This is a genomic window from Caldibacillus thermoamylovorans, from assembly GCF_000751775.1.
Lineage (GTDB): Bacteria > Bacillota > Bacilli > Bacillales > Caldibacillaceae > Caldifermentibacillus > Caldifermentibacillus hisashii.
The window spans coordinates 1-57,671 of record NZ_CCRF01000062.1 but is presented as its reverse complement, the minus strand read 5'-3'; the positions used below and the strand labels follow the sequence as shown (position 1 = coordinate 57,671).

At 39.6% G+C, this 57,671-nt stretch carries 56 protein-coding genes and 1 pseudogene (1 of these 57 running past the window's edge); 52 read left to right on the top strand and 5 right to left on the bottom strand.

Translation table 11 applies throughout. From position 1 onward, the window contains the following. The 19 genes from spoIIIAE to BT1A1_RS10535 all read left to right on the top strand — a co-directional run. Window positions 1-254, top strand: partial view of a stage III sporulation protein AE gene (spoIIIAE, locus tag BT1A1_RS10625; protein WP_034770935.1) — the end only. It extends 955 nt beyond the left edge of the window; only the last 254 of its 1,209 coding nucleotides appear in the window; its start codon lies beyond the left edge, outside the window; its stop codon occupies window positions 252-254. Window positions 255-266: 12 nt separating this feature from the next. Beyond that, window positions 267-902, top strand: a complete 636-nt coding sequence (gene spoIIIAF, locus BT1A1_RS10620; RefSeq protein WP_034770933.1) for a stage III sporulation protein AF — start codon at window positions 267-269, stop codon at window positions 900-902. Next, complete coding sequence (gene spoIIIAG, locus BT1A1_RS10615; RefSeq protein ID WP_034770931.1) at window positions 899-1,546, top strand: stage III sporulation protein AG; 648 nt, start codon at window positions 899-901, stop codon at window positions 1,544-1,546. The genes spoIIIAF and spoIIIAG overlap by 4 nt, the downstream gene beginning before the upstream one ends. Window positions 1,547-1,590: 44 nt before the next feature. After that, a complete protein-coding gene (locus BT1A1_RS10610; RefSeq protein WP_034770928.1) occupies window positions 1,591-2,157 on the top strand; it encodes a SpoIIIAH-like family protein in 567 nt (188 codons plus the stop codon). 203 nt (window positions 2,158-2,360) lie between these two features. Next, window positions 2,361-2,879, top strand: a complete 519-nt coding sequence (accB, locus tag BT1A1_RS10605) for an acetyl-CoA carboxylase biotin carboxyl carrier protein (protein ID WP_034770927.1) — start codon at window positions 2,361-2,363, stop codon at window positions 2,877-2,879. 12 nt (window positions 2,880-2,891) lie between these two features. Further along, window positions 2,892-4,250: an acetyl-CoA carboxylase biotin carboxylase subunit gene (gene accC, locus BT1A1_RS10600; RefSeq protein ID WP_034770926.1), complete on the top strand. Its 1,359-nt coding sequence runs from the start codon at window positions 2,892-2,894 to the stop codon at window positions 4,248-4,250. Window positions 4,251-4,264: 14 nt separating this feature from the next. Beyond that, on the top strand, window positions 4,265-4,666 hold the full coding sequence (locus tag BT1A1_RS10595; protein WP_034770924.1) for an Asp23/Gls24 family envelope stress response protein: 402 nt from the start codon (window positions 4,265-4,267) through the stop codon (window positions 4,664-4,666). Window positions 4,667-4,903: 237 nt separating this feature from the next. Then, window positions 4,904-5,296 (top strand): transcription antitermination factor NusB, encoded by a 393-nt coding sequence (gene nusB, locus BT1A1_RS10590; RefSeq protein WP_034770923.1) that lies wholly within the window; start codon window positions 4,904-4,906, stop codon window positions 5,294-5,296. 23 nt (window positions 5,297-5,319) lie between these two features. Continuing rightward, window positions 5,320-6,174, top strand: coding sequence for a bifunctional methylenetetrahydrofolate dehydrogenase/methenyltetrahydrofolate cyclohydrolase FolD (gene folD, locus BT1A1_RS10585; RefSeq protein ID WP_034770921.1), 855 nt, complete (start codon window positions 5,320-5,322; stop codon window positions 6,172-6,174). 118 nt (window positions 6,175-6,292) lie between these two features. Continuing rightward, the gene (xseA, locus tag BT1A1_RS10580; RefSeq protein ID WP_034770920.1) at window positions 6,293-7,642 is read left to right on the top strand and encodes an exodeoxyribonuclease VII large subunit; all 1,350 of its coding nucleotides are present in this window, start codon (window positions 6,293-6,295) and stop codon (window positions 7,640-7,642) included. After that, entirely contained in the window at window positions 7,639-7,890 is a 252-nt protein-coding gene (gene xseB, locus BT1A1_RS10575; RefSeq protein ID WP_034770917.1) for an exodeoxyribonuclease VII small subunit, read from the top strand. The genes xseA and xseB overlap by 4 nt, the downstream gene beginning before the upstream one ends. Before the next feature lie 23 nt (window positions 7,891-7,913). Beyond that, a complete protein-coding gene (locus BT1A1_RS10570) occupies window positions 7,914-8,774 on the top strand; it encodes a polyprenyl synthetase family protein (RefSeq protein WP_043988530.1) in 861 nt (286 codons plus the stop codon). A 115-nt stretch (window positions 8,775-8,889) separates the two neighbouring features. Further along, on the top strand, window positions 8,890-10,818 hold the full coding sequence (gene dxs / locus BT1A1_RS10565; protein WP_043988526.1) for a 1-deoxy-D-xylulose-5-phosphate synthase: 1,929 nt from the start codon (window positions 8,890-8,892) through the stop codon (window positions 10,816-10,818). Continuing rightward, entirely contained in the window at window positions 10,775-11,623 is an 849-nt protein-coding gene (locus BT1A1_RS10560; RefSeq protein WP_034770914.1) for a TlyA family RNA methyltransferase, read from the top strand. Before dxs ends, BT1A1_RS10560 begins: the two co-directional genes overlap by 44 nt. A gap of 300 nt (window positions 11,624-11,923) precedes the next feature. Beyond that, on the top strand, window positions 11,924-12,376 hold the full coding sequence (gene ahrC / locus BT1A1_RS10555) for a transcriptional regulator AhrC/ArgR (RefSeq protein WP_034770912.1): 453 nt from the start codon (window positions 11,924-11,926) through the stop codon (window positions 12,374-12,376). A gap of 53 nt (window positions 12,377-12,429) precedes the next feature. Continuing rightward, complete coding sequence (recN, locus tag BT1A1_RS10550) at window positions 12,430-14,121, top strand: DNA repair protein RecN (protein WP_034770910.1); 1,692 nt, start codon at window positions 12,430-12,432, stop codon at window positions 14,119-14,121. Between the two features lie 159 nt (window positions 14,122-14,280). After that, window positions 14,281-15,558 carry a SpoIVB peptidase gene (gene spoIVB, locus BT1A1_RS10545; protein WP_034770958.1) on the top strand — a complete coding sequence of 426 codons (1,278 nt, stop codon included), beginning with the start codon at window positions 14,281-14,283 and terminating at the stop codon, window positions 15,556-15,558. A gap of 229 nt (window positions 15,559-15,787) precedes the next feature. Further along, complete coding sequence (gene spo0A / locus BT1A1_RS10540; protein ID WP_034770908.1) at window positions 15,788-16,579, top strand: sporulation transcription factor Spo0A; 792 nt, start codon at window positions 15,788-15,790, stop codon at window positions 16,577-16,579. Window positions 16,580-16,656: 77 nt separating this feature from the next. Beyond that, window positions 16,657-17,379 (top strand): glycerophosphodiester phosphodiesterase, encoded by a 723-nt coding sequence (locus BT1A1_RS10535; RefSeq protein WP_034770905.1) that lies wholly within the window; start codon window positions 16,657-16,659, stop codon window positions 17,377-17,379. A gap of 22 nt (window positions 17,380-17,401) precedes the next feature. On the opposite strand, the gene BT1A1_RS10530 is transcribed toward BT1A1_RS10535, so the two are convergent. Further along, the gene (locus BT1A1_RS10530; RefSeq protein ID WP_034770904.1) at window positions 17,402-17,641 is read right to left on the bottom strand and encodes a DUF2627 domain-containing protein; all 240 of its coding nucleotides are present in this window, start codon (window positions 17,639-17,641) and stop codon (window positions 17,402-17,404) included. Window positions 17,642-17,985: 344 nt separating this feature from the next. Here BT1A1_RS10530 and BT1A1_RS10525 point away from each other — a divergent pair, with 344 nt between their 5' ends. The 11 genes from BT1A1_RS10525 to BT1A1_RS10475 all read left to right on the top strand — a co-directional run bounded on the left by BT1A1_RS10525 (window position 17,986) and on the right by BT1A1_RS10475 (window position 32,577). Next, complete coding sequence (locus tag BT1A1_RS10525; RefSeq protein ID WP_041903580.1) at window positions 17,986-19,671, top strand: sigma-54 interaction domain-containing protein; 1,686 nt, start codon at window positions 17,986-17,988, stop codon at window positions 19,669-19,671. A 262-nt stretch (window positions 19,672-19,933) separates the two neighbouring features. Continuing rightward, window positions 19,934-21,034, top strand: a complete 1,101-nt coding sequence (locus tag BT1A1_RS10520; protein WP_034770900.1) for a Glu/Leu/Phe/Val family dehydrogenase — start codon at window positions 19,934-19,936, stop codon at window positions 21,032-21,034. A gap of 73 nt (window positions 21,035-21,107) precedes the next feature. Next, window positions 21,108-22,526, top strand: a complete 1,419-nt coding sequence (gene lpdA / locus BT1A1_RS10515; protein ID WP_034770899.1) for a dihydrolipoyl dehydrogenase — start codon at window positions 21,108-21,110, stop codon at window positions 22,524-22,526. 90 nt (window positions 22,527-22,616) lie between these two features. Further along, a complete protein-coding gene (locus BT1A1_RS10510) occupies window positions 22,617-23,609 on the top strand; it encodes a thiamine pyrophosphate-dependent dehydrogenase E1 component subunit alpha (protein WP_034770897.1) in 993 nt (330 codons plus the stop codon). Between the two features lie 11 nt (window positions 23,610-23,620). After that, window positions 23,621-24,604 (top strand): alpha-ketoacid dehydrogenase subunit beta, encoded by a 984-nt coding sequence (locus BT1A1_RS10505; RefSeq protein ID WP_034770896.1) that lies wholly within the window; start codon window positions 23,621-23,623, stop codon window positions 24,602-24,604. A 20-nt stretch (window positions 24,605-24,624) separates the two neighbouring features. Next, the gene (locus BT1A1_RS10500) at window positions 24,625-25,878 is read left to right on the top strand and encodes a dihydrolipoamide acetyltransferase family protein (protein WP_034770893.1); all 1,254 of its coding nucleotides are present in this window, start codon (window positions 24,625-24,627) and stop codon (window positions 25,876-25,878) included. Between the two features lie 279 nt (window positions 25,879-26,157). After that, window positions 26,158-28,095, top strand: a complete 1,938-nt coding sequence (locus BT1A1_RS10495; protein WP_034770892.1) for a methylmalonyl-CoA mutase family protein — start codon at window positions 26,158-26,160, stop codon at window positions 28,093-28,095. 29 nt (window positions 28,096-28,124) lie between these two features. Then, complete coding sequence (gene scpA, locus BT1A1_RS10490; RefSeq protein WP_051989101.1) at window positions 28,125-30,248, top strand: methylmalonyl-CoA mutase; 2,124 nt, start codon at window positions 28,125-28,127, stop codon at window positions 30,246-30,248. Continuing rightward, on the top strand, window positions 30,248-31,270 hold the full coding sequence (meaB, locus tag BT1A1_RS10485; RefSeq protein WP_051989099.1) for a methylmalonyl Co-A mutase-associated GTPase MeaB: 1,023 nt from the start codon (window positions 30,248-30,250) through the stop codon (window positions 31,268-31,270). Before scpA ends, meaB begins: the two co-directional genes overlap by 1 nt. 19 nt (window positions 31,271-31,289) lie before the next feature. Beyond that, window positions 31,290-31,727, top strand: a complete 438-nt coding sequence (locus BT1A1_RS10480) for a BrxA/BrxB family bacilliredoxin (protein WP_034770950.1) — start codon at window positions 31,290-31,292, stop codon at window positions 31,725-31,727. Between the two features lie 337 nt (window positions 31,728-32,064). After that, entirely contained in the window at window positions 32,065-32,577 is a 513-nt protein-coding gene (locus tag BT1A1_RS10475) for a L,D-transpeptidase (RefSeq protein ID WP_034770889.1), read from the top strand. Window positions 32,578-32,618: 41 nt separating this feature from the next. Here the strand turns inward: BT1A1_RS10475 and prli42 are convergent, their stop codons facing one another. Next, window positions 32,619-32,714, bottom strand: a complete 96-nt coding sequence (gene prli42, locus BT1A1_RS18675) for a stressosome-associated protein Prli42 (protein ID WP_152032400.1) — start codon at window positions 32,712-32,714, stop codon at window positions 32,619-32,621. Window positions 32,715-32,935: 221 nt separating this feature from the next. Between prli42 and mce the strand changes: the two genes are divergently transcribed. The 6 genes from mce (at window position 32,936) to gndA (ending at window position 39,764) form a co-directional block, all read left to right on the top strand. Continuing rightward, complete coding sequence (mce, locus tag BT1A1_RS10470; RefSeq protein WP_034770886.1) at window positions 32,936-33,343, top strand: methylmalonyl-CoA epimerase; 408 nt, start codon at window positions 32,936-32,938, stop codon at window positions 33,341-33,343. A 42-nt stretch (window positions 33,344-33,385) separates the two neighbouring features. Continuing rightward, window positions 33,386-34,939, top strand: a complete 1,554-nt coding sequence (locus tag BT1A1_RS10465) for an acyl-CoA carboxylase subunit beta (protein ID WP_034770885.1) — start codon at window positions 33,386-33,388, stop codon at window positions 34,937-34,939. Window positions 34,940-35,268: 329 nt separating this feature from the next. After that, window positions 35,269-36,393, top strand: coding sequence for a M20/M25/M40 family metallo-hydrolase (locus tag BT1A1_RS10460; RefSeq protein ID WP_034770883.1), 1,125 nt, complete (start codon window positions 35,269-35,271; stop codon window positions 36,391-36,393). A gap of 45 nt (window positions 36,394-36,438) precedes the next feature. Beyond that, the gene (locus BT1A1_RS10455; RefSeq protein WP_231553329.1) at window positions 36,439-36,918 is read left to right on the top strand and encodes a chemotaxis protein CheW; all 480 of its coding nucleotides are present in this window, start codon (window positions 36,439-36,441) and stop codon (window positions 36,916-36,918) included. A gap of 169 nt (window positions 36,919-37,087) precedes the next feature. Continuing rightward, on the top strand, window positions 37,088-38,335 hold the full coding sequence (locus BT1A1_RS10450; RefSeq protein ID WP_034770948.1) for a DNA polymerase IV: 1,248 nt from the start codon (window positions 37,088-37,090) through the stop codon (window positions 38,333-38,335). Between the two features lie 22 nt (window positions 38,336-38,357). Further along, window positions 38,358-39,764: an NADP-dependent phosphogluconate dehydrogenase gene (gndA, locus tag BT1A1_RS10445; RefSeq protein ID WP_034770879.1), complete on the top strand. Its 1,407-nt coding sequence runs from the start codon at window positions 38,358-38,360 to the stop codon at window positions 39,762-39,764. Window positions 39,765-40,184: 420 nt separating this feature from the next. Here gndA and zwf read toward each other — a convergent pair whose 3' ends face one another. After that, complete coding sequence (gene zwf / locus BT1A1_RS10440) at window positions 40,185-41,666, bottom strand: glucose-6-phosphate dehydrogenase (protein ID WP_034770877.1); 1,482 nt, start codon at window positions 41,664-41,666, stop codon at window positions 40,185-40,187. A gap of 316 nt (window positions 41,667-41,982) precedes the next feature. On the opposite strand from zwf, the gene rnz reads away from it, so the two are divergent. Both rnz and BT1A1_RS10430 read left to right on the top strand, forming a co-directional pair. Further along, a complete protein-coding gene (gene rnz / locus BT1A1_RS10435; RefSeq protein WP_034770875.1) occupies window positions 41,983-42,900 on the top strand; it encodes a ribonuclease Z in 918 nt (305 codons plus the stop codon). A gap of 62 nt (window positions 42,901-42,962) precedes the next feature. After that, on the top strand, window positions 42,963-43,754 hold the full coding sequence (locus BT1A1_RS10430) for an SDR family NAD(P)-dependent oxidoreductase (RefSeq protein WP_034770874.1): 792 nt from the start codon (window positions 42,963-42,965) through the stop codon (window positions 43,752-43,754). Between the two features lie 60 nt (window positions 43,755-43,814). Here the strand turns inward: BT1A1_RS10430 and BT1A1_RS10425 are convergent, their stop codons facing one another. After that, window positions 43,815-44,600: a histidinol-phosphatase HisJ family protein gene (locus BT1A1_RS10425; protein ID WP_034770872.1), complete on the bottom strand. Its 786-nt coding sequence runs from the start codon at window positions 44,598-44,600 to the stop codon at window positions 43,815-43,817. A 131-nt stretch (window positions 44,601-44,731) separates the two neighbouring features. On the opposite strand from BT1A1_RS10425, the gene hisZ reads away from it, so the two are divergent. The 10 genes and pseudogenes from hisZ to BT1A1_RS17940 all read left to right on the top strand — a co-directional run. After that, window positions 44,732-45,754, top strand: a complete 1,023-nt coding sequence (gene hisZ / locus BT1A1_RS10420) for an ATP phosphoribosyltransferase regulatory subunit (RefSeq protein ID WP_051989098.1) — start codon at window positions 44,732-44,734, stop codon at window positions 45,752-45,754. After that, the gene (gene hisG / locus BT1A1_RS10415; RefSeq protein ID WP_034770869.1) at window positions 45,742-46,386 is read left to right on the top strand and encodes an ATP phosphoribosyltransferase; all 645 of its coding nucleotides are present in this window, start codon (window positions 45,742-45,744) and stop codon (window positions 46,384-46,386) included. Before hisZ ends, hisG begins: the two co-directional genes overlap by 13 nt. After that, a complete protein-coding gene (gene hisD / locus BT1A1_RS10410; RefSeq protein ID WP_396234645.1) occupies window positions 46,386-47,666 on the top strand; it encodes a histidinol dehydrogenase in 1,281 nt (426 codons plus the stop codon). Before hisG ends, hisD begins: the two co-directional genes overlap by 1 nt. A gap of 12 nt (window positions 47,667-47,678) precedes the next feature. After that, window positions 47,679-48,263, top strand: a complete 585-nt coding sequence (gene hisB, locus BT1A1_RS10405) for an imidazoleglycerol-phosphate dehydratase HisB (protein ID WP_034770865.1) — start codon at window positions 47,679-47,681, stop codon at window positions 48,261-48,263. 190 nt (window positions 48,264-48,453) lie between these two features. Further along, on the top strand, window positions 48,454-49,059 hold the full coding sequence (gene hisH / locus BT1A1_RS10400; protein WP_034770945.1) for an imidazole glycerol phosphate synthase subunit HisH: 606 nt from the start codon (window positions 48,454-48,456) through the stop codon (window positions 49,057-49,059). After that, entirely contained in the window at window positions 49,056-49,772 is a 717-nt protein-coding gene (gene hisA, locus BT1A1_RS10395; protein WP_034770862.1) for a 1-(5-phosphoribosyl)-5-[(5-phosphoribosylamino)methylideneamino]imidazole-4-carboxamide isomerase, read from the top strand. Before hisH ends, hisA begins: the two co-directional genes overlap by 4 nt. Then, on the top strand, window positions 49,766-50,527 hold the full coding sequence (gene hisF / locus BT1A1_RS10390) for an imidazole glycerol phosphate synthase subunit HisF (RefSeq protein WP_034770859.1): 762 nt from the start codon (window positions 49,766-49,768) through the stop codon (window positions 50,525-50,527). Before hisA ends, hisF begins: the two co-directional genes overlap by 7 nt. A 1-nt stretch (window position 50,528) precedes the next feature. Then, a complete protein-coding gene (gene hisIE / locus BT1A1_RS10385; RefSeq protein WP_034770858.1) occupies window positions 50,529-51,194 on the top strand; it encodes a bifunctional phosphoribosyl-AMP cyclohydrolase/phosphoribosyl-ATP diphosphatase HisIE in 666 nt (221 codons plus the stop codon). A 17-nt stretch (window positions 51,195-51,211) separates the two neighbouring features. Next, window positions 51,212-52,273, top strand: a complete 1,062-nt coding sequence (gene hisC / locus BT1A1_RS10380) for a histidinol-phosphate transaminase (RefSeq protein WP_034770856.1) — start codon at window positions 51,212-51,214, stop codon at window positions 52,271-52,273. A 130-nt stretch (window positions 52,274-52,403) separates the two neighbouring features. Beyond that, window positions 52,404-52,574, top strand: a pseudogene (locus BT1A1_RS17940) (phenolic acid decarboxylase); the annotation flags it as partial. 83 nt (window positions 52,575-52,657) lie between these two features. On the opposite strand, the gene BT1A1_RS10375 reads toward BT1A1_RS17940, so the two are convergent. After that, complete coding sequence (locus BT1A1_RS10375) at window positions 52,658-53,299, bottom strand: NAD(P)-dependent oxidoreductase (RefSeq protein ID WP_034770853.1); 642 nt, start codon at window positions 53,297-53,299, stop codon at window positions 52,658-52,660. 145 nt (window positions 53,300-53,444) lie between these two features. On the opposite strand from BT1A1_RS10375, the gene BT1A1_RS10370 reads away from it, so the two are divergent. The 4 genes from BT1A1_RS10370 to BT1A1_RS10355 all read left to right on the top strand — a co-directional run bounded on the left by BT1A1_RS10370 (window position 53,445) and on the right by BT1A1_RS10355 (window position 57,307). Next, the gene (locus tag BT1A1_RS10370; protein ID WP_034770851.1) at window positions 53,445-53,882 is read left to right on the top strand and encodes an Rrf2 family transcriptional regulator; all 438 of its coding nucleotides are present in this window, start codon (window positions 53,445-53,447) and stop codon (window positions 53,880-53,882) included. Window positions 53,883-54,238: 356 nt separating this feature from the next. Then, window positions 54,239-55,213: a tRNA dihydrouridine synthase gene (locus tag BT1A1_RS10365; RefSeq protein WP_034770848.1), complete on the top strand. Its 975-nt coding sequence runs from the start codon at window positions 54,239-54,241 to the stop codon at window positions 55,211-55,213. 394 nt (window positions 55,214-55,607) lie between these two features. Beyond that, the gene (locus tag BT1A1_RS10360) at window positions 55,608-56,867 is read left to right on the top strand and encodes a Y-family DNA polymerase (protein WP_034770845.1); all 1,260 of its coding nucleotides are present in this window, start codon (window positions 55,608-55,610) and stop codon (window positions 56,865-56,867) included. Between the two features lie 20 nt (window positions 56,868-56,887). Beyond that, the gene (locus BT1A1_RS10355; RefSeq protein ID WP_330939315.1) at window positions 56,888-57,307 is read left to right on the top strand and encodes a YolD-like family protein; all 420 of its coding nucleotides are present in this window, start codon (window positions 56,888-56,890) and stop codon (window positions 57,305-57,307) included. Window positions 57,308-57,671: the final 364 nt, after the last annotated feature.

The window sequence follows — 57,671 nt, the reverse complement described above, 5'->3', positions numbered from 1 at the left end:
GACTTGCCGGTGTTGGCATTTTACTATTACTTACCTTGTTCCCTGCAGTCAAAATTTTGATCATCGCATTTGTCTATAAATTTTCTGCGGCACTTTTACAGCCGCTTGGTGGTGGTCCGATTATTACTTGTTTAGATATCATTTCAAAAAGTGTTATTTATTTATTTGCCGCCCTGGCCATTGTTTCAATCATGTTCTTTTTAAGTTTAACCGTTATCGTTGTTGCCGGAAATATTACAATGATGGTTCGATAGGCTGGTGGAAGTATGGAATTTTTAACAAGTTGGATTACAAATATTATTTTATTTATTTTACTTGCCGTCATTGTTGAATTGTTATTGCCGCAAACCGGGTTGCAAAAATATGTAAAAATGGTACTCGGATTACTATTAATCATTATTTTTCTGACACCTGTATTTAAACTGTTTTCAGTAGATATCGACAATCTGTTAAACAGAGCAACCGGAAAACTGGGCGAGGAAAAAATATCACTGGAAAATTCAATAGAAAAACAGAAAATAGAAATACAAAAAGATCAACATGCATATATTTTAGAACAAACGGCTGTCCAATTGGAAGAAATGACGGAAAAGGAGTTGATGAAACAATTTGATTATCAATTTGCTCATATTCAGTTAAACGTATCAGACACAATCGGATTAACAAATTCAATAGAGGACATCCTTGACAACATTGAAAGTATACATGTGACATTAATAGACAAACAAGAAGCCGATCAAACGGTGATGAATGTAGAGGAAGTAAATGTGCAATTAGGTGAACAAAAAAGTGATTTTCATGAGGCGGATATGAATTCGATTGCCAGTTTTCTTGCAAAAAAATGGGGGGTAGATCGCGACATTGTTCAAATTACGATTGAAAGGGGGAATGTGGGAAGATGAGTAATGACAAAGGCCCCTTTTCCATACTAAAAAAATTGTTTCAAAAAAACGATGACACACAAAAATTTGATAAAAAACATTATATCATCATAGTTTTCGTTATCGGGATAGCGATTATGTTATTTAGCAATTTTTTCTCATCGCAGAGAAACGAGTCCTCAAACCCAGTACCCGTGACATCGGATTCAAAGGAAGCAGAAAACGCTGAAGTATTTGGAAATAGTGGCAAAAACCAGCCCTCCACAATGAAGGACTATGAGGAATATTATGAAAATCAATTAAAAGAGGCAATCGAATCAATTGTTGGAGTTGATGACGTTTCCATTGTTGTTAACGTGGATTCAACAGAAAAAGTAGTTTATGAGAAAAATATGATCAATAAAAAGCAAATAACGAGTGAAACTGATTCGAATGGAGGGAAAAGGGAAGTAGAAGATAATTCTGCAGAAGAACAAATTGTCATTGTTCGGGAAGGTGATAAGGAAGTCCCGCTTATTTCTGAAACGAAAAAGCCGGATATTCGAGGGGTCCTTATCGTAGCAAAAGGCGCTGAAAATGTTCAAGTTAAAAAATCAATCATTGAAGCGGTTATGAGAACATTAGATGTCCCAAGTCATCGTGTCTCTGTTCTGTCTAAGAAATGAAAAAAACCATGAAAAAATCAATCTACCAATGAGGAGGAGAAGAAATGATGTTGAAAAAGCAAACCGTTTGGTTATTAACGATGTTAAGTTTGGTTGTTGTGTTATCCGTTTATTATATAACAGCGGAACCAACTAATAATAATAATCTTGCCAATGTTGATGTTAGCAAGGAAGAAAAAGCAGATAGTAAAAAAGTGACTGAAAAAGAAAAGAGTAGTGACACAAAAAATACCACGATTACGGATGCAAAAAATGAAGTGTTTGAAGAAATTCGCTTGCAAATGCAAGATGAGCGGAGCAAAAAATTAGAACAATTGGAGGAAGTGGCCGGCTCTACTGATCTTTCAGCAGAGGAAAGAAGTGAAGCAAAAGATGAAATGAATCGCCTTCAAAAAATTGCCGAAAAAGAGGCGTTTATCGAAAACTTAATTATTCAAACATTAGGTTATGAAGATGCACTTGTTCAAGCAGATGAATCTGAAGTGCTAGTTACTGTCAAAGGGGAAGAGCCTTCAAAAGCAAAAGCGAATGAGATTATTAAAATTGTAAAAAAGGAAATGGGTAATTCATCTGTTACGGTTGCATTCCAGAGTGAAAATGAAACGAAATAAAAAAACAGCATGGTGCTTGTCGAATAAGCGAACAAATCAAAAGGATTATTTTTTAATAAAGTGTTCCAACATCCGGAACACTTTTCTCTTTTTAAAAAGTAATTTTCATACCTGAATGATGATTTGCTTGTCAATCCCAATGTACTACAGTAAAATTTTAATGTATACTATTAGTAGCTAGTCATAATTTAAGGGGTGTAGACATGTTAAAAGTTCAAGAAATTCGTGAATTGATCAGGCTTGTTGATCAATCAAATATTGATGAATTTAAATATGAATATGATGGATTAAAATTAGTAATGAAAAAAAACCAACCTGTTCAAGTTAAAACGGTTGAACCTATTAAAGTTGAACCTGTAAACACTTTCATTGATCAACCGACCAATCAACCGCAAGCCGCTCAACCGGTACAAGAAGTGGTGGAATCGGCAAAAGCGAATCCGGCAGCCCAATTGGAAAAAACAAATGCACCTGAAGAAAACCTTCATAAAATTACATCTCCGATGGTAGGGACCTTTTATGCGTCACCATCTCCGGATGCAGAACCATATGTGAAAGTCGGTTCGAAAGTAAAAAGTGATTCGGTTGTATGCATTGTCGAAGCCATGAAATTATTTAATGAAATTGAGGCAGATGTAGATGGGGAAATTGTCGAAATCCTTGTCAAAAATGGTCAACTAGTCGAATTTGGCCAACCTCTGTTTTTAGTTAAGGTAGATTAAGAGGTGGTTAACGTGTTAAAAAAAATTTTAATTGCCAATCGGGGGGAAATCGCTGTCCGCATTATTCGAGCCTGCAGGGAACTTGATATTCGGACAGTAGCCGTCTACTCTCAAGCTGATCAAGAAGCTCTTCATGTACAAATGGCAGATGAAGCTTATTGTATTGGTCCAAATCCATCCAAAGACAGTTACTTAAATATGGCGAACATCATAAGTGTTGCTAAATTAACGGGATGTGAAGCAATCCATCCGGGTTATGGATTTTTGGCTGAAAATGAGAACTTTGCTAATTTAGTTAAAGAATGCGGACTTGTTTTCATTGGTCCAAGCGGTGATGCAATTGCCAAGATGGGGACAAAAGATGTTGCCCGGGAAACGATGAGAAAGGCCGGCGTACCAATTGTTCCCGGATCCAATGGAATTGTTGAAGATATGGACGACGCACTGAAACTGGCATCCGAAATTGGTTATCCTGTCATAATCAAAGCTACAGCCGGCGGTGGTGGTAAAGGAATCCGGGTTGCCATGAATGAAGAGGAATTAGTTAAAGGCATCAATATCACAAGACAAGAGGCACTAACAGCATTCGGGAATCCCGGCGTTTATTTGGAAAAATATATTCAAGATTTTCGCCATGTTGAAATTCAAGTTTTAGCAGATAATTACGGAAATGTGATTCACTTAGGGGAACGGGATTGCTCTGTACAAAGAAGATTGCAAAAATTGATCGAAGAAGCACCATCTCCGGCATTAACCCCGGAAATTCGGAATAAAATGGGAGAAGCGGCAGTTAAAGCAGCAAAAGCAGTTGATTATACAGGTGCAGGTACGGTAGAATTTATATATGATTACCGGGAGAAAAAATTCTACTTTATGGAGATGAATACCCGGATTCAAGTTGAACATCCTGTTACAGAGTTGATTACCGGTGTCGATTTAATAAAAGGACAAATTTTTGTTGCCAGTGGAAAAGAACTCACATTGAAACAAGAAGACGTCACCTTTAATGGATGGGCAATCGAGTGCAGAATTAATGCAGAAAATCCCGAGAAAAATTTCATGCCGTCTCCGGGAAAGATTAACATGTATCTTGCCCCGGGTGGTCCCGGTGTTCGGGTTGACTCGGCCGCATATCCCGGATACGCCATTCCGCCTTACTATGATTCAATGATCGCTAAACTGATTGTCCATGCGCCTACAAGGGAAGAAGCGATTAAGAAAATGGAACGGGCGTTGGGTGAATTTGTTATCGAGGGAATTTATTCGACAATTCCATTCCATTTAAAGGTGCTCGAACATCAAGCGTTTAAATCAGGGGATTTCAATACAAAATTCCTTGAAATGTATGACGTAATGAAAAATAATGCCTAAGGTGGTGTAAGCTGATGCCCGAAAATAATGCATTGGAAATGAATCTGGATGGTTTAGGAAAAATTGAAATTGCACCTGAAGTGATTGAAGTGATCGCCGGAATTGCCGCATCGGAAATTGATGGGGTGGCGACGATGCGCGGTAACTTTGCCGCAGGTGTTGTTGAACGATTAGGGAAGAAAAACCATGGAAAAGGGATTCGTGTTGATTTGTCTGACAATCAAATTAAAATTGATGTGTATTGTATTCTGAACTTCGGTGTTTCCATTCCGAAAGTAGCACAAAGTATTCAAGAAAATATTCGACAAGCTTTGTACAATATGACCGGGTTGGAAACAGATGAAGTAAATATCCATATTGTAAACGTCAATTTTGAAACGCAAAAAGAAGAACAACAAAATCCGGTCGTTGAATAATACAAAAAGCAGGAACTTATGTTCCTGCTTTTTGTATGCTAAAGTCACTTTAACTCCCGAAGTTCCAATTTTCTCTTCTACAGAATAAAACCTCCTCTCCTATTTTGCAAAATTCCTCTGTGAACTCTTTCCTTTTTTCAATCATTTATGCTATGATTTTGAGTAGTTTCATTCGTATAACGTGAGAAATGTATGGTTCAAAATCAAAACTTATGTTTGAAAAGGAGTACTTTATAAATGAATAGGAGAACATCAAGAGAAAAAGCGTTACAAGCAGTTTTTCAAGTGGATGTCGGGAAATCCGATCCGGAAAATGCGTATCGCCATGTTCTCGGAAAAGATAGTGATGATGTGTTTTTAAAAAAATTGTTTTTCGGTACGGTGGAACATTTGCATGAGTTAGATCAAATCATTACCGACCATTTAGAAAATTGGTCACTTGACCGTTTGGCGAATATCGACAGAAATTTATTACGGATTGCTGTTTATGAGATGAAATATATGGAAGATGTTCCATATACCGTATCAATTAATGAAGCCGTTGAAATTGCGAAAAGATTTGGTGATGAAAAATCGAGTCGCTTTATTAACGGAGTTTTAGCAAAGGTCATGGAAACATTGGGAAAATAATCAATTTTTTGGAGGGGGAAATTATGGCTGGTCAAATCATTGACGGGAAAGCAATTGCCGGTAAAAAGAGAGAAGAATTGAAACAGGCGGTCGAGGAACTAAAAGCAAAAGGGATTACACCCGGTTTAGCTGTTATTTTGGTTGGAGACGATCCGGCCAGTCAAACCTATGTCAGAAACAAACAAAGAGCATGTAAAGAAGTTGGCATTTATTCTCTATTACTTAAATATGAAGAGAATATTACTGAAGAATTTTTGCTGGCCAGGATCAAGGAACTGAATGAAAATAAGGAGATTCACGGAATTTTAGTTCAATTGCCTTTACCGAATCAAATAAATCCAAAGGTGGTTATTGAAGCAATTCATCCGGATAAAGATGTCGATGGCTTTCATCCGCTTAATGTCGGTAAACTGTTAACCGGCGAAGATACTTTTGTTCCATGTACGCCACTTGGAATCATTGAAATGTTGAAGGAAATACATATAGATTTGACAGGAAAGCATGCTGTCGTTATCGGAAGAAGTAATATTGTCGGGAAACCGATGGGACAATTATTGCTGGGGGAAAATGCAACAGTTACCTATTGCCATTCCAAAACAGTTGACCTACCTTCAATTACAAGACAAGCTGACGTATTAGTAAGTGCGATTGGACAAGCGAACCGCATTACTGCAGATTATGTAAAAGAAGGTGCCGTCGTTATTGATGTTGGTATGAATCGAAATGAGGAAGGAAAACTATGCGGCGATGTTTTATATGATGAGGTAAAAAATAAAGCTTCTTATATAACGCCGGTTCCCGGTGGGGTTGGACCGATGACAATAACAATGCTTTTGGCCAACACTGTAAAAGCGGCTATGAAATATACCGCTAAATGAAAATAAGAAATAGAAAAGCAGTGCCAGAAATCGGTGACTGCTTCTCTTATTTTTAGTAAACTATTATTATGATATTCAGATTTCACATTGGTTTTTTTTGTGATTGAGGGGTTTACATATGGAAAAAGTTCAATATTTAACTGTTCAGGCCTTAACGAGATATATTAAACGAAAATTTGATTTTGATCCCCATCTTCAAGACGTTTTTGTCAAAGGTGAAATATCCAATTATAAAAAACATACGAGCGGACATTTGTATTTCACTTTAAAAGATAATAAAGCAAGAATTTTAGCTGTTATGTTTTCATCCCAAGCTAAGAAACTACGCTTCGAACCTGAAAACGGCATGACCGTGTTATTGCACGGTGAAGTAACTGTCTATGAACCGAGCGGACAATACCAAATTTATGTTAAAGAAATGGAACCGGAAGGAATTGGTGCTTTATATTTAGCGTTTGAACAACTGAAGGAAAAGTTGAGCAAAGAAGGTTTATTTAATAAAGACCGAAAAAAACCGCTCCCTCTTTATCCAAAAACAGTAGGCGTCGTTACTTCTCCTACCGGTGCCGCCATTCGCGATATTCTTACAACGATAAAAAGAAGGTATCCGATTGCCAAAATTATCATTTATCCGGCTCTTGTACAAGGAAATGCCGCTGCAGCCTCGATTGTATCCGCCATTGAAACGGCCAATTCAAGAAAGGAAGCAGATCTCCTTATTGTTGGGCGCGGAGGAGGATCAATTGAAGAATTATGGGCATTTAATGAGGAGGCGGTGGCAAGGGCCATTTTCGCTTCCGAGATTCCTGTCATTTCTGCTGTCGGACACGAGACGGATACAACGATCGCTGATTTTGTTGCAGATCTGCGAGCACCGACTCCAACCGGGGCAGCTGAACTGGCCGTGCCGAATATTGATGATTTGATTGAAAGAATATTAAATCGAAAAATCCGGTTAATCCGGGCAATAAAAGAAAGAACGAATGTCGAATCTAAACGTCTCGACCGACTAACAAAATCATATGCCTTTCGCTACCCACAAAAATTGTTCGAGCAAAAAACGGAACATCTGGACAGAACGGTAGAACAGGCAAATCGGCTGCTAAAACAGAAAATTACTGATACCAATCAAAAAATGAAGTATCTTGAACAGCGGCTAAAATCAAACCATCCTCAAGGACAGTTTGATGCTGCCAATAATAAACTCGGACAACAAGTAAAGCGTATGAGCCGATCGTTTGAAGCAATTTTTAAATTAAAAGAAAAGGAATTTCTCAACCAAGTTTCAACATTAAATGTTCTTAGTCCTTTGAAAGTGATGGAACGGGGCTATTCAATCGCCTATGATAGTGGAGATCACATTATTAAATCAATTAATAATGTAAAAGTCGGTGATTCGATCAAAGTGACATTGACTGATGGAACGTTAAAAGCAAAAATCATTGAAAGAGAGGAAGAAACAAGATGAGTGAAATTCCGGGAAAAACAGAAAAGGAAAATTTAACATTTGAAGAAGCAATGGAAAAATTAGAAGGGATAGTCGATATTTTAGAAGGTGGAGATGTCCCTTTAGAAACGGCTATTGCCAAATATAAAGAAGGTATGGAATTAGCAAAAATCTGCCATCAAAAATTAAAAAACGTGGAAGAACAATTGACGGAAATATTAAAGGATAACGGGGAAATTGACAATTTCTCAATCAATGAGGTGGATTAAAGTTGCAAAAATATCCTGATCACTTGGCAAACTATTTGGAAACGGTCAATAAAGAGCTAAAAATAATGATTCAACGCTTAAAAACACCAGAAACTTTAAAAAATGCTATGGATTATTCATTACAAGCAGGAGGAAAAAGAATCCGTCCAATGCTAATTTTTTCAACGCTTGCTGCTTTCAAAAAAGATGTAGCAATCGGCTTGCCTGTTGCCTGTGCCGTTGAGATGGTTCATACGTACTCACTTATTCATGATGATCTCCCTGCGATGGATAATGATGATTTTCGCAGAGGCAAACCGACAAATCATAAAATGTATGGCGAGGCAACAGCAATTTTGGCGGGAGATGGTTTATTGACCTATAGTTTCCAAATTATTTCAGAAATAAAACAGCTTTCTGCAGAAAAGAGATTGGCAATTATTAACGAATTGGCAAAAGCGAGTGGCCCGGAAGGAATGGTAGCGGGTCAGATAGCAGATATGGAAGGGGAAAATCAAAATTTACAATTGACTGAACTGGAATATATTCATACCCATAAAACCGGAAAATTACTTACTTTTTGTGTCAAAGTCGGTGCCATTTTAGCAGACGCTGATAAAGCCACAATCGATTTATTGGAGCAATTCGGCTATCATATTGGACTCGCCTTTCAAATTCGCGACGATATATTAGATGTTGAAGGAACAATCGAACAGATCGGAAAAGACGTTGGAAGTGACCGAGAAAAGCAGAAAAGTACGTATCCGAAGATCCTTACTCTTAATGGTGCAAAAAATAAATTAAAAGAACATATTGCTAAAGCGGAAGGAATCCTTGAATCCTTGCCGATTGATACCGGACAACTTTCCTTTATTACGGAATTGATCGCCAAACGAGATCGCTAACGCTTTTGTCCAAAACAAAAGTTAACTTCTTGTAGAATGAATGGATACTGTTATAATATAGAGAATAGCATTAAAACTTTTTTCCGGAATTTGAAATGAAAGTGAGTGATCCAATATGGATCTAAAATCCATAACGAGTCCTTCTTTTCTCCGTGACATGTCTATTGCTGAGTTGAAACAATTAAGTGAAGAAATTCGTAAATTTTTAATTGAAAACTTGTCTAAAACCGGTGGTCACATTGGCCCCAACTTAGGTGTTGTTGAGTTAACGATTGCTTTGCATAAAGTTTTCGAAAGTCCGCGTGATAAAATTATTTGGGATGTTGGTCATCAAAGTTATGTCCATAAAATTCTAACAGGCAGGGCGAAAGATTTTGGCACATTAAGGAAATATAAGGGCTTAAGTGGTTTTCCAAAACGAAATGAAAGTGAACATGACATCTGGGAAACGGGTCATAGTTCAACGAGTCTTTCTGCCGCAATGGGAATGGCAATTGCCCGTGATCTTAAAGGTGAAAAGCATTTTATCGTACCGGTAATTGGTGATGGAGCATTAACCGGTGGTATGGCACTGGAAGCATTAAATCATATCGGACATGAAAAGAAGAATATCATTGTTATCTTAAATGATAATGAAATGTCCATTGCGCCAAATGTCGGGGCCGTGCACAATATGCTTGGAAGACTCCGAACGGCAGGGAAATACAATTGGGCGAAAGATGAAGTCGAAGCTTTCTTGAAAAGAATCCCGGCAGTTGGCGGATTAGTGGCATCTAAAGCAGAACGTCTAAAAGATAGCTTCAAATATTTATTTGTGCCCGGGATGTTCTTTGAAGAGCTAGGTTTTACCTATCTGGGACCAATTGACGGACATAATTTTGAAGATTTGTTCGAAAACCTGACCTATGCGAAAAAAACGAATGGTCCGGTATTGCTTCATGTTGTCACAAAAAAAGGAAAAGGATATTATCCGGCCGAAAATGATAAAGTGGGAACTTGGCATGGGACCGGTCCATATAAAATTGAAACTGGCGATTTTATAAAACCGGTTAATAGTCCACCTGCTTGGAGTAAAGTTGTCAGTGAAACCGTTCGTGAATTGGCCAGAGATGATAAAAGGATTGTTGCGATTACACCGGCAATGACAGTTGGATCAAAATTAGAAGGGTTTCAAGCTGAATTTCCGGATCGGGTGATTGATGTCGGGATTGCCGAGCAACATGCCACAACATTGGCTGCCGGACTGGCAACACAAAATATGAAACCTTATTTAACGATCTATTCGACTTTTCTGCAACGGGCTTATGACCAAATTGTCCATGATATCTGTCGGCAAAATTTAAATGTATTTTTTGGCATCGATCGGGCAGGACTCGTTGGTGCGGACGGCGATACCCATCAAGGTGTGTTCGATATTGCCTTTTTAAGAAGTGTTCCAAACATGGTATTGATGATGCCTAAAGATGAAAATGAGGGTAGACATATGGTGTATACGGCTGTTAAATATGATGACGGACCTATTGCCATGCGGTTCCCGAGAGGCAATGGTTACGGGGTTACTCTTGACGATGAACTAAAAGAGATTCCGATCGGTTCATGGGAAGTTTTAAAAGATGGTAAGGATGCCGCAATTTTAACGTTTGGGACAACAATCCCGATGGCGCTGGAAGCAAGGAAAAAATTAGAAAAAACCGGAATTCAAGCAATGGTCGTCAATGCCCGTTTTATCAAGCCGCTGGATGAAAAATTGTTAAATCGCATTTTTGAAAAAGGACTACCTGTTCTTACTGTTGAAGAAGGCGTATTACAAGGTGGTTTCGGCAGTTCAGTCTTGGAATTTGCCCATGATAACGGCTATTCGAATCAAATCATGAGGCTGGGCATCCCGGATCAGTTTATTGATCACGGGGAAGTCCATGAACTGTTGAATGAAATCGGATTAACTTCCGATCATATTGTTCAAACTATAAGAACGATGTTGCAAAAACAGAAAAAAGGGCTTGAGGAATTTGGAAAAAGAAAGATTGGATATTTTGCTCAATGAACGTGGCTTTTTTGAAACAAGAGAAAAAGCAAAAAGGGCAATTATGGCAGGTATCGTGTATTCCAATGAACAAAGATTGGATAAGCCCGGAGTCAAGGTGCCAAAAGATATTGACATATCAATTAAAGGAAAACAAATGCCATATGTTTCAAGAGGCGGGTATAAGCTCGAAAAAGCATTAAAGGTATTTGATCTGACCGTTAAAGGTAAAATTATCATCGATATCGGAGCTTCAACCGGTGGGTTTACCGATTGTGCACTCCAAAACGGGGCAAAATATTGTTATGCTGTTGATGTCGGCTATAATCAGCTGGCATGGAAACTGCGTCAAGATGAACGGGTTATCGTCATGGAACGAACAAATTTCCGTTATTTAAAACCTGAAGATTTATCAAGGGAAATGCCTGAATTTGCTTGTATTGATGTTTCCTTTATCTCCTTAAAACGTATTTTGCCACCGCTAAAAAAGATATTAGTTCCGGACAGTGACATTGTGGCACTGATTAAACCTCAATTTGAAGCGGGCAAAGAACTGGTTGGTAAAAAAGGTATTGTCAGGGATCGGAAAGTACATGAGATGGTTATAGAGGATATTCTTCAATTTTCCTTAAATGAAGGATTTGATTGCCTGAATATCGATTATTCGCCAATTACCGGCGGAGATGGGAATATCGAATTTTTACTCCATTTAAAATGGCCGGGTTACAATGAGGGAGTAAAAGGAAAGAATCAGTTTCAGACACCAATAGCCGAGCTTGTCATTGACGCCCACAATCAATTGAAACATGGAAAAAGAGAGGAATAACCTCTCTTTTTTTAAATTCAAAAATCCCTGTATAAATACGGCGGCCATGATTATTTCCTATTGCACTTACAAAAAGACCATTTTTAAATGTCTTTGTTTCCCTTATAATAAGGATAAGCAGGGGGCAGGGTAAGGGGAAATGAAAGGCAACAACAAATAAGATGAGCTCTACCGGATCGCTAATAACGCGAACATCATAGAGAAACAGTTAATTTTCATCTTCATATTTTTCCACCGACAAAATTTTTATGTAAAATAGATATAGAAAATAAAATAATGATTATTTAAGCGGGTGAAATGATGAGTAAACTGCAACGTCATTTAAAAATACGGGAAATCATAGCCAAATATGATATTGAAACACAGGATGAACTTGTTGAACAATTAAAAAACGCCGGCTTTAATGTAACGCAAGCCACAATCTCCCGTGACATCAAAGAGCTTCATCTCGTGAAAATACCATCAAAAAACGGACTTTATAAGTATAGTCTCCCATCGGATCAAAGATATAACCCAATGGAAAAATTGCAAAAACTTTTAGTCGATGCCTTTGTAAAAATAAATATGGTCGATCATTTTATCATTTTAAAAACGATACCGGGTAATGCGAATGCGGTAGGGAATTTGATTGACCAACTTGATTGGGATGAAATTTTAGGAACTGTTTGCGGAGATGATACTTGTTTGATTATTGTTGCTACACCGGAAGACGGGGAACGAATTAAAGATAGATTAATCAATATGCTTGCTTAACGGCCAATACATCCAACTTCAAAAAATGTAGTCAATAAAGGAGAGGGAAAAACTTGTTGGCAGAACTTGCGATAAAAAACTTTGCGATCATTGAATCAATTTCAATTTCATTTCAAAAAGGTTTCACTGTATTAACCGGAGAAACCGGTGCAGGAAAATCAATCATTATCGATGCAATTCATCTTTTGATCGGTGGGAGAGGCTCGTCTGATTTTGTTCGGCACGGGGAAGAAAAAGCGGAGATAGAAGGGTTATTTTTAGTTGAAGATGATCATCCTTCCATTGAAAAATTAGCCGTTTTTGGAATCGAAATGGAAGATGGTATGATTGTTCTCAAAAGGGACATGTACGCTTCCGGCAAAAGTGTTTGTCGAATAAACGGAAAACTAGTTACCATTGCAACACTCCGGGAAATCGGCCGCACATTAGTTGACATTCACGGACAACATGAAAATCAAGAACTTATGGATGAAAAAAACCATCTGACTTTACTTGATCAATTTGGTGGACAAGCTGTTCAAAAAGCATTAACTGAATATCAAACGCTTTATCGCGAATATGAAAAAATCAAAAAGGATATTGCTGCCCTTACCCAAAATGAACAACTGATGGCCCAACGATTAGATTTATTAACATTTCAGCTCGAGGAAATTACCAATGCTGAACTTACCATTGGCGAAGATGAAGAATTATTAACGGAAAAAAGGAAACTGAATAATTTTGAAAAACTTTATCATTCCATTCTTACCGCATATGAAGCTTTACAAGGTGAGCAAAAAGGTTTGGATTGGGTCAGTTTAGCTCTTTCCAATATTGAAGAAGCAGCCGGCATTGATGAAGCCTACAATGATACTCGACAAATTATATCCAACAGTTTTTATCAGTTAGAGGATGTGGTTCATTCACTCCGATCACAATTAGATGAAATGGAATTTGATCCAAACCGGTTGAATGAAATAGAGACTCGTTTAAATGAAATTAACCAATTGAAGAGAAAATACGGTCAAACAATTGAAATGATTCTTGAATATGCTTCAAAAATTGAAGAAGAAATTGAAATGATTTCCAATAAAGAAAATCATATTGAATCGTTGAATAAAAAACTAAAGTCTGTGGAAAAAGATTTAGCAGTAGAAGGAAAAAATTTAACGGATTTACGGAAAAAAACTGCCAAAAAACTTGCCCATGCTATTCATCAACAATTAAAAAGTCTTTATATGGAAAAAACGGTTTTTCATGTATACTTCTTAGAACAGTCCCAAAAGTTTTATCCGAACGGAATGGACCAGGTTGAATTTTATATGAGTACAAACCCGGGTGAACCGCCGAAACCGTTGACAAAAATTGCTTCGGGTGGTGAATTGTCCCGAATCATGCTGGCATTAAAAACCATCTTTTCTTCACATCAAGGAATTACTTCGATCATTTTTGATGAAGTGGATACAGGTGTAAGCGGTCGTGTTGCCCAAGCAATCGGCGAAAAGATTTACCAAATATCAGTTGGTTCTCAAGTGCTATCCATTACCCATTTACCGCAAGTTGCGGCGATGTCCGATCATCATATCTTAATTAAAAAAGAAGTAAAGGGCAATCGGACAAAAACCATCCTGTCCAAGTTAACTGAAGAGGGACGGATCGGTGAACTGGCCCGGATGATTTCGGGTGCACAAATTACGACAGCAACCGAACAACATGCGAAAGAGATGTTACAAAGTGCTGCGGAATTAAAAAATACGCTCAGTTAAATTGATAAGTTCATTTTTAAAAGTATAAATAAGAGTTCGTCCAAAAATATCCATTCTCTACAGTATTTTTTTTATTTCTGTCATTATAATTGCTTGCTTTATCGGCAAGATTATAAATGTAACCTTTGTGTGGACATGAAGCGAGGAGAGTGGATGGAAATGGACAGAGACAAAATTAGAAAAAGATTTGGGTATATTCTCCTTGTTTCTTTCGTTTTACTTACTTTTTTTTCACCAGTCGGAAGAATACTGAAAATACCGAATGAGATCACGTTTTTTGAAGGGCAGACTTTCACTTTACCCACTGCAACTTTTGTAGAGGCGAATGGTGACCGGGATCATCTACAACTTCAAAAGGAAAATGAAATACAGCTTCAAGCAAAACAAAAAGGTGAAAGTGAAGTCGTTTACCATATAGCAGGTTTACCAATCAAAAAAGTACATGTAAACGTGTTGAAGGATTTTAAGGTCATCCCCGGCGGACAATCCATTGGTGTAAAAATAAATTCAAAAGGGGTTTTGGTCGTCGGTTATCATCAAGTAGAGACCGATGCAGGTAAGGTTTCCCCTGGTGAAGAAGCAGGGATTAAAATCGGTGACTTAATTACAAAAATTAACGGAAAAACCATTGAATCCATCAATGAAGTGGGTTCCTTCGTACAAGAAGCGGGGGAAAAAGGGGAACCTTTGCAACTAGGCATTCAAAGAGAAGATAAAGAATTCGAAACCCAATTAACACCACAGCAAGAAAAAGGGGATAGTAATTACAAATTAGGTCTCTATATTCGTGACTCAGCCGCCGGAATTGGAACATTAACATTTTATGATCCAAAGTCGAAAAAATATGGGGCGCTGGGACATGTCATATCAGATATGGATACAAAATTACCGATCGTTGTAAAAGATGGATATATTGTTCCTTCAACCGTAACCTCCATTCAAAAAGGTGCGAATGGTGTACCGGGGGAAAAATTGGCCAAATTTTTAAATCAAAGGAATACGATTGGGAATATCGAAAAAAATAATCAGTTTGGCATATATGGAACAATCCATAAAACTTTATCGAATCCGGTTATGAATGAGCCGATTCCAATTGCATTATCCCATGAAGTAAAAAAAGGACCGGCAAAAATATTGACTGTTGTTGATAATGACAAAGTGGAATTGTTTGATATTGAAATCATCAGTTCCATTCCACAAAAATTTCCGGCCACAAAAGGAATGGTATTAAAAATAACGGATCCGAAGCTATTGGAAAAAACGGGGGGAATTGTCCAAGGAATGAGTGGTAGTCCAATCATTCAGGACGGTAAATTGATCGGGGCGGTAACCCATGTTTTTGTCAATGATCCGACAAGCGGCTACGGCGTTCATATTGAGTGGATGTTAAATGAAGCCGGCATAAATATATATGAGAATGAAGAAAAAGCAAGTTAAACGAGACCCAAACGGGCTTCTCGTTTTTTTTTTCGCTTTTACCTAAAATTCGAAGTGGGCCAAATTGAAATTTTTACCGATAAAAAAAGAAAAATGTCACATGTTGTAGAAAAAAGTAAGAAATATAGGAAAAAGGACATTTTTTTAAAAAATTAAAGGGATTTTTATTGGAAGTGTCGAAAATTTTATTTACAATGAATAAAGAGATTTTGTATAGGGAGGATGTCTTGTGGAAAATATTAAAGTTTGTATTGTTGATGACAATAAAGAACTAACTAATTTATTAAAAAATTACATAAATAGTCAAGAAGGGATGGAAGTTGTTGATATAGCATTTAATGGGCAAGATTGTTTAAAAATGATTGATCAATTAAAACCGGATGTTTTATTATTGGATATTATTATGCCTCATTTGGATGGTCTTGCGGTTTTAGAACGATTAAAGGAAAAAGAATACATGCCAAAAGTTATTATGCTAACCGCATTTGGTCAAGAAGATGTCACAAAAAAAGCACTTGAATTGGGTGCATCATATTTTGTTTTAAAACCGTTCAATATGGACCAGTTGGTTGAACAAATCCGAAATGTTTTTAGAATCGGTCTTTTACCGAAAAATAATATGGCAAACAATAATTTGAGTCAAGCGGTTATTCAACCCCGTGCCAACAAAAGTCTGGATGCCAGTATTACCAATATTATTCATGAAATCGGCGTACCAGCCCATATTAAAGGATATATGTATTTAAGGGATGCGATCTCGATGGTGTACAATGATATCGAATTATTAGGTTCAATTACAAAAGTGTTATATCCGGATATTGCTAAAAAATACAATACGACAGCCAGCAGGGTAGAACGGGCCATCCGTCATGCCATTGAAGTAGCGTGGTCCCGCGGCAATATTGAATCGATATCAAATTTGTTTGGATATACCGTAAGTATGTCAAAAGCAAAGCCGACAAATTCAGAGTTCATCGCGATGGTTGCAGACAAATTGCGGCTGGAACACCAAGCTTCCTAAAGTATGTATTGGACAAAGTTTACGAGGAAATTAGAGCTGTGTAAAATAAAATTAAAACAAGCAAAGCGGGTGTTAGCATGACATATATTTTTGGGCATCGCGGTTCAGCAGGTACGCACCCTGAAAATACAATGATTTCTTTTCAAGAGACAGAACGGGCCGGTGCAGACGGTATTGAATTGGATGTTCAATTAACAAAAGATGGAGAAGTCATCATTATTCATGATGAAAAAGTAGATAGAACGACTGACGGTAAAGGGTATATAAATAATTTGTTATTGAAAGATATTAAAAAGTTGAATGCGGGAGCGAAATTTCAAAATGGTCAATTTAAAGCAGAAATCCCGACCTTGAACGAGTTTTTTGAATGGTTCAAAGGCACTAATTTATTTGTAAATATAGAGTTTAAAACGAAATCAATTTCCAATTATGAATTAGAAGAGAAAACGGTGGCTATGGTCAAAAAAAATAAATTGGAAGAGCGCGTCATTTTTTCTTCTTTTAATCATTACTCCCTTGTTTACTGTTATCGACTTGCTCCTGAAATTGAAACGGCTCCCTTATATGCTGAAGGTCTGTTTATGCCTTGGATTTATGCTCAATCGATTCGTGCTAAGGGGATCCACCCGAATTATCGGGTCATCCCCGATGAATTGATCACATTATCGCAAAATCATGGAATAAAAGTCCGTCCATACACAGTCAATCAAGATGAAGATATAAAGAGGTTTTTGAATTGTAATACACATGCGATAATCACTGATTTTCCGAAAAAAGCAAAGGAATTAAAAACCGTGTAAGTGAACAAAAACGCCGACTATTTTACCGACGGGTAAAGCGGCGTTTTGTCACTTTATTTCTTTTTTTATCACGGTGGTAAATAAATCCGCCGATAAAGGAAAGACCCAACAAAAACAGGACAATCCCGACAATCGTTTGTAGCCAAGGAAAAGCAAACGGCCAATAAATGATTTGAAACAAGCTATCCCGGATTAATTTCACACCGATGACTGATAAGCTAATGGGGATTGCTGCAAGAAAAAATGCGAAAACACGGCCCATTGAAAGCCCCCTTTAAATAATTTTATGCATTCAATATGATAAAAAACGAATGGAATGTCAAGAAAACTGACTTTTTGTTCATCCGCTCTTTACTCCATTGCAAGATAAAGTTGTGTTTATTTTCCTAATTCTTTCATTTCTACCCTTGCAAATAGACCCGTTGTGGTATAATACCCATAATGGATTTATCTTTGTTTCAATCGACATTTCCGTTACGGGCAGGGGCTATGTAATCGCATTTTTTTGTTACTCCTATAGGCAAACTGTGTTAGGAAACAAAGAATTGCGGACTACACAATTTTATAGTAGAGCTAGAGCGTGGGGGTGGGGTTTTGCAAAGCGTCATGGTAATTGGAGCCGGAAAAGGCGGTACTGCAATTTTGAACCTTTTAAGTGAAATGAAGACGCTAAAAACGAGGGTGATCATTGATAAAAATTTGCAGGCACCCGGGATTCTTATTGCAAAAAAAGAAGGGATTCCGTACGGGAACGATTGGCGTACATTTATTGATAAAGAAATTGATATCATTATTGATGTGACGGGTGATGAACAAGTATACCAAGAACTTCAACAGTTTAAGGAGGATTTTATCATCGTTCCGGGGTCAATCGCCGAAATGATCGTTCACCTTTTTAAAGAAAAAGAACAATTGATTCGAGAATTACAAAGTGAAACAATAAAAGGCGATGTCATGCTTAAGGCGATTATCCATTCCAGTAATGATGCAATATCCGTTGTTGATGAAAACGGAAATGGGATTTTAATTAACCCCGCCTATACTCGGATAACCGGATTAACGGAAGAAGATGTACTAGGAAAGCCTGCAACTACAGATATTTATAAAGGGGAGAGCATGCATTTTCATGTACTAAAAACAAAAAAACCGGTTCGAGGGGTTAAAATGCTTGTCGGTCCTAAGAAAAAAGAGGTTGCGGTTAATGTTGCCCCCATTATTGTGGATGGTCAGCTAAAAGGCAGTGTCGGAATCATTCATGATATGTCGGAAATTCGGGAGCTGACAACCGAATTACAAAGAGCAAAAGAACGAATTCGGACATTGGAGGCGAAATATAACTTTGACGATATTGTCGGACGATCTGAAGAGATGCTTATTGCCATTGAGCAGGCAAGAATCGCGGCCAAGACCCCGGCAACGGTTTTGCTAAGAGGTGAATCAGGTACTGGAAAGGAATTATTTGCCCATGCGATCCATAATGAAAGTGGTCGCAAATATAACCATTTTATTCGGGTAAATTGTGCGGCAATTTCTGAATCATTATTAGAAAGTGAACTGTTTGGCTATGAAGAAGGAGCCTTTTCCGGTGCAAAACGTGGCGGCAAAAAGGGTTATTTTGAAGAAGCTAATAATGGGAGTATTTTCCTTGACGAAATTGGCGAGTTATCATTGAGTACACAAGCAAAATTGTTAAGGGTGTTACAAGAACGGGAAATTATTCGTGTCGGTGGAACGAAGCCGATTTCGATTCAAGTGAGAATTATTGCGGCTACGAACAAAAATCTTGAACAAGAAATACGCAAGGGGAATTTTCGGGAGGATTTATTCTATCGACTTAACCGAATTCCAATATACATACCACCTTTAAGGTCCCGTTTAGAGGATATCCCGTTGCTCTGTGATCATTTAATCAAAAAAATAAATCATGACTACGGCAGAAACGTCGAGGGCATAACGAATGAAGCAGCTGAACTGTTAAAACGCTATGCTTGGCCGGGAAATGTTCGTGAATTGGAAAATATACTCGGTCGTGCAATTATTTTTATGGACTATAGTGAAAATAGGATAGATATAAAGCATCTGTCAAAACTCGGATATAACTTTCAAAAAAATCAAGAGCAAGATCATCCGAATGAAGCGTCTTTACCGTTGTATACTTTGGTGGAGAACTTTGAGAAAAGGATTATTAGCCATATTTTACATAAACATCGTGGAAATAAAACAAAAACAGCCAAAGAGCTGGGAGTTTCGATTCGAACTTTATATTATAAAATGGAAAAATACGGCTTATAATTGCAATTTCTTGCAAGCGGAATTTTGCATGGTTTGCAAATACTTGCAGAATCAACAGATGTTTTCATCATTATCGGTTGAAACCCAAGTCCGGATTTTTGTCCAAGCCCTCGATTTTTGTTGTATAAAATGGGGTTTTAGACAAAATTTTATGCGAAAAACGTTTTTGGTATGAACCATTATTATTTTCACCTATTCATGGCATTGTTTTTGCAGTATATTCTATGAGTTCAATTTTACAAACAGGAGGAGAGTTGCAGCAATGGATATTTTTCGGTATATGGAAGAGTTTGATTATGAGGAATTGCATTTTGTTCAAGATAAAAATTCAGGTCTAAAAGCGATTATTGCCATACATGATACAACCTTAGGACCTGCTCTTGGGGGAACAAGAATGTGGACATACGCCTCAGAAGAAGCAGCCATTATTGATGCCTTAAGACTTGCCAAGGGAATGACTTACAAAAATGCCGCCAGCGGTTTAAATTTAGGAGGCGGAAAAGCAGTTATTATCGGTGATCCGAAAAGCGATAAAAGTGAAGAAAAGTTCCGTGCTTACGGTCGATTTATTCAAGGATTAAATGGCAGGTATATAACGGCGGAAGATGTGGGTACAACAGTAGAAGATATGGATATTATTTACCAAGAAACGGAATTCGTAACAGGTGTTTCTCCTGCTTTTGGATCATCGGGAAATCCTTCACCGGCGACGGCTTACGGCATTTACAAAGGGATGAAAGCAGCTGTATCAGAATACTTTGGAAATGATTCATTGGAAGGAAAAGTGGTTGCTGTTCAAGGAGCAGGCAATGTTGCTTATCATCTTTGCCGTTTTCTTTCTGAAGAAGGGGCAAGATTGATTGTAACAGATATTAATAAAGAAGCTGTGAAAAGAGTTCAAGATGAATTTGGGGCAGAAGCTGTAGATCCTGCCGATATTTATGCTGTCGAATGTGATGTGTTTTCACCTTGTGCTTTAGGCGCCATTTTAAATGACGAAACAATTCCTCAGTTGAAGGCAAAAGTCATCGCCGGTTCAGCCAATAATCAATTAAAGGAAAACCGCCATGGGGATCTTTTGCATGAATTAGGAATTATTTATGCCCCGGATTATGTTATTAATGCAGGTGGCGTAATCAATGTGGCCGATGAATTATACGGCTACAATAAAGAAAGAGCTTATAAAAAAATTGAACAAATATATAACAACATAAAAAAAATATTCGAAATTTCCAAGCGTGAGCAGATTCCTTCATATTTGGCAGCGGACCGAATGGCCGAAGAACGGATCAATAAAGTGAGCCGTTCAAGAAAATCGTTTTTGACAAATGAAAAACATATTTTGAAAAAGCGGCTGAAATAAACGATACAAAGGGTTACCCATATTTCTTATATTGATGATTTGGTTTTAGATCCGATAATTAGAGGTGAAATGAATGGCAAAAGAGTATGACTTAGTGATTATTGGAGGCGGGACAGGCGGATATGTAGCCGCGATTCGGGCCAGCCAACTCGGTTTAAAAACAGCAATTGTTGAAAAAAACAAGTTAGGTGGCACATGTCTCCATCAAGGGTGCATTCCGACAAAAACATTATTAAAAAGTGCAGAAGTTTATCGGACGATGAAAGAAAGCAGTGATTACGGCGTATTAACAAAAGTGGAAAAATTGGATTTTGCCAAAGTTCAAAAACGAAAATCAGAAATTACCGAGCAATTGTATCAAGGTGTGCAAATGTTAATCAAAAAAAATAAAATCGATGTGTACAATGGAATTGGCCGAATCATGGGTCCATCGATTTTTTCTCCGTTACCGGGTACGGTTTCGGTAGAATCTGATACAAATCAAGAGAACGAAATGTTAATTCCAAAGTTTGTCTTGCTTGCGACCGGATCAAAACCAAGAGAACTGCCGAGCCTGCCGTTCAACAAAAACAATATCTTATCTTCTGATGATATGTTGCAATTAGACTATTTGCCGGAATCAATCATTATTGTCGGCGGCGGAGTGATTGGTTTGGAGTGGGCTTCAATGTTAGCGGATTTTGATGTTCAAGTAACCATTGTAGAAGCTTCCAATCGCTTGGCCCCTCATGAGGATGATGAGATTAGTAAGGAGATTACCCAAGTTTTCCGCAAGAAGGGGATACAAATTTTAACAAAGGCAATGATTACTGATAGTTTGGAAAAGGATAACCAAATAACCGTAACAGTAAAGCAAAACGGAAAGAAAACGGAGTTCACTGCCGAAAAAATGCTTGTTTCTGTCGGAAGAGCAGCTAATACTGAGGGAATTGGTTTGGAAAATACCGATATTGACATAAACAATGGTTTTATTCAAGTTAACGAATTTTACCAAACAAAGGAATCGCATATTTATGCAATCGGTGACTGTATCGGGGGCATGCAATTGGCTCATGTTGCTGCAAGAGAAGGTACAATTGCAGTCGAACATATGGCAAATCAAGATCCGGAGCCGTTAAATTATCATCATGTTCCCAAATGTACGTATTCCTTTCCCGAAATTGCCAGTATCGGCATGACCGAAAAAGAAGCAAAGAACAAAAATTTTGAATTAAAAATTGGCCGATTTCCGTTTAAAGCCATTGGTAAAGCTCTAATTACAGGCCATCCATCCGGCTTTGTAAAACTGATTGCTGATGCAAAAACGAATGATTTACTCGGGATTCATATGATCGGTCCTCATGTTACCGATTTAATATCTGAAGCTTCCCTTGCTTTTGTTCTTGATGCAACTCCGGATGAAATGGCTTATACCATTCATCCGCACCCGACTCTTTCTGAAATATTTTCGGAAGCAAGTTTAATGGCAGAAGGTAGACCAATTCATCTATAAATTTCGATTTTTTCATGTCTTTTATAATAAGCTACTGCTTTTTTAAAAAATTGCCATATGTAAAACGATTTCAAAAGGAGGTTTTGACTTGTGGCAGAATTTCGCCATCGCTCTCTCGGTTTATCCGATGACACCGTTTTGGAAATGTATGAAACCATCGTCCTGACAAGAAAATTGGACGAACGCATGTGGCTATTAAATCGGTCCGGAAAAATTCCATTTGTTATTTCCGGTCAGGGGCATGAAGGTGCTCAAATCGGTGCTGCTTATGCGCTTGACCGGACAAAGGATTATATATTGCCCTATTATCGTGATTTGGGAGTTGTGCTTTCTTTTGGCATGACACCAAGAGAAATTATGTTATCAGCTTTTGCAAAGGCTGAGGATCCAAATTCCGGTGGAAGACAGATGCCAAGTCATTTTGGGAAAAAGAAAAATCGAATCGTTACCGGTTCTTCACCGGTTACAACGCAAGTACCGCATGCTGTCGGTTTTGCGCTGGCGGCAAAGATGAAACGGCAAGACTTTATCTCTTTCGTTACATTTGGTGAAGGCTCTTCCAACCAAGGAGATTTCCATGAAGGATTAAATTTTGCCGGTGTTCATAAACTCCCGGTCATATTTATGTGTGAAAACAATCAATATGCTATATCTGTACCGGTATCGAAGCAGCTGAGTTGTGAACATGTATCAAGTCGAGCAGCGGGATATGGGATGCCGGGGGTTACGGTAGACGGGAAAGATCCGCTGGCGGTCTATGAGGTGGTCAAAGAGGCAGTCAATCGCGCGAGAAGCGGTGGTGGTCCGACGTTGATTGAAACGATTACGTATCGCTTTACCGCTCACTCAAGTGATGATGATGACAGGGCATACCGTGATCACACAGAATTAGATAATCTCAAAGACAATGATCCGCTTCAATTTTTTGGAACATATTTAAGAGAAGTTGGTTTACTGAATGACCAAGTGGAAAGAGAAATTCAAGACAAGGTAAAAAACATCGTCAATGATGCAACCGATTATGCCGAAGCAGCCGCTTATTCGAAACCGGAAGATGCATTGAAATATGTTTATAAGGAATAGGGGGGAAGAATATGCCAATCATATCTTACATTGATGCGGTAACAATGGCCATCCGTGAAGAGATGGAACGGGATGAGAATGTTTTTATCCTGGGTGAGGATGTTGGAAAAAAGGGTGGCGTGTTTAAAGCAACTCAAGGTTTATATGAGCAATTTGGAGAAGAAAGGGTAATCGATACCCCGCTTGCCGAATCAGCTATAGCGGGTGTGGCGATTGGTAGTGCCATGTACGGTATGCGCCCGATTGCAGAAATGCAGTTTGCCGATTTTATCCTGCCGGCCGTTAACCAGATCATTTCCGAAGCGGCAAGAATCCGCTACCGATCGAATAATGATTGGAACTGTCCGCTTGTTATTCGTGCTCCTTATGGTGGTGGTGTTCATGGTGGTTTGTATCATTCTCAATCGGTCGAAGCCATTTTTGCCAATCAACCGGGTTTGAAAATTGTCATGCCTTCTACCCCTTATGATGTAAAAGGACTTTTGAAAGCTGCGATTCGTGATGATGATCCGGTATTATTTTTCGAACATAAGCGGGCCTACCGTTTCCTAAAAGGGGAAGTGCCGCTCGATGATTATGTCCTGCCGATTGGAAAAGCAGATGTGAAAAGAGAGGGAGACGACATCACGGTAATTACGTATGGTTTATGTGTGCACTTTGCCCTGCAAGCAGCGGAAAAATTAGCAAATGAAGGGATTTCTGCCCATATTCTTGATTTGCAAACCGTTTATCCATTAGATAAGGAAGCGATTTGCCAAGCGGCGGCAAAAACGGGAAAAGTATTGCTTGTTACTGAAGATAATAAAGAAGGCAGCATTATTAGTGAAGTGGCCGCAATCATAGCTGAACATTGTTTGTTTGAATTAGACGCGCCGATTATGCGATTAGCCGGACCGGATATACCGGCAATGCCATTTTCTCCAACAATGGAAAAGTTCTTTTTAATCAATCAAGATAAAATTGAAAAAGCAATGCGTGATTTGGCTGAATTTTAAAAAGCAGGTAGGTGAAAGTCATGGGGTTGGAAAAAATAACGATGCCGAAATTAGGCGAAAGTGTAACAGAAGGAACAATCACGAAATGGCTTGTTGCTGTCGGAGATCATGTGAATAAATATGATCCCCTTGCCGAAGTGTTGACGGATAAGGTTACTGCTGAAATTCCTTCCTCTTTTACAGGGGTGATTAAAGAAGTCATTGCCAAAGAAGAAGAAACTTATGCTGTCGGTGAAGTTATTTGTGTAATTGAAACGGAAGATCAAGCCGGAACTGTTCAAGAACAAGCGGAACCTGTTGAATCCACGCCGATTGTTGAACATAATCAAGAGATGCCGTTAAAGCAACGTTATTCACCGGCTGTTTTGAAACTGGCCCAAGAGCATCAGATCGACTTGAGTCAGGTGAAAGGTACGGGAAGAGGAGGGCGCATCACACGAAAAGATTTGCAACAACTGATTGCAACTGCAAACATCCCAAAATCGGATGCGACTCCAGTTAAAGAAAATAACGAAAAGAGAGAAGTTGTTTTTGCGGAACCGGAGTCGGTTTCTCCCCTCCAGTCAGCTGCCGGAGATATGGAAATTCCGGTTACGGGAATACGAAAAGTCATTGCAGCTAATTTAACAAAATCGAAACAAGAAATCCCCCATGCTTGGATGATGGTAGAAGCCGATGTAACTGATCTTGTTAACTACCGGAATGCAATTAAAAAAGAATTTGAAGCGAAGGAAGGCTTTCCGCTCACCTATTTTGCCTTTTTCGTCAAGGTGGTTGCTCAAACATTAAAGGAATTTCCGGAATTGAATGCCACCTGGGCCGGGGATAAAATTATTCGGAAAAAAGATATTCATCTTTCTATTGCGGTGGCAGCGGATGATGCACTATTTGTTCCGGTAATTAAACATGCCGATGAAAAATCCATTAAGAGAATTGCCAAGGAAATTTATGAACTGGCAAACAAAGCCCGAACGGGAACTTTAACGGCAGATGATTTACAGGGTGGAACATTTACGGTAAATAACACCGGTGCTTTCGGCTCTATCCAGTCTATGGGTATTATTAATTACCCGCAAGCTGCGATTTTGCAAGTAGAATCAATCGTTAAAAAATTGGTTGTGATGGATAACGGGATGATCGCTGTACGGGACAGAGTAAATTTATGCTTATCCCTCGATCATCGGATATTGGACGGTTATATTTGCGGAAAGTTTATGAAAAAAGTAAAAGAGCGGCTCGAAGCTATAGATAAAGATCATATTAGTATTTACTAAATTCATAAGTACGTGATGCCAATCTTCAAAGAGACTGACAGATCGGAACGGACCGATAATGTAAATGAGAGTAGAAATTCACTTTCGTAAAGGGACATGTAAAAACTGTCCCTTTTTCGTTAGGAAAATCAATACGATTTATTTGTTCTGTATTATTCCAATGTTTTCGTTATTTATTATCAAATTTACTATAATGAGTTCTTTCGTTTTGCAATCGCCCTTTTTTTCGATAAAATAACAAATATAATAAAAAAAATTTTCCGATAAGGGGGAACAATTTTGAAGGAGGGTAATGGGGTCAAACAATTATCGGCTGCGATTCAATCGACATTTCCGGATGTTACCTATGAACAATGGGTTGAAGCCGCAGATCGTGCCTTAAAGGGGAAAACAATCGGTGAATATTACCGGAAAACATATGAAAATATTACGATTAAACCGCTGTATACGAAGGCTGATTTGCCTGTTGGATATGAAAGAATGTACCCGGCAACAACTAGTGACAATAGCTGGTATATTGCCCAAGCTGTTACGGGAAAGACGATAGAAGAACTACATAAAAACTTATTGAGCGCCATCCGGAATGGTCAAAACAGTATTTCATTAACGATACCTGATTGTTTGGATGCTACCGCTTTTGCTAAATTATTTCATCATATTGATGTTGCTAATATTCCTTTCTTCATTGAAGGGGAAGAAGAAGTTATTCCGTTTTATGCGTTTTTGACAGAAGGGATAAAGGGTAGTGCCGAGCGAGAAAAAATCACAGGTTGGATTGGAACGGACCCGGTCGCCGTTTTTTGCCGCAATTGTTATTCGTCGCAAATGATGAAAATGTTTTATTCAATCTGGCAAGATAGTCTTCATTATATGGACCAGCAATTTCCGAACCTGAAAACGATATATGTCGATGGGACCATCTATGAAAAATCCGGTGGTAATGCAGTTCAACAAATCGCTTTTGCACTGGCAACCGCTGTGGAACATATTGAGCAGATAAAAAAATCCGGATGGAATGTTGAACAAATATTTTCGAAAATTTTCTTTGGTTTCTCAATTAGTTCCCATTTTTTTATGGAAATTGCCAAACTTAGGGCGGCACGGTATTTATGGAAAAAAATAGCTGAATCTTATCATGTACCGAATGTAGCGATGGATATTTATGCTGAAACGACAAACGGAAATAAATCAAAATTGGATCCGTATACGAATATGCTTCGAATTGGCGGGGAGGCATTTGCCGCAACCATTGGGCAGGTGCAAATTTTACGAGTTTCTCCGTATGATGAAGTGTTTGGGGAAGTTAGTGCACTGGGACAAAGGATTAGCCGCAACATACACCATCTGTTCCGAGAAGAAGCAAAACTTTCACTTGTCAGTGATCCTGCCGGCGGTTCGTATTTTGTTGAATCATTAACGCAACAATTGATTGAAAAAGCATGGACGTTGTTTTTAACTATTGAAGATTCAGGGGGCATGCTTTCGTCGATTATTGAAGGTAAAGTTCAAAACCAAGTAGCTGAAATGAAAGCGGTAAAACAGTCTGATGTTAATCAGCGGAAAACGAAACTGATCGGGACAAACCAATATGTGGACTTGACTGAAAAGTTGCATGACCCGTTTGAAACAGCAAAGAATCAAGCGCATTCCGGTTACCTTGCCGTCAGCGATTTTTATCAAGTCATTGAAAAAGTAAAAGCAGGAACACGACTCGATCAATTTTTCACCAAGGTAGATCAAGCGAGCGAGGGGATTCAACCGCTTCAATGTTTCCGATTAAGTGAGCCGTATGAAAAAATCCGTTTTGAGGTAGCGAAATATGAGAACGAAACCGGTGAAAAACCGACTGCCATTTTAATAAACTGCGGCGATTTGAAAGATAAAAAGTTGATTTTTGACGAGGTTTCAGAATGGTTACATACTGCGGGGATCGCCACGGAAATAAGCCAAGATAATGATTTTGACAAAATAATAAAAGAATCCGGAAAAAAACTGTATTGTTTTTGCGGCAATGACCAGGAATTAACAGCGGCATTTTCTGATATTCAGTTCATTGTCCAAAAGTATCCGGATAAAGGATTCATCATTGCCGGTTCAAAGGAAGCGGACATTCACAATAAGTTTAAGCAAATTGGCGTTCAATTGATCTTAAATACGCAGGAAGAGCAAGTTCAATGTTTAGAGAGAATTGTCCGCTTTTTCGTGAAGGGGGAATAGATGTGAGGCCGAATTTTAGAAAAGTAAATATATTTCATGACGAGAGGGCCAACCAGCCGCGCCAAAAGGAGCACATCTTTCAAACTTATGAGAATATACCGATTCAATCAATTTATACAGAAGAGGATCTGCAAGGAATGGAAGCTCTTCAATCGTACCCGGGTCTTCCACCTTATACAAGAGGACCGTATCCGACCATGTATATTAACAGGCCCTGGACTATTCGCCAATACGCGGGGTTTTCGACTGCAGAAGAAAGTAATGCTTTTTATTTAAGAAACTTGAAAATGGGGCAAAAAGGGTTATCTGTTGCTTTTGATCTTCCCACCCACCGCGGCTATGACTCAGATAATCCCAGAGTTGTCGGTGATGTCGGAAAAGCCGGTGTGGCAATTGATTCGGTTCTTGACATGAAAATTTTATTCGATCAGATCCCGCTTGATAAAATGTCGGTGTCGATGACGATGAACGGAGCCGTCCTTCCGATTATGGCTTTTTATATCGTGACAGCGGAAGAACAGGGGGTTTCTCAAGATCAATTATCAGGAACAATTCAAAATGATATTTTAAAAGAATATATGGTCCGCAATACGTATATTTATCCACCGAGTATGTCCATGCGTATTATTTCTGATATTTTTGCTTATACGGCGAAACATATGCCGAAATTCAACAGCATTAGTATATCCGGCTACCATATTCAAGAGGCGGGAGCACCGGCAGATATTGAATTAGCCTATACGCTAGCTGACGGTTTGGAATATGTACGGACGGGGCTTGCGGCAGGAATTGATATTGATTCTTTTGCTCCGCGACTCAGCTTTTTCTGGGGAATTGGCATGAATTATTTTATGGAAGTGGCTAAACTCAGAGCAGCTCGTCTCATTTGGGCAAAATTAATGAAACAATTCAATCCGAAAAATCCGAAATCACTGGCACTTAGAACCCATTCACAAACTTCCGGTTGGAGTTTGACAGAACAAGACCCGTTTAACAATGTTATTCGTACGCTAATTGAAGCACATGCAGCGGCCATGGGTCATACGCAATCGTTGCATACGAATGCGCTCGATGAAGCAATTGCACTGCCAACCGATTTTTCAGCACGAATTGCCCGCAACACACAAATTTATTTACAGGAAGAAACAGGGATTACACATACAATTGATCCTTGGGGTGGTTCTTATTATGTCGAATCGTTAACGAAACAACTAATTGAAAAAGCTTGGCAACATATTGAAGAAATCGAGAACTTAGGCGGTATGACCAAGGCGATTGAAGCCGGATTACCAAAGCTGAAAATTGAGGAAGCTGCTGCAAAACGCCAGGCAATGATTGACTCCGGCCAAGAAAAAATTATTGGAGTGAACTGTTACCAAACGGATGACGAAACCAATATTGAAGTTCTTGATATTGATAACACTGCAGTTCGAGAAAAACAAATTGCAAGATTAAAAGAATTAAAGGAAAATCGGGATGAAGCGGCGGTACAAACAGCATTGGAAGCCATTCGTGAGGCGGCAAAGACAGGAACAGGCAATCTCCTTGAATTATCTGTTGCGGCGGCAAGACAACGGGCAACATTAGGTGAAATATCGGATGCCATCGAAGCCGCATCCGGCAGACATCAAGCAACAATCCGTACGATTAGCGGTGTTTATCGCCATGCATTTAAGGACAATGAAACCATAGAAGAAATCAGGAGAATGACCGATGAATTTTACGAGCTGGAAGGAAGAAGACCAAGATTATTAATGGCAAAAATTGGTCAAGACGGTCATGATCGCGGGGCAAAAGTCATTTCAACAGCATTTGCCGATATGGGCTTCGATGTGGATATTGGTCCGCTTTTTCAAACACCGGATGAAACAGCCAGGCAAGCCGTTGAAAATGATGTTCATGTTATCGGAATGAGTTCATTGGCAGGTGGACATAAAACATTTTTACCGCAACTAATTGCTGAATTGAAAAAATTAGGGCGTGAAGATATTATTGTTATCGTCGGGGGCGTGATTCCACCAAAAGATTATCCATTTTTAAAAGAGCAAGGAGCAACTGCAATATTTGGACCTGGAACCATTATTCCCCATGCGGCAAAAATTGTTTTGGAAGAAATTTATAAAAGATTAGGCTATGAGGAAGTGTCATCGTAATGGCACAAGAATATTCCGGGCGGTTTAGAAGAAAGAACAGCACCGTTCCAATTTCCAACTATTTGGAAGGAATTAAAAAAGGCGATCGTACGGTTTTAGCAAAAGCCATTACACTAATTGAAAGCAATCATCCGGATCACTTCCGGGCAGGGCAACAATTATTGAAGGATATTATTCCTCTTTCCGGCAAGTCCGTCCGGCTCGGCATTACCGGTGTTCCGGGTGCAGGAAAAAGTACATTTATTGATCGCTTTGGAACGGAACTATGCAAAATGGGGAAAAAGGTTGCCGTTCTTGCTATTGATCCTTCATCAACCATGACGGGAGGAAGTATATTGGGGGATAAAACCCGAATGGAGTCACTGTCAAGGGAAGAAAATGCCTTTATCAGACCTTCTCCATCTTCGGGAACGCTTGGAGGTGTTCACCGAAAAACAAGGGAGAGCATAATGCTTTGTGAAGCAGCAGGGTTTGATGTTATACTAGTTGAAACAATCGGTGTCGGACAAAGTGAAGTCGTTGTCCGAACGATGGTTGATATGTTTTTCATGCTGACGATTACCGGCGCCGGCGATGATCTCCAAGGGATGAAAAAAGGGATGATGGAGCTTGTTGACGGGATTATTATTACAAAGGCTGATGGTGCCAATAAGGAAAATGCCATTCGGACGAGAAACGAATACAGTCAAATTTTACGCTTTTTAAGGCCGGCAACAGAAGGATGGCAGACGAAAGCCTACACTTGTTCTTCAATTACCGGAGAAGGGATTATCGATATTTGGCATGTCGTTCAGCAATTTGTTAAGATAACAAAACAATCCGGTATCTTTTTTGAAAGAAGAAGGAAACAAACAAATGACTGGTTAATGACGTCAATTGTTGAGAAATTACAGCAATCTTTTTTCCAAAATGAAGTGATTAAAGAAATGCTGCCGGTTATCCAACAAGATGTTGAACATGGGCGGTTGCCTGTTTCCGCAGCCGTTGAACAGTTGATGAAGCTTTATCTTAATGAAAAATAAATGGGAGGGACATTTGACCATGAGTATGGATTTTAATATTTTAATGAATGATTATATTGAGCAAGCCCGGAAAGAAATTGTCGCAGCCGGTTATGAGGAATTAAGAACGCCGGAAGAAGTGGATGAAGCATTACAACGGAAAGGGACAACACTGGTTATGATCAATTCAACATGCGGTTGTGCCGGGGGGATTGCCCGTCCGGCCGCAAAATACGCCATTGATTATGATAAACGTCCTGATTATTTAGTCACTGTATTTGCCGGTCAAGATAAGGAAGCCACTCTCGAGGCAAGAAGTTATTTCGATGATTACCCGCCTTCTTCACCATCATTTGCCTTGTTAAAGGATGGCAAACTTGTCGGCATGGTGGAACGGCATGAAATTGAAGGTCATTCACCTGTTTCGGTCATCGAACGATTACAAGAATTATTTGAACAGCATTGCGATGAAGTATAAATTTTTCCGCGTTTCATATGTTTAAGACTTGTGATTATAAAATGAAACTTCCATCAGGGGCTGATGGTTAGTTAATCCAATCTAACGCATGCGGGCAGCCCTGACTTTTTTGTACGTTAAGAAAGTATAAATTTCCAGCAAAGAAGCGAAATCGACGTAGTTGGAAATTTTAAGAATTAAGTATAAGTGCTCTTGCGGCTTTGCCATCGCCTAAAGGCTCGGCAATCGCCGAGTTTTCTTTATAAACTCGAAAAACTTTGATAAGGGATGGACTACCTGTTAAGGGGATAAAACCACCTGACTTTGTTCAAACTAATGGAAAAGGCGGGTGGTTTTGATGAACCTATTGGTAAGCTTCCTCATTGCTTTTACAACCATTTCACCGGTTTGGCCGATTGGTCCGAACCCTTTACCGGGTGACCCATTTGTAATCGTCAATAAACAAACCAATGAAGTTGCCTTTATTGACGATGGGATTGTCCAAGAAGTGTATAAGGCGGCAACCGGTAAAAATGCGGAATTAACCCCGGAAGGAATGTTTACGGTTACAGTGAAAGCAATAAATCCATATTATCGAAAAAAAGATATTCAAGGCGGAGCACCCAATAATCCGCTCGGTACCCGTTGGATTGGATTTGATGCCTTGGATACAGACGGGAGAACATATGGAATTCATGGTACAAACCAACCGTGGTCGATCGGACTTTATATTTCGGAAGGATGTATCCGGTTAAATAATGAGGATGTCGAAAAGTTATTTGATAACGTTCCAATCGGTACAAAGGTTTTTATTACCAATCAGTCGTCCAGCTTTGAACAGATTGCTAAAGAAAAAAGGGCAATTCCATAATCGGGAATTCCCTTTTCCATTAATGTTTTTTTACAATCAAATTAGAATAGTATGGAAAGTCCTGTAAATAACGTAGTCAAAACCATGGCGATAATCATTAAGTAAACGATAATTTTCCGGACTTTTTTATTTCCCATCGGAGTCATTCAACCTCCACTCTATTTTCATTGACATTATTTTATCGCGAGAATGGCTTTCAAACAAGTCCTATCTTTTTCCTGTTAAAAAAATTAGAGATTCATAGTTATAAAAAGTCAATGAGTCGAAGGTTGAACGATGGGGATTGAACGGTTTGCACTGTATAAATTGGTCTGTTTGCATTATCAATGATATGTTACGTTTGAGGGGAGGAAACGGTTTGAAAGGTATTGACCATATCGGGATTGCGGTTCATTCATTGGAGAAGGCACTTCCGCTATATACGGGTACATTTCAATTAAGCCATATAAAAACAGAGGTTGTCGAATCACAAAAAGTGAAAGTCGCATTCATTGATGTGAATAACAGTAAAATTGAATTACTCGAACCGACCAGTGATGACAGTACGATTAAAAAATTTCTTGATAAAAAAGGGGAAGGTATTCATCATATTGCTTTTAAAACCGACGATATTTATCAAGAACTGGAAAATTTGGCATCACAAGGGGTACGGCTCATCGATGAAACGCCGCGAATCGGTGCCGGGGGAGCACTGGTTGCATTTATTCATCCAAAGACAACTTTTGGTGTTTTATATGAATTATGTCAAAAGCAAAAGCAAAAGTAAAATTTCTATAATCTATCAACTGTGGACAAAGGGGAGAAACGAATGATAGACACAAAAAAATTGGATATTTATGATAAGATCCATGAATTGTATGATAAAAGACGGGAAGTTGAACTTGGGGGCGGAGAAGATAAAATTGATCGGCAACACGAGAAAGGAAAAATGACTGCCCGGGAGCGGATTGATGTATTAGTGGATGAAGGGTCTTTTGTTGAAATAAATCCCTTCATGGAACATCGTTCACCGGATTTACCGAAAGGGCCCGGAGATGGGGTGGTTACCGGGTTTGCAAAAATTCACGGTCGACCGGTTTATTTATTTTCCCAAGATTTTACCGTATTCGGCGGGGCTTTGGGTGAGATGCACGCCAAGAAAATTGCCAATGTTATGGATTTAGCTGCCAAAAACGGTGTTCCGATTATTGGACTCAATGATTCGGGTGGTGCGAGAATACAAGAAGGGGTTATTTCCCTTGACGGATATGGACATGTTTTTTATCGTAATGCCATTTACTCCGGTGTCATCCCGCAAATTTCGGTTATTATGGGGCCATGTGCAGGTGGTGCTGTGTATTCGCCGGCAATTACGGATTTTGTTATTATGGTCGAAAAAACGAGTCAAATGTTTATTACCGGTCCAAAAGTCATTGAAACGGTAACCGGTGAGCAAATAACTGCGGAAAATTTAGGCGGCGCACATGTACATAGTTCGATTAGCGGCAATAGCCATTTTCAGGCAAAGACAGAGGAAGAAGCTCTTTATATGGTAAGGGAACTGCTTTCGTATTTGCCGGCCAACAATACTGAAAAACCGCCGCGGCGAGAATTGAAAAAGGATGACGACTATCGACCGGATTTGGCGGAAATTGTTCCTTTTGATACAGTTCGTCCGTATGATATGAAAAAAGTGGTTGAACAAGTGGTAGATGAAGATTCATTTTTTGAAGTTCAGAAAGATTTTGCTAAAAATATCGTGATCGGTTTTGGCCGGATTAAAGGGGAAGTTGTCGGTCTGATATGCAATCAGCCAAAATTTATGGCTGGCGGACTTGATATTGATTCATCCGACAAGGCCGCCCGCTTTATCCGCTTTTGTGATTCTTTCAATATACCGCTCATCACCTTTGAAGATGTGACCGGATTTTTCCCGGGCGTCAAACAAGAGCACGGCGGAATTATTCGCCATGGGGCAAAAATTTTATATGCGTATTCGGAAGCAACGGTACCAAAAATAACGATAATTACCCGCAAAGCATATGGCGGTGCTTATGTTGCTTTAAACAGTAAATCGATTGGAGCCGATCTTGTTTTTGCCTGGCCAAATGCGGAAATTGCTGTTATGGGTCCCGAGGGTGCAGCAAATATTATTTTTGCCAAAGAAATTCAGAACAGTGCCGATCCGGAAGCGGTTCGCAGCCAAAAAATTCAGGAATATAAAGACAAATTCGCCAATCCATATGTAGCGGCAAAAATGGGAATGGTCGATGATGTCATTGATCCCCGTGAAACGAGAATCAAACTCATTCAAGCATTGGACATGCTGCAAACGAAAAAAGAAGAACGACCGAAAAAGAAACATGGAAATATTCCATTATAATTAATCCGTTATAGAAGTGGACGATATTTATGACAAGTGGGCTTTCATCCTTGTCGGAAATATTGTCCTTTCTTTAGCTAATAGGAAAGTATAAATTTTCCAATTTCTACTTTCCTAACGCATAAGTGCTCTTGCGGCTCTGCTCTCGCCAAAAGCTCGGCAATCGCCGAGTTTTCTTTAGAAGTACAAAATGACTGGAAAGAATTATTTGACAAGATTCATTGAAGCCGGGACTTGTCCCTCCTAGTCTAAAAAACTGAAAAAGAAAAAATTGAAGGAACCGGTTAAATAGGAGTATACTTATAAATATGTAGACTGGAGGGTTGAAAATGATCAATAAAAATAGATTGCTGGAAGAGTTTCTCGAACTTGTCCGGATCGATTCTGAAACCAAGCATGAAGGCGAAATTGCCAAGATTTTAAAACAAAAATTTGCAAAACTTGGTTTGGAAGTTTTTGAAGATCAAACAATGGAACAAACCGGGCATGGTGCAGGAAATTTAATTTGCACATTAAAAGGGACAAACCGTGCAAGCGATCCAATTTACTTTACTTCCCATATGGATACCGTTGTTCCGGGAAAAGGAGTGAAACCTACTATTGAAAACGGCTATGTGGTCACGGACGGAACAACGATTCTCGGGGCAGATGACAAAGCGGGCATTGCCGCAATGTTTGAAGCCATCCGTGTTTTAAAAGAAGATAATATCGAACACGGTGATCTTCAATTCATTATTACAGTTGGTGAAGAGTCCGGATTAGTAGGAGCAAAAGCACTGGATTCTTCTAAAATTCATGCAAAATACGGATTTGCTCTTGATAGTGACGGAGAAGTAGGTACAATTGTAATAGCAGCACCTACGCAAGCAAAAATCAATGCGACAATTACCGGGAAGAGTGCTCATGCCGGTGTTGCCCCGGAAAAAGGGGTTTCCGCGATAACGGTTGCAGCAAAAGCAATTTCCAAAATGCCGCTGGGTCGCATCGATGAAGAAACGACGGCAAATATCGGTCGTTTTGAAGGCGGGCAAGCAACCAATATTGTCTGTGAAAAAGCGTATGTCTTTGCAGAGGCTCGCTCTCTTTCAAATGAAAAATTAAATATCCAGCTTGACAAAATGAAACATGCCTTTACGGAGGCAGCTCGTGAAATGGGAGCAACAGCCGATGTAGAAATAAAAGTGATGTATCCGTCTTTCAAATACGGACCGGACGATGTCGTTGTCAAAATAGCAAGTAAGGCGGCAGAAAAGATTGGTCGTAACAGCAAACTCATAAAAAGCGGCGGCGGTAGTGATGCCAATGTAATCGCAGGCATGGGAATACCTACTGTTGTTCTTGGGGTAGGTTATGAAGAAATTCATACGACAAAAGAAAGAATGCCGATTGCAGAACTTAATAAGTTGGCTGAACTGGTTGTTGCCATTGTCGATACAGTAAACAAACAGTCTTAGGAGCAAGTGAGTTTTAGCGGATTTATCATGAAGGTGGTGAGTTATTTGGACACAGTCAAAGTCGTTATTTTTAAAGAGAAGCATGAAGAGTATGCGATTGATGTCGACCATGTTATTTCCATTGAAAAACCGGAAAAAATAACGCCGGTGCCACAACTGCCGAATTTTATTAAAGGTTTGGTAAAGGTAAGAGGAGAACTTGTACCGGTTGTTGACTTGCATCATGTTTTATATGGAACCGATGAAGCTTTACATGAAATGACAAGATTGATTGTTTTAAAAACCGGAATATTAAAGTTAGCTTTGCTTGTAGGTGAGGCAAAAGAATTAATGGAAGTAAGTACCGATTCGATTAAACAAGTCGGCTTGTTTGCCTATCAAAAAACTTCTTATTTTACCGGTGTAATCAACTTAGATAATCGCCTCATTACGCTAATTGATCCGAACCGAATGATCAACAGTTTAGACGGAATTAGAGAAATTCAAGCGTATATGGAGGAACAGGCAAAAATAACCGATTCCTAATAGGTTATTTCACATTTATGTCAGCTTTGGAAAATCGAGTAGCTGCGAAGGCAAAATAATTGATTCCCGGTAAGGTGTTGCACATACCGATTATTGAAGGGACAAGCGGCACGGTGGATGGAATATCAATATCCGGCCTGAATGCAGGTGGAAAAAGGTGATTTCGAGCATGAGCGAAAAAAAAGGTGAGAAAGGCAGAATTATTTTCCATGTCGATATGAACAGTTTCTACGCCTCGGTTGAAATATCTTTAAATCCATCATTAAAAGGGAAGCCGCTCGCCATTGCCGGAAACCCAAAAGAGCGGCGTGGGATTATTGTTACATGCAGTTATGAAGCGAGAAAGCTTGGCGTCAAGACAACGATGCCTTTGTGGCAAGCAAAAAAACTTTGTCCTGAGCTCATTGTGAAAGCACCGAACTTTGACCAGTATCGGAAAGCTTCAACAAGGATGTTTCAAATATTGCGGGAATATACCAGTATTGTTGAGCCGGTCTCCATTGACGAAGGGTATTTAGACATCACTGAATATGTCACGGATCACCCGCTAAAAATTGCCCAATCGATTCAAAACCGCCTTTTACAAGAAATGAATTTACCGTGCAGCATTGGGATTGCACCTAATAAATTTTTGGCAAAAATGGCTTCTGATATGAAAAAGCCACTCGGTATTACAATCTTACGCAAGCGGGATGTTCAAAAGATTTTATGGCCGATGCCGGTAAGTGAAATGCATGGGGTCGGAGCCAAAACGGCCGAAAAATTACATACGATAGGTATGGAGACGATTGGAGATTTAGCTCAAGGAGATGAACACCAACTTCAAAAATTATTGGGGATTAATGGGATTCGTTTAAAAGAGCGAGCCAATGGAATCGATCATAGACGTGTCGACCCCGAAAGTATTTATGACTTTAAAAGCATCGGGAATTCAACAACATTGCCCAGGGATATCAGTTCGCAAAATAATTTGCTCACTGTTTTACAAAAGCTGGCTCAAACGGTATCCGCCCGTTTGAAAAATAAGGAAGTTTATACGACCAATATTGCCGTGACGATTCGCTACAAAGACCGAACGACATTGACTAGGAGCAAAAAATTGGGAAATCCTATTCAAGAAGAGATGGACATCTATCAGCAAGCAAAATCGATTTTTTTAAAAAATTGGAACGGGACGCCTGTTCGACTGTTAGGAATTACAGGAAATGATCTAGTTGACGAAAAACATGCGTATAAACAATTGGATCTATTTACATATGAAAAGGATGCAAAAGAAGAACTGTTACTAGAGGCGATTGATCATTTACGCAAAAAATTTGGGGAAGATATTATTAAAAAAGGTTTGAAAACTTCTCACAAAGAAGGACACACGGATACAAGTTTTAATAAAGATTTTCTTTTAGAAGATGATGAATAATAACAGGAAAGGGTGTATCAACATGGCAAAACAACAAATCGGCGTTGTCGGCCTTGCCGTTATGGGAAAAAATTTAGCATTTAATATTGAATCAAGAGGATATACGGTTTCTGTTTTTAACCGTTCACGGGAAAAAACGGATGCCATGATGCAAGAAGCAACTGGAAAAAATATTGTGCCAACATATAGTATTGAAGAATTTGTTCAATCTTTAGAAACTCCACGTAAAATTTTGTTAATGGTTAAAGCCGGTCCGGCAACAGATGCGACCATTGAACAGTTAAAGCCGCATTTGGAAAAAGGTGATATTTTAATTGACGGCGGTAATACATTTTTTCAAGATACCATCCGTCGAAATAAAGAATTGAGTGATTTAGGTTTTCACTTTATCGGTACCGGTGTTTCCGGCGGGGAAGAAGGTGCGTTAAAAGGCCCGTCGATTATGCCGGGGGGACAAAAAGAAGCATATGATTTAGTCGCACCGATTTTGCAAGCTATTTCCGCGAAAGTTAACGGGGATCCTTGCTGTACATATATCGGTCCGGATGGTGCCGGACATTTTGTTAAAATGGTTCATAACGGCATCGAATATGGAGATATGCAATTGATTGGGGAATCCTATTTTCTATTAAAAAATATTTTAGGTCTGTCCAATGATGAATTACATCAAGTATTTTCCGATTGGAACCAAGGTGAATTGGACAGTTATTTAATTGAAATTACAAGAGATATTTTTACAAAAATAGATGAAGAAACAGGAAAACCATTGGTTGATATGATTTTAGATAAAGCCGGTCAAAAAGGAACAGGAAAATGGACCAGTCAAAATGCGTTAGATTTAGGTGTTCCGCTGCCAATTATTACAGAATCGGTATTTGCCCGTTTTATTTCGGCAATGAAGGACGAACGTGTTCAAGCAAGTAAGATTTTAACAGGCCCAACATCTGGGGCATTTAGTGGAAATCGTAAAGAGTTTATTGAACAAGTGCGTCAAGCTTTATATTTCAGTAAAATTTGCTCCTATGCCCAAGGATTTGCGCAAATGCGGGTGGCTTCCGAGGAATACGGATGGGATTTAAAATTTGGTGAAATTGCAATGATCTGGCGTGGCGGTTGCATCATCCGTGCCCAATTTTTACAAAAAATAAAAGATGCCTATGATCGTGATTCACAGTTGAAAAACTTGCTATTGGATCCATACTTTAAAGATATTGCTGATCGTTATCAAGATTCTTTACGAAACGTGATTGCCACGGCGGTTATGAATGGTATTCCGGTTCCGGGCTTTTCGGCTGCATTATCTTATTATGACAGCTACCGGACGAAAAACTTACCGGCCAATCTTTTGCAAGCCCAACGCGACTACTTTGGTGCCCACACCTATGAACGGGTAGACAAAGAAGGCATTTTCCATACAAAATGGATATAAAGAAAAGGGGGAACGGACCTATTCGGTTCGCACCCCTTTTTTTAGTATAAGAAAGTATAAAAATACAAGTAAATAACTTAGGATTAGTTTTATTGTCTAGCTCCGAGCGCCAGCGACTGAGAAACTAGCTCCCCTTTAATGTGCTCCTGCGCCATAGCCTATTCGAGGAAGCGGATGTTCAGCTCGTCGCAAAGCTTCATGAAGTATATCAAGGAAGATTACTCATGAAGTTCACTCTAGGAGTAGCTTCACTACGATAAGTCAACATCGGCTCGTTCCTCACCGTGTTTCCTTTTCCTCGAAAAAGCTAATCGCTTTTTCTTCGTGCGATGTCGATTCGAGGAAGCAAATCTGTTCTCATTGCGGGGCGCTCCAGTTTGTACGTCGCTAAGCGGGCGCTCTGCGCTTTTCTTACGTTTTTCAAAAGTTAACCGGCCACCAGAAGAATCCGTCTTTTTCTAATAGCTCCTCTGCCGCTTTTGGACCCATGGAGCCAGCAGCATAATTTGGAAAATCAGCTTGTTCATTTGTCCAAACTTCTGAAATATTATCAACAAACCGCCATGATAAAGCAACTTCATCCCAATGGGTAAAATTCGTCGCATCTCCGCGCAAGCAGTCATACAACAATTTTTCGTAAGCTTCCGGTGTATTAATACCATCAATGCTTTTGGTTGAAAAATTCAGCTTCACCGGCGTAGTTCCCAGTACTTCTCCGGTCTTTTTCACATTTAAATGTAATGTAATACCTTCATCAGGTTGTACGTGAATGACAAGTAAATTTGGATTTAAAGTCGAACCGTTTTTATAATATAAATTCATCGGTATATCTTTAAATTGAACGATGATGTTGGTGGATTTCGTAGCCATCCGTTTGCCGGTTCGGATATAAAATGGAACACCTGCCCAGCGAAAATTATCAATGAGAAATTTACCGGCAACAAAAGTTTCTGTATTCGAATCTTTCGGTACATTCGGTTCATCACGATAAGCCGGAACCTTTGTGCCATTCATGATCCCTTCTCCATATTGTCCCCTGACAAAATAGTCATGGACTGCTTCTCCTTCCACTGGTCGCAATGCCCGTAACACTTTCACCTTTTCACTGCGGATTTCATCGGTGGTCAACCGGATTGGCGGTTCCATGGCAAGAAGAGAGACGATTTGTAACATATGGTTTTGTACCATATCCCGAATGGCCCCGCTTTTATCATAGTATCTTGCCCGTTCTTCCACGCCGAGAGTTTCGCTGGAAGTCACTTGAATATTAGATATATAACGATTGTTCCATAAAGGTTCAAAAATAGCATTGGCAAATCGGATGACTTCGATATTTTGTACCATTTCTTTTCCTAAATAATGGTCGATCCGATAAACTTCATCTTCTTTAAAAGCCGAGCGTATCCGTTTATTAAGTTCAATCGCTGAAGCTAAGTCATGCCCAAATGGTTTTTCAATGACCAATCGTTTAAAACCGTTCGTATTAGTCAACCCGTCTTCCCTTAAATGCTCAGCAACCGTACCAAAGAACTCAGGCGACATCGCTAAATAAAAAATTCGATTTCCTTCCAGTTGATAAGTATGATCAAGCCGGTCCACCAGTTCTTTTAATTGCTTGTACGATTCTGAATCATTGACATCATGCGATTGATAATAGAAGTGGGAGATAAACTCTTCCAAATTGTCCGCCTTTTCGCCAAAAGTAGTGACGGAATCTCTCACCCAATTACGAAATTCGCCGTCATCCTTTAAACGTCTCGCTACACCTACGACGGCAAAACGATTCGATAAATTCCCTTTACGAAAAAGGTTATATAGTGAAGGATATAATTTTCTTTTCGCCAAATCACCGGTTGCACCAAAAAGTAAAATTAATGATGAAAGATTTTCTCTTGTTTTCATTTTTACCCTCGCTTTATGTGTACTTATTAACATATATTAAAATTTTACTCGTAACAAGAAAAAATGGCAAATTTTGAAAACGGCTGATTCGATAAATTCCATAATCTTGTTTTCATTTGTTGATTACCTTATTTAGTTTTTGTTAATGGTCTTTCATTTAGTATAAAAATAATGATAAACAGCTTTTAGATAAGGTTGATGGATTAACCCCGGCCGCCTGCATTTTCTTTATCAAAACGTTTGATATTGAAAAAAAGTTGGTAAAACCTGATAATAAATATATAGATTAAGCGTTGTTGATATTGGAGGAATTATTTTGGAAATTACTTTTCTCGGAACCGGTGCAGGAATGCCTGCAAAATATAGAAATGTGACGGCGATTACCTTGAAACATTTACAAGATGGAGCGATCTGGCTGTTTGACTGCGGTGAAGCTACACAGCATCAGATTTTACATACATCATTAAAACCGCGAAAGATAGAAAAGATTTTTATTACCCATCTTCACGGTGATCATATTTTCGGCTTACCCGGCTTACTCGGGAGTCGTTCCTTTTTAGGTGGGATAGAGCCGGTTACTATTTATGGTCCCAAAGGCATTCGCGATTTTGTTGAAATGAGCCTGTCAATAAGTCAGTCTCATTTGAAATATGATATTCATTATGTTGAGTTTGAGGATGAACTTTATTTAGATGAAGGTGATTTTATAATTGAAGCAAAATTGCTTGACCATGGCATCCCGTCCTATGGTTACCGAATTGTTGAAAAAGATAAGCCGGGTTCATTAATGGCCGATGAATTAAAAAAAATCGGCGTAAAACCGGGACCTATTTTTAAACAATTGAAAACCGGGGCAACGATCCAGCTAGAGGATGGAACGATTATTAACGGAGCGGATTTTTTAGGACCGGCCAAAAAGGGAAGGGTCGTTACTATTTTAGGGGATACAAGACCGACTCAAGTGAGTGTAGCGTTGGCAAGGAATGCGGACTTGCTCATTCATGAAGCAACATTTGATAAGGATGCGGAAGATATCGCTCACCAATATTTCCATTCAACGACTCATCAGGCAGCACGAATAGCGGTACAGGCAAATGTAAAAAAATTATGCATTACCCATATTAGTTCGCGTTTTGAAAAAGGAGATTTACCGTTTTTAGAAAAACAGGCGCAAGAAATATTTCCAAACACAATTATTGCTGAGGATTTTAAAAAGATTGAAGTGAAACATTAAATTAAGAGAGACAGGTAAGTGATCATCATACGAATCGTTAAAACTATATTGGAGGCAGAAATATGAATCCACGTTTACATGGCAAAACCATCTTGATTACCGGTGCTTCCGGGGGGTTAGGGGAACAATTGGCCTATCAATGTGCAGAAAGTGGTGCCCATCTCATCCTCGTTGCCCGCAGCTACGATAAATTAGCAAAGATTCAAGAAGAAATCAGAAAAAAACACCGCACTTCCGTCTCTGTCTATAAACTTGATGTTGGAAATACGGAGGAAATTTTAAATTTTTTTGAGCAACTCGGCGATAAGCAAAGGATTGATGTATTAATTAATAATGCAGGGTTTGGCATCTTTAAAACCGTGCTGGATGCAACGATGTATGAGGCCGAAAACATGCTTCGTGTCAATGTCCTTGGTTTAATTGCGATGACAAAAATGGTGTTACCGAAAATGGTTGCGCAAAATTCCGGTCATATTATCAATATCGCTTCTCAAGCAGGGAAAATTGCCACCCCGAAATCAAGCATTTATTCAGCGACAAAAAAGGCGGTATTGGGCTTTACTGATGCCCTGAGAATGGAAGTTCGTGATGAAGGTATATTTGTCACTGCTGTTAATCCCGGACCGATTGAAACGAATTTCTTTCATATTGCCGATGAATCGGGGGAATATTTAAAAAATGTCGGCAGATGGGTATTGAAACCGGAAGAAGTTGCCGCTCAAATTGTTAAGAAAATGTTTACGTCAACCCGTGAAATTAATTTGCCGCGGCTCATGAATGCCGGTAGTACCATTTACAATCTTTTTCCCGGTCTTGTTGAAAAAGTCGGGAAAAATGCGTTCTTTAAAAAATAGATTTACATACATATTTTAAAATAACAATGCCGGTTCCCGATGAAAGCCGGCATGTCTATACTAAATTTTATGAAAAACCGGTTTTTGGTTTTCAAAAGTTGCCACATAATGGAAGCCAATGGTTTTCAATACATCAACAGCGTGATCGTAATATTCTCCGAGGCGTTCGGGTTTATGCGCATCCGAGCCGATCGTCAAAATTTCTCCGCCCATCTCCTTATACAACTTCAAAATATCGACACTCGGCAACACCCGTCCAAGACCGTAATAAAATCCCGATGTATTGATTTCAATTCCTTGCCCGTTTGGAATAATCAATTTAAAAATTTCTTCAATAATATCCAAAAGCGATTTTACGCCGGGTTCATATTTATATCGAGTCACTAAATCAAGGTGACCAAGGATGCTAAACCGATCAAAATCACGAATACATGCCAGTAACTCTGAATAATATTCTTCATAAGCTTGATCCAAACTTTTCGCTTCAAAAAATTTGCCGGAATGAAGGTCGAATCCCTTTGTCGCATGCATGGAACAAATGATAAAATCAAACGGTTCTTCATCGACAATCCTTCGATAATCATCCAGCACATGTGGTTGAACCCCGAGTTCCACCCCTTTGCGAACTTTGATTTTATGCCCAAAAGCCGACTGCATCTCCCGTATTTTTAAACGATACTTATTCAAATCTAGGTCAAATGTCCAGTCACGATCGGGATAATCTTTATCAATATGCTCTGTAAAACAAAGCTCTTGAATTCCTTTTTCAATGGCTGCTTTGACCATATCTTCCATTGCTACTTCACAATCTTCACTGAACGAACTATGTACATGAAAATCAAACATCTCGCGTCACCTACTAAAAAATTTTTTAATAATTTAATATTACTACATGACTTTATTTTAATAAAGTGATAAACTACTAAATAACTAATTAATTAAATTAATAATATGATAAAGAAAAGGGAATGGATATGATGCAAAAACTTACCCAATTTGTTCCGAAAGGTGTGACCGGTATGGAACCAAGTGAGTTTGAAGTTAAAGAGGAAGTCCTGTCACGAATAAAACAACTTTTCAAGAAAAAAGGGTTCCACCAAGTTCAAACACCGATATTTGAATATTATGACCTTTTTAACGAAATTAAAGGAACGATCGATAAGGATCAAATGATTAAACTTATTGACACCGATGGAAAAATTTTAGTTTTACGACCGGATGCCACCATTCCCATTGCGAGGATGGTCGCAGAAGCCAGGGAAACCAAGGATGGAAAACCGGTTCAAAAATATTCCTATGTTACCAGTATATTCCGAATGAACAATGATCCGCAAAATATTCAATCCAGAGAATTTACTCAGGCAGGGATTGAATGGTTCGGCAGTGACGGTGTACAGGCGGATGCAGAAATTATTACCCTAGCGATTCTTTCATTAATCGAGGCAGGGGTTGATGCCTTTACGATTGATATCGGAAAAGCCAATTTTTACAAAAAATTAATTGAACAAATTGAGTTAGCGGAACACGAAATACAATTTATCCAACGGTTGATTGAAAATAAAAATTTCCTTGAATTGGAGTCCTATGTTCAAGAATTGATGATACCGGCCCCTTATAAAGAAGCCCTTGCCGCCATTCCGACGCTTTACGGGGAACCGGAAAAGGTATTTGCCCGGGCAAATCAGGTTGCCGTCAATGATGAAATGAAGATGGAAATTGAACATTTAGAAAAGGTTGTTCGCGAATTGGAAGCGGCTGGTTTTGGCAACTTTTTAACCGTTGACTTAGGGCTGATTAACCACTTGAACTATTATTCCGGTATTGTTTTCCATGGATATATTGCCGGATACGGGCAACCGGTTTTGTTAGGCGGGCGGTATGACGGATTAACAAAACAATTCGGTTATGACACAAAAGCGATTGGTTTTGCCATTTATGCCGATCATTTAATTACCGCTTTAAAAGCACAAGAGGGAGGAACCCGTTCGTGGAATATTTAAATATTGCCATAGCAAAAGGAAGGCTTGTAGATCACACGATAGACATATTACGTGCAATTGGCATTAATTTTCCGGACTATCATGAAAAAAGTCGAAAATTAATTTTTGAGGACCCGGTGAAAAAAATTCGCATCGTTCTCGTAAAAGCAAGCGATGTCGCTACCTATGTCGAACGGGGAGCAACCGATTTAGGCGTGATCGGCAAAGATTCCTTGATTGAATCCGGTGCCAATGTATTTGAAGTCGTCGATTTAGGTTTTGGCCGCTGCCGTTTTGTTGTCGCCGGGCTTGAAGCAACCGTTTTGCAAAAGCATAAATTTATTGTCGCCACAAAATACCCGAAAGTGACCAACCAATTTTTTACCGAAAGAGGGCAAACCGTGGAAACCATTCATTTAAACGGATCGGTGGAATTGGCTCCGCTTGTCGGCCTTTCCGATTGTATTGTTGATATTGTCGAAACAGGCAGAACTTTGCAAGACAACGGGTTAAAGGTGCTTGCGGAAATTTTTGAAATCAGTGCCCGTCTCATTGCCAATAAAGCAAGTTTTAAAACAAAACATAGTCGGATAGATGATTTTATTAATCACATTCAATCCGTAGTAAATGAAAAAGGAGCGGTTGGGCAATGATCAACTTGACAAAAATCAGTAAAAATGAATTGGCTGTCATTGATGAGAAAATGGCTCGGGGTGATGATTCATTTGAAGAAATTGATATAGCGGTAAAAGCAATTATTGCAAATGTCAGGCAAAATGGGGACGAGGCGCTCCTTGCGTATACAAAAACCTTTGATGGTGTCTCGCTCGCGTCTTTGAAAGTGTCTGAAGAAGAAATAACAGAGGCACTTGAAACCATTGAACCAAGCTTTTTGACCATTTTAAAAAACGCTAAAGACAATATTCGGGAATTTCACCAACATCAGCTTGAAAAATCATGGTTTGTCAAAAAAGGAAACGGCATTATCCTTGGGCAAAAAATTACCCCGCTGAAACGGGTTGGTGTTTATGTGCCGGGCGGGAAGGCTGCTTACCCGTCAACGGTTTTAATGGACGTGATCCCGGCAATTGTGGCGGGTGTGGAAGAAATTGTTATCGTTTCACCGCCAAATAAAGAAGGAAAAGTAAATCCGGCTGTTCTCGCTGCCGCATCAATAGCCGGGGTGACCGAAATTTATAAAGTCGGGGGTGCTCAATCAATTGCTGCCCTTGCTTATGGAACAAAATCAATCCGTCCGGTCGATAAGATTGTCGGTCCTGGCAATATTTATGTGGCCCGTGCGAAAAAATATGTGTTCGGCACAGTGGATATCGATATGATTGCCGGTCCGAGCGAGATTTGCGTGATTGCAGACGGTACTCAGAATCCAGCGTATATCGCCGCTGATTTATTATCACAGGCGGAACATGATGAAATGGCGGCATCGATTCTTGTCACCGATTCCGAGCAACTGGCCCTTGATGTACAAGGAGAAGTCGAAAAACAGTTAAAAGTACTGGAAAGAAATAAAATCACCCGGGCGTCAATTGAAAACTTTGGCCATATTTTTGTAGTGGATACACTTGATGACGCGTTTGAAGTGGTGAATGAAATTGCTCCGGAACATTTAGAGTTGCTCCTCGATAATCCGTTTGATCAATTGCCAAAAGTGCGCAATGCCGGAGCTATTTTCTTAGGTGCATACTCACCGGAACCACTCGGTGATTATTTTGCCGGTCCAAACCATACCTTGCCGACGAGCGGAACCGCGAAATTTTCGTCACCGCTTGGAACCTATGACTTTTTAAAACGGTCCAGTGTCATTTATTATAGTGAACAAGAATTAAAAAATGTAAAGGATCAAATCATCCAATTTGCGAATGAAGAAGGGTTAACTGCCCACGCCAATTCGATTCGCGTCCGATTTGAATAATGAGGTGATAGTATGCGTAGTGCGGAAGTAGTCAGAAAAACAGCAGAAACAAAGGTTGAATTGCAGTTGAATATCGATGGAAATGGAAATAGCTCGATTGATACCGGTGTTGGTTTTTTTAACCATATGTTGACACTCATGACGAAACACGGATTTATGGATTTGGCAGTCAAATGTGACGGTGATTCCGATGTGGATGACCATCATTCAGTGGAAGATGTCGGGATTGTTCTCGGGCAGGCATTTTTACAAGCATTGGGTGATAAAGCAGGGATTCGTCGCTATGCTTCTGTCTTTACCCCGATGGATGAGTCGCTTTCCCAAGTGTCGATTGATATTTCCGGTCGTCCATTCCTATATTTTGATGTCGAAATTCCAACAGAAAAAGTGGGTACATTCGATACGGAGTTAGTGGAAGAATTTTTCCGGGCTTTTGTTAATCAATCGGGGGTTACACTCCATATCCAATTGTTGCACGGGAAAAACAGCCACCATATCATTGAATCCATTTTTAAAGGATTTGGCCGGGTGTTGGATGAAGCGACCGCCATTGACGAAAGAATTAAAGGTGTTCGGTCGACAAAAGGAATGCTGTAGCGTTTCGGGCACAATTACCAATGACACAACATAAAGGAGCGATGTGCGGATATTAAAGACGGATCATTTGTATGTCAAGAATCGAATGAATGGCTGCACAACGCAAGGGAACGATGAACGGATATTAACAACGGATTATTTATATACCAAGAATGAATAAACAATTCCATAACGGAAGGGAGCGATGGGCTTGATTGCAATCATTGATTATGGTGCAGGAAATTTGAAAAGCGTCAATCATGCATTAAAGGGACTTGGTTTAGAAACGGATATAACAAGTAACCCGGAACGGTTGTATTCAGCCGATGCCTTAATTTTGCCGGGGGTTGGTGCTTTCCGTGATGCCATGATTGAATTGGAAAGATTAAACTTAGTTGAAGCGATAAAAGAAAATGCGCGGAACGGCAAACCAATTTTAGGGATTTGCTTAGGAATGCAATTATTTTATGAAAAAAGTTATGAACATGGTCAATGGGAAGGTCTCGGTTTACTGGAAGGAGAAGTTGTCCGCTTCAAACATGATTTCAAAGTACCGCATATGGGCTGGAATCAATTAATGAAAGGAACGGATAGCGCGCTTACCGATAAATTGGCTGAGAATAAATATGTATACTTTGTTCATTCGTATTATGTTGTACCAAAACATCTGGAAGAAGTTGTCTTTTGGACGGATTACGGCGTGAAATTCCCCGCTATGGTTCAAAAAGGCAATCTGATCGGTATGCAATTCCACCCGGAAAAAAGCGGAGAGACCGGAATAACATTATTACAAGCGTTTGGAGCGATGATCAAATGATTTTATTTCCTGCAATCGATATTCGTGACGGAAAATGTGTCCGCCTTATTCAAGGGGATTATGGCAAGCAACAAACCTTTGGTGATCCGGTCGAAATGGCCAAAAAATGGGAAGAGGCGGGGGCCGAATTTTTACATATCGTCGATTTAGACGGTGCATTATTTGGTGAAACAAAAAATTTGTCTGCTATTCAATTAATCTTAGAAACCATCCATATTCCAATCCAATTAGGCGGGGGAATCCGTTCGCTTGAAAAGGTCGAACGACTGATGGAGATGGGAGTCAGCCGCGTCATTTTAGGCAGTGCCGCTTTACGTGATGAACAATTTTTAGATGAAGCCCTCGAAACATACGGTCCGGCAATTGCTGTGTCGATTGATGCGAAAAACGGTTTTGTCGCTACGGACGGATGGACAAAGACGAGTGAGGTTGAAGCCCTTGCATTTGCCAAAAAATTAGAAGAAAAAGGATGTCAAACGATTGTTTATACAGATATCGCCAAGGACGGCATGCTTTCCGGCCCCAATTTTTCCGAACTTGAAAAAATAAATCGGGAAACAACGATGGATGTCATTGCATCCGGCGGGGTAAGTTCCTTGGAGGACTTGCGAAAATTAAAAGCATTGAATATGTATGGTGCGATTATCGGAAAGGCGATTTATACGGGTAAAATCAATCTTGAACAGGCATTAAAGGAAGTGACGATATGTTAGCAAAACGAATTATCCCTTGTTTAGATGTCCGGGCAGGTCGTGTCGTGAAAGGGGCAAAATTCCAAAATATTATGGATGTCGATGACCCGGTTCTGCTTGCCGAAAAGTATAGTGAGCTCGGCGCCGATGAACTAGTATTCTATGATATTACGGCGTCCAATGAAGAACGGGATATTTTTATCGATGTCGTTGAAAAAACGGCTGAACAAGTGCATATCCCGTTTACCGTTGGCGGCGGGATTCGGACGATTGAGGATTTCCGTAAAGTATTGAAAGCCGGGGCCGATAAAGTATCGGTCAACAGTGCGGCGGTAAAAAATCCGGATTTGATTCGTGAAGCGGCTGAAAAGTTCGGCAGCCAATGTGTCGTGCTTTCGATTGATGCAAAAAAACGTGACGACGGAAAATGGACAGTCTTTATCAATGGTGGCCGCATCGACACCGGAATGGATGCGGTTGAATGGGCTTTAGAAGGTGAGCGGCTCGGCGCCGGGGAAATTGTGCTAAATGCCATTGATACAGATGGTGTGAAGACCGGTTACAGTTTGGACATAACCGCTGAAATTGCCGGTCGGGTAAACATTCCGGTCGTAGCTTCCGGCGGGGCAGGTACGATGGAACATTTCCTCGAAGTATTTACAAAGGGGAAGGCAGATGCCGCTTTGGCTGCCTCCGTGTTTCACTTTGGTGAAATTGATATAAAACAATTGAAACAATATTTACGTGAAAATAACGTCGAAGTTAGGAGCGTTTAAGATGGAATTTAGTACCGATCAAATCAAATTTGATGAAAAAGGGCTTGTTCCCGCAATTGTTCAAGATTGCTACAGCGGAAAAGTACTTATGCTTGCTTATATGAATAAACAATCATTGGAAAAAACATTGGAGACAGGGACCACTTGGTTTTATAGCCGCAGTCGAAACGAACTTTGGAATAAAGGTGCAACATCCGGTCATTTTCAACAAGTTAAAAGAATGTCCTATGATTGTGATGGAGATGCGGTTTTAGTAGAAGTAGAACAACTTGGTGTTGCCTGTCATACCGGAGAGGCCAGCTGTTTTCATAATGAAGTTTACTCACAAGATCCATTTGCAGACTACAACCGGGAAATCGTTACGGAGCTATACCAATTTTTGCAAGACCGTAAATTAAATCCGGTTGAAGGTTCTTATACGAACTACTTATTTGAAAAAGGGTTGGATAAGATTTTAAAGAAAATCGGTGAGGAGACAACCGAAGTGATTATAGGCGCGAAAAATCCGGACCGTGAAGAATTGATTTTTGAATTAGCCGACCTCATCTATCATTCGTTAGTGTTAATGATTGAAAAGGATATTCGAATAGAAGAATTGAAAAAGGAACTAATGAAACGGATGACGAAAAAGCAACAAAAGGGTAAAGACAAAATTTTGCCGATGTAAGGGAAGGGGGACTTGTGTTGAGTAAATTTTGGAGCGAGGTAACCCGGCTGACGGAACCTTATGTGCCGGGTGAACAACCAAAAGTGAAAAATATGATTAAATTAAATACAAACGAAAATCCGTATCCCCCGTCGCCGAAAGTTTTGGCAGCGTTAAAAGGAGCGGTCGATGGAAATCTGCGCTTGTATCCCGATCCGACTGCTGATGAGTTATGTGAAGCAATTGCAAAGGCATACGACGTGGCAAAAAGTCAGGTGTTTATCGGTAACGGCTCCGATGAAGTGCTTGCCTTTTCCTTTTTGGCTTTCTTCAATCAGGGCGAGCAAATTTTGTTTCCGGATATCACATACAGTTTTTATCCGGTCTATGCAAATTTGTATCGTCTTGACTATAAAGAAGTACCATTGAATGAAGATTTCACGATTCCGGTTGAGCAATTTTTTCATGCGGAAGGCGGCGTCATTTTTCCCAATCCGAATGCGCCGACAAGTATTGGTTTAGGGTTGGAACAAATAGAAAAAATCTTGCAAAACAATCCTGACAAAGTGGTTATGGTTGATGAAGCGTATATTGATTTTGGCGGAGAGTCTGCTGTGCCTTTAACCCGACGTTATGAAAATTTGCTTGTTATCCAAACATTATCGAAATCCCGATCACTTGCGGGCCTCCGTGTCGGCTTTGCATTCGGTAACGAGCAATTAATTGAGGGACTGAACCGGATTAAAAATTCATTTAATTCTTATACATTGGATCGCCTGGCATTGGTCGGGGCGAAAGCGGCCATTGAAGATACAGCATATTTTGAAGAAACGCGGTCAAAAATTATAGAAACTCGTCATCGTGTAATCGGCGAGCTGAGGCAATTGAATTTCACGGTACTAGATTCACAGGCGAATTTCCTTTTTATGAAACATGGACGGGTAGATGCGAAACAAATCTTTGAAACGTTGAAAGAGAAAGGGATTTATGTACGTTACTTCAATAAATCGCGAATTGATCAGTTTTTGCGCGTGACAATTGGCACGGATGAAGAGATGAATCGTCTGATGGAGGAATTGGCGACAGGTATATTGTCCTAACGGATGGTGCAAAGGGATTAAGTGTTCACCAAGCTAACTGAACTCAAATTTTTTGTTGGTAAAAGAGGCTGTCCGTGAGTGCTTTAAATTCGACTTATAAGCTCCCGCTACTGCCTGTTTATCATTACCAATGGAAGAATCCCGCGAAAAATAGGAAACTTACCCGAAATATGTGGTTCCTGAATTCGCGGATATAACTTATATCCAGAATGAAGGGATGAATAACGAAAAAGTCATTTTAGAGGCACCGTATTCAACAATGGTCGATGACATCCGCTCAGGAAAACTAAAATTTTCATAAGCAACATAAGCAAATTACACGAAAAAAGTTGGAAAAAACCAGCCTTTCGCTTTGAAAGGTTGGTTTTCTTCTGACTGCTGCTGTTATTCCGCTTCGCCGACAACAGAAAAACGTTCGTTTTTGTGCTGTGGATTTTCAATTTCATCTAGGATCGCAATCGCGAAATCTGCATAGCTGATGTAACTCTCCCCTTTTGAATTCAAAGTAAGTACATCTCCGCCTTTTTTGTAGGAGCCGGTTCGTTTACCTGCCGGATCAAAGAACCCGGCTGGACTTACAAATGTCCATTGGATACCGGTGGAATGCTGCAGATCTTCTAAATTCTGCCCCTGGTTTTTCGCAGTTGGCAGGAATGCAGCGGGAAAATCAGGTGTATCCATGACACGAACGGTTTTTGATTCATCCGTAAATAGGCTGCCGGCACCGCCAACAACGATAAGGCGTGTGTTGGGAGCTGCCTTTAAAGCTTCGATTAAAACCCGGCCGGCTTCCACATGTTGATGTTCCTGACCGGGAGCAGCACCAAATGCATTAACGACAACATCATATTTTTGAAGATCTTCGGATTTGATATCGAAAATATTTTTTTCAACCACATGAACCTGTTTGTTTTGAATTTTCGAGGCATCCCGGACAATTGCTGTCACTTCATGGCCTCTTTCAACAGCCTCCTGAAGAATAAGGCTGCCTGCTTTTCCGCTGGCACCAATGATTCCAATTTTCATATGGCATTCCTCCTAAGATATGTAATTTGTTTTGTTACATGTAATCATTATAATTACAAGTGATGAAAATGTCAATGCTATTTATTTTTGATTTAAGTTATACTATACTTGTAATCATATGAATTACATGAGGAGAGTGACTAAAATGTCAATCAGCAGCCGTTTTGCTGTCGGGATTCATATATTGGTTTTAATTGAAATGAATAAAGATGGCGTGAGTTCTTCCGAATTTTTAGCCGAGAGTGTCAATACAAATCCTGTTGTCATCCGGAAAATCATGGGAATGTTGAAAAAATCCGGTTTAGTAGAAGTGCATCCGGGAAAAGCGGGGGCAAAACTGGCAAAAGACCTGTCCGACATTACACTGCTTGATGTTTATAAGGCGGTGAATGTTGTCCAGGACAGGGCGTTATTTAGCATCCATCAGAATCCTAATCCGAAATGTCCTGTGGGAAGAAATATTCAAGATACAATTGAACCGATATTTGAAGCATCCCAGATCGCAATGGAGAAAGTTTTAGAGAACGTGACATTGGAAGATGTGGTAAAAGATATTTCCAAAAAAGAGAACATTATTTGTTAAAAAGACATTCCAAATCGAATGTCTTTTTTCATTCTTCATCGTGCTCTGTAAGTATCCGATATTTCTCATTAAAAGAATTTATAATGGTTTAATGCCATATTGAGAAGATTAACCTGTTAGTCATACTTTTCAAGTTTGTCTTATCTATAGAATACTCTCTGTGATGCAAAAATCGAAGCAGAAAGCCGTATACTCGCATTCAAGATAAACTCAATTTTAAATGGAAATGTTCAAAATATACTATCGTTTGATAAAAAGGGCAGAAGCATGATATAAGTGTAAAAGGCATATTTTTGTTTTTTATTTGAAATAAATGTTTGACCTGTTATTTCATATGTTAGGATGTGAAATGAAAAATGAAAAATAACTTTTGGCGTGAACTACCACGGCCATTTTTTATACTTGCACCAATGGAAGATGTGACGGATGTTGTTTTTCGTCATGTCATAAGTATTGCCGCCAGACCGGATGTGTTTTTTACAGAGTTTACCAACACGGAAAGTTTTTGTCACCCTGATGGAATCATGAGTGTGCGCGGGCGCTTGACATTTACAGAAGATGAACAGCCGATTGTGGCCCATATATGGGGGGATAGGCCCGAATATTTTCGGCAAACGAGTATCGGCGTGGCAAAACTTGGGTTTAGTGGTGTGGATATTAATATGGGCTGTCCGGTACCAAATGTGGCGTCCAAAGGGAAAGGAAGCGGTCTGATCCGGCGTCCGGAAGTCGCTAGTGATATCATCCAAGCCGCAAAAGCAGGAGGATTACCTGTAAGTGTAAAGACAAGGCTTGGCTACACTGATGTGGACGAGTGGCGGGACTGGCTGACACATGTATTGAAACAAGACATTGTGAATCTTTCTATTCATCTGCGTACAAGAAAGGAAATGAGCAAAGTAGATGCCCATTGGGAACTGATTCCGGAGATTAAGAAACTTCGTGATGAGGTGGCACCAGACACACTTTTGACAATCAACGGGGATATTCCCGACCGGCAAACCGGTTTGAAGCTTGCCGGTCAATATGGTGTTGACGGAGTTATGATTGGCCGCGGTGTTTTTAAAAACCCATTTGCTTTTGAAAAAGAGCCGAAAGAACATAGCAGTAAGGAATTGTTGGATCTGTTAAGGTTGCATTTGGATCTCTTTGATAAATACTCGGAATTAGAACCGCGTTCTTTCAAACCTCTTCATCGCTTTTTTAAGATTTATGTCAAAGGGTTTAATGGTGCCGGTGAATTGAGAAATCAATTGATGAACACAAAATCTACCGAGGAAGTCCGCGCATTGCTTAATGCCTGGGAAGAAAGAGTTCCATTGTTTCAGTAAAACGTGACGTGGGGGGCAAAGACGAGCCGACAGTAGCCCGGGGCAGATCAGGAAAAAAATGCTGCATCCGGATTACTATCCGCCCTAATTTAATAGAAGTACAAACTAAGGCTGGGTCCATGAATGGGTCCGGCTTTTTTTACTTTTCTTGGCCATTTGTTTGGCAAAAGTCAGGGTAGATTTCTCTTGTTATGTACACTCTTTTTTCTATCTTTTCACAAACCTGCTCGCCCATCCAATACCCTGCAAACGCTTGTCTTAATATTAGTTTGCCAATGAGGATATTGGAAAAAATTGTTATTGAAAACGAACTTATATTCTTATAAAATGATGCATATACTTATTTCAAACATACGTTTGCAATTGTGCCCCGGGTTTTGAAGGAGATGGTAAAATGGTGGATTATAGCCGTTTGCCGCATCAACATATTTTGTGTGTTGATATTAAGAGTTTTTATGCCAGTTGTTCAGCAGTGATGTATGGGCTTGATCCGCTCGAATGCTATTTGGTCGTTGTCGGTGATAAACAACGGGAAGGAAGTGTTGTGTTGGCTGCCTCCCCGCAGATGAAAAAAGAGTTTGGGATTCAAACAGGATCCCGCTTGTTTGAATTGCCAAATGATCCGCGGATAGAAATTGTTGAGCCGCAAATGGCGACTTATTTGCGGGTATCAACAGAAATCACTCGACTGTTCAATCGTTATGTGCCAAAAGAGGCCATTCATGTTTACAGTGTCGATGAGAGTTTTATTAAGGTTGATGGAACGGCACATTTATGGGGTGGAGTCAGACAGGTTGCCGAGAAGATAAAAGACGATTTGATGCGGGAATTCCAGCTTACATGTGCAATCGGAATCGGCCCCAATATGCTCATGGCAAAACTGGCCCTGGATTTGGATGCGAAAACATCCGGGATTGCCCACTGGACATATGAAGATATACCAAAAAAGTTATGGCCTGTCTCACCCTTGAGAAAAATGTGGGGAATTGGCAGCCGTCTCGAAAAAACATTAAATAATATGGGGATTTTTTCAGTCGGGCAATTGGCTCATTATGACTTGGAAAAATTAGAAAAGAAATTTGGCATTATGGGAAATCAGCTTTATTACCACGCCTGGGGAGTCGATCTATCAGAAATCGGGGCGCCGATCATGGACGGTCAAGTCAGTTTCGGCAAAAGTCAAATTTTGTTGCGCGATTATAAAAACGTAACCGAAATCAAGCATGTCATCTTAGAAATGTGCGAAGAAGTAGCAAGGCGGGCGCGGACAGGAAAATATGCGGGACGGACAATCAGCCTTGGTATTGGTTACAGTCATGAAGAATTAGGCGGCGGATTTTATCGGTCGAAAACGGTTGAATCACCGACCAATATGACAATGGATCTGTACCGGGTTTGTTTGGAGCTTTTTAACAAGCATTATGACGGGCGAACGGTACGGCAAATTTCCATCGCTCTGTCCAATATTGTCCCGGATGAAAGCATTCAGCTCGATTTATTTGATCCAAATTTATGGAAGAAAAAGAAATTAGGTTATACCGTGGACAGAATTCGTCAACGGTTTGGTTCTGCCTCCCTGCTTAGAGCAGTTTCCTATACGGAAGGGGGAACGGCACGGAGAAGGGCGAAACTTGTCGGCGGGCATAAAGCGTAATCATTTTTGGAAAATGTACGATGAGGCAGCTAATTTTTAAAGATCGGATAGAGTTGCTTTTCAGCATATTTATAGTAATCTACCGTATGCGGAAAGGGATGATCAAGATGATTCGCGATCGCGGACGAATCAAATGGACGGCAATGATGCTGCCGGAGCATGTCAAAATGTTGCGTGATTGGGCAAAAGAGGATTTGTGGGAATCACCAAAGGAATTGGATGAACAACAATTAGAAGAATTTAATGAAAAGGTTCAAGTGGCCAAAGCAATGAATAGAAAGGTGACCATCCAATATTATGTCGGACATCACTACAAGACAATCAACGGAAATATCCGCTCTTTTGACACCCTCCAAAACGATATACAAGTGATAAATGAAGAAGGAGATGTCCATTCCATCCCACTAGCGGCGATTACTGCCATCGAATATATGGAATGACTTGTTAATAAAAAAGGAGATAAGAGCCAACGGAAGTGCTCGATTCTCCTTAATGCTAGGCAACCATTGAAAGAATAGATATCGTTTAGCTTTTTAAAATCCGCCATCCAATATATAAGAAAACGATGAATATCACTGCTGTAAATAGAAAAGAAATCATGCCGAAAACAAGTTTAAACATAATTTTAATAAGGAAAATTGCTAGGAAAAATAGAAGTATTAATTTTAGAAATTTCATCTAAAGTCCTCCCGTAAATAGAACGAAATATGATAAGGAGCATATCTAACTATAGTTTAACATTGTTTCCCTTTTATTGCGATGAATTGTTTTATTTTTTGACAACGGCTGGCAAAATTTTTTTGA

Excerpts from the sequence above, each read along its gene's own strand:
- spoIIIAF (WP_034770933.1), top strand. The coding sequence starts at position 267 with ATGGAATTTTTAACAAGTTGGATTACAAATATTATTTTATTTATTTTA.
- spoIIIAG (WP_034770931.1), top strand. The coding sequence starts at position 899 with ATGAGTAATGACAAAGGCCCCTTTTCCATACTAAAAAAATTGTTTCAA.
- BT1A1_RS10610 (WP_034770928.1), top strand. The coding sequence starts at position 1,591 with ATGATGTTGAAAAAGCAAACCGTTTGGTTATTAACGATGTTAAGTTTG.
- accB (WP_034770927.1), top strand. The coding sequence starts at position 2,361 with ATGTTAAAAGTTCAAGAAATTCGTGAATTGATCAGGCTTGTTGATCAA.
- BT1A1_RS10595 (WP_034770924.1), top strand. The coding sequence starts at position 4,265 with ATGCCCGAAAATAATGCATTGGAAATGAATCTGGATGGTTTAGGAAAA.
- nusB (WP_034770923.1), top strand. The coding sequence starts at position 4,904 with ATGAATAGGAGAACATCAAGAGAAAAAGCGTTACAAGCAGTTTTTCAA.
- folD (WP_034770921.1), top strand. The coding sequence starts at position 5,320 with ATGGCTGGTCAAATCATTGACGGGAAAGCAATTGCCGGTAAAAAGAGA.
- xseA (WP_034770920.1), top strand. The coding sequence starts at position 6,293 with ATGGAAAAAGTTCAATATTTAACTGTTCAGGCCTTAACGAGATATATT.
- xseB (WP_034770917.1), top strand. The coding sequence starts at position 7,639 with ATGAGTGAAATTCCGGGAAAAACAGAAAAGGAAAATTTAACATTTGAA.
- dxs (WP_043988526.1), top strand. The coding sequence starts at position 8,890 with ATGGATCTAAAATCCATAACGAGTCCTTCTTTTCTCCGTGACATGTCT.
- ahrC (WP_034770912.1), top strand. The coding sequence starts at position 11,924 with ATGAGTAAACTGCAACGTCATTTAAAAATACGGGAAATCATAGCCAAA.
- spoIVB (WP_034770958.1), top strand. The coding sequence starts at position 14,281 with ATGGACAGAGACAAAATTAGAAAAAGATTTGGGTATATTCTCCTTGTT.
- BT1A1_RS10535 (WP_034770905.1), top strand. The coding sequence starts at position 16,657 with ATGACATATATTTTTGGGCATCGCGGTTCAGCAGGTACGCACCCTGAA.
- BT1A1_RS10530 (WP_034770904.1), bottom strand. The coding sequence starts at position 17,641 with ATGGGCCGTGTTTTCGCATTTTTTCTTGCAGCAATCCCCATTAGCTTA.
- BT1A1_RS10525 (WP_041903580.1), top strand. The coding sequence starts at position 17,986 with ATGGTAATTGGAGCCGGAAAAGGCGGTACTGCAATTTTGAACCTTTTA.
- BT1A1_RS10520 (WP_034770900.1), top strand. The coding sequence starts at position 19,934 with ATGGATATTTTTCGGTATATGGAAGAGTTTGATTATGAGGAATTGCAT.
- lpdA (WP_034770899.1), top strand. The coding sequence starts at position 21,108 with ATGGCAAAAGAGTATGACTTAGTGATTATTGGAGGCGGGACAGGCGGA.
- BT1A1_RS10505 (WP_034770896.1), top strand. The coding sequence starts at position 23,621 with ATGCCAATCATATCTTACATTGATGCGGTAACAATGGCCATCCGTGAA.
- BT1A1_RS10500 (WP_034770893.1), top strand. The coding sequence starts at position 24,625 with ATGGGGTTGGAAAAAATAACGATGCCGAAATTAGGCGAAAGTGTAACA.
- meaB (WP_051989099.1), top strand. The coding sequence starts at position 30,248 with ATGGCACAAGAATATTCCGGGCGGTTTAGAAGAAAGAACAGCACCGTT.
- BT1A1_RS10480 (WP_034770950.1), top strand. The coding sequence starts at position 31,290 with ATGAGTATGGATTTTAATATTTTAATGAATGATTATATTGAGCAAGCC.
- BT1A1_RS10475 (WP_034770889.1), top strand. The coding sequence starts at position 32,065 with ATGAACCTATTGGTAAGCTTCCTCATTGCTTTTACAACCATTTCACCG.
- prli42 (WP_152032400.1), bottom strand. The coding sequence starts at position 32,714 with ATGGGAAATAAAAAAGTCCGGAAAATTATCGTTTACTTAATGATTATC.
- BT1A1_RS10465 (WP_034770885.1), top strand. The coding sequence starts at position 33,386 with ATGATAGACACAAAAAAATTGGATATTTATGATAAGATCCATGAATTG.
- BT1A1_RS10460 (WP_034770883.1), top strand. The coding sequence starts at position 35,269 with ATGATCAATAAAAATAGATTGCTGGAAGAGTTTCTCGAACTTGTCCGG.
- BT1A1_RS10450 (WP_034770948.1), top strand. The coding sequence starts at position 37,088 with ATGAGCGAAAAAAAAGGTGAGAAAGGCAGAATTATTTTCCATGTCGAT.
- gndA (WP_034770879.1), top strand. The coding sequence starts at position 38,358 with ATGGCAAAACAACAAATCGGCGTTGTCGGCCTTGCCGTTATGGGAAAA.
- zwf (WP_034770877.1), bottom strand. The coding sequence starts at position 41,666 with ATGAAAACAAGAGAAAATCTTTCATCATTAATTTTACTTTTTGGTGCA.
- BT1A1_RS10430 (WP_034770874.1), top strand. The coding sequence starts at position 42,963 with ATGAATCCACGTTTACATGGCAAAACCATCTTGATTACCGGTGCTTCC.
- BT1A1_RS10425 (WP_034770872.1), bottom strand. The coding sequence starts at position 44,600 with ATGTTTGATTTTCATGTACATAGTTCGTTCAGTGAAGATTGTGAAGTA.
- hisZ (WP_051989098.1), top strand. The coding sequence starts at position 44,732 with ATGCAAAAACTTACCCAATTTGTTCCGAAAGGTGTGACCGGTATGGAA.
- hisB (WP_034770865.1), top strand. The coding sequence starts at position 47,679 with ATGCGTAGTGCGGAAGTAGTCAGAAAAACAGCAGAAACAAAGGTTGAA.
- hisA (WP_034770862.1), top strand. The coding sequence starts at position 49,056 with ATGATTTTATTTCCTGCAATCGATATTCGTGACGGAAAATGTGTCCGC.
- hisF (WP_034770859.1), top strand. The coding sequence starts at position 49,766 with ATGTTAGCAAAACGAATTATCCCTTGTTTAGATGTCCGGGCAGGTCGT.
- hisIE (WP_034770858.1), top strand. The coding sequence starts at position 50,529 with ATGGAATTTAGTACCGATCAAATCAAATTTGATGAAAAAGGGCTTGTT.
- BT1A1_RS10375 (WP_034770853.1), bottom strand. The coding sequence starts at position 53,299 with ATGAAAATTGGAATCATTGGTGCCAGCGGAAAAGCAGGCAGCCTTATT.
- BT1A1_RS10370 (WP_034770851.1), top strand. The coding sequence starts at position 53,445 with ATGTCAATCAGCAGCCGTTTTGCTGTCGGGATTCATATATTGGTTTTA.
- BT1A1_RS10365 (WP_034770848.1), top strand. The coding sequence starts at position 54,239 with ATGAAAAATAACTTTTGGCGTGAACTACCACGGCCATTTTTTATACTT.
- BT1A1_RS10360 (WP_034770845.1), top strand. The coding sequence starts at position 55,608 with ATGGTGGATTATAGCCGTTTGCCGCATCAACATATTTTGTGTGTTGAT.
- BT1A1_RS10355 (WP_330939315.1), top strand. The coding sequence starts at position 56,888 with ATGAGGCAGCTAATTTTTAAAGATCGGATAGAGTTGCTTTTCAGCATA.